Raw genomic sequence first — 56,837 nt, 5'->3', positions numbered from 1 at the left:
GAGTTGGGTGCCGGTTGCCTCGGCGAGGCCGGCGCGCTCGAGGCGGTTGAGGACGCGGCGCGCAGTACGTGGCTGGATGCCGAGGTAGTCGGCCACCGAGCGGGTCGTCAGACCGTCGTCGGGCGTGGCGTGGACGAGTTCCTGGAGCCGCTCGAGGGTCGCCTTCGACAGGCCGGCACGCTGTGCGAGCAGTTGCAGCTTCGACCGCTGCTGAGCGCGGGGTGCCGCCCCGCCGACGAGCACGAGATCGATGTCGTTGCGCAGTGACACGACCGCCGCCGTACGGCCGGCAGTCTTCGCCCGGCCCAGGGCGCGGCGCGCCAACGCCTCGGTCTCGGTGCCGGATCCGCCGATGCCGAACCCGATCCGGACTGGTCCGAATTGTTCCTTCAACCGGGTCAGCATGCCCAACTCGGTGAACGCGGCCGTCGCCTGCTCGAGCGGTCCGCGGGTCGCGATGACGAGCCATCGCTTGTCGTCGTACCGGATGACGCTGCCGCCGAGCGAGCCGGCCTCGCGGCGGAGGGCGCTCTCGGCGTCGGGGGAGATCTCGACCAGGCCGAGGGCGATCTGCGCATCGTCACTGCGCAAAGCGTCATGGACGAGCAGCAGACTGTTCACCGCGCTGCGCACCGAGTGGACCGACGGTGCGAGCCGGAGCGTGGTCTGCTCGGTCCGGAGCTTCTCGTACGCCGATCGCAGACAGGTGATCGCGACGGTCGCGCGGGCCTCGTGGTGGAACTCGAGGATCTCCTCGAGGCTGAGCCCGGGCCGGTACGGCAGCACACGTACGCCGCTCGTCGGCAGCCCGACTTCGTCGAACGTCTCGCGGACCTCGGCCTCGTCGAGTACGTCGATGCTGAGCGAGGTGACGTCGCGGCCCTCGCGGAGCAGCTGCACGAGGGCGCGCATGAGCGTGGCGCCGGTGTACTCGACATGCGCGGCCGGCCGGTCGAGCAGGCCCTGCGCGGCGGCCATCTGGTACGGGACGACGCCGGTGAACAACCACGCGTCGACACTGCCCGGCGCGTTGGCCATCACCTTCGGCGTATCGGTCTCCCGCCGGTACCGCAGCGGGATGATCTCGACCCCACGCAGCCCTTTCAGGATCCGGCTGGTGGAGGTGACCAGGTCCGACGGTCCCACCACCCCGATCGACGTCACCATGGCGGGGCCCCCTCCTTCATCCGGTCAGTCTCACCACAACACCCCACCGCTGCAAGAACCCGCGCCGTCGTCGGCTACGTTCCCATCATGGCCCGGGTTGACGATTGGATCGACGAAGGTACGGCGAAGTGCCGCGAAGCACTGGTCGACCTGGACGCACCATCCGCGCTACCAGGCTGGAAACGCCGCCACGTGGCAGCCCACCTGTCCCTCAACGCCGAGGCCCTCTGCAACCTCGTCCACTGGGCCCGCACCGGCGAAGAACGCCCGATGTACCCATCCCCAGAATCCCGCAACGCCAACATCGAAGCCGGCGCCCTCCGCCCGGCCGATGAGCTGCGGACGTGGTTCGACTCGTCGGCCGCGACGCTCGACGAGGCCATGGCCACGCTGAGCTCCGAGCAGTGGAACGCCACCATCCGCACCGCTCAAGGTCGTCCGGTCCCGGCCACCCAGATTCCCTGGATGCGCAGCCGCGAGGTCATGATCCACGCCGTCGATCTCAACACCGGCGTGACCTTCGCCGACCTTCCGGCCGACTTCCTCGAGGCTCTCTGCGAAGACATCCGCGCCAAGCGCGGCGACGTACCGGAAGTCATCGCGCCCCTCCCGGACCTCGCGGCGTATCTAGCCGGCCGTTCCTACTCGGAGGTGCTCACGTCCGACGGTCGCCCAGCGGAGCCACTACCACCCTGGCTATGAGTCTCCTGCCGCGCACGATGCTCCCGCCAGACTGACGGGTCGTAGTCGGGCCGGCTCTTCACATAGGCCATCCAGGCCTCCCGGTCGATCTCGCCGGTGATCCGCGCCCGGTACATCCGCAGGTACTCCGGATCGTCCGGCGACATCGGGTCTCCGGGGCGATTCCCGACCCGCCCGTCGACCAGCTCCCGCAGGACATCCGCATGCCCCGCGTGCCGAGTGGTGTCGAGCAGCACGGTCAACACCATCTCCCGCAGCGTGACGGTCGAACCGGAGTGATGTGTGCCTGACGTGTCGAGGTCGAGCTCCTCGATCGTCCGTGCGCCCGCCGCACACGCACGCCGGTAGACGGCGACGATCTCATCCGTGGACTCGTCCGGCGTGGCCCACAGATCCAGCCCGAAGAACAACTCCTCGTCGTCCTCGATCGGCAATGCCTCCCGCTCCCGCCCGAACGCCGAGACCAGGTAGCCGTAGGTGATGCCGGTCAGGTGCTTGACGATGCCGATCAGATTTGTGCCGGTGTCCGTCATCGGCCGCCGGAGCTCCGCGTCGCTCAGCCCTTCCACCTTCCAGAGCAAGGACTGTTGGACGTCGCCGAGGTGCTTGAGGAGCTGTGCTTTCTCGTCCATCCGGGGACTATTTCACGACGCGGTAGTGGAGGTGGGTTACGTCTCGGGCTGGGAGTTGGCGGGTTTGTTCTAGTTCGATGGGGGTGGTGGGGAGGTTGGCGAAGAGGGGGCGGCCTTGGCCTAGGAGGACGGGGACTACGTGGAGTTCCAGTTCGTCGAGGAGGCCGGCTTGGAGGAGGGACTGGCCGGCGCCGGCGCCGTGGACCAGGACGTTGCGGTCGCCGGCGGCGGCTTTCGCTTGGGCGGCGCACTCGGCTACGTCGGTGACGAAGCGGGCGCTGCCAGGTGGTACGTCGTTCGCGTCGATCTTGTGGGTGAGGACGAAGATGGGTACGCCGTCGTGGTGGTCGCCGTTCCAGCGGCCCGCGTGTTCGAAGGTGCGGCGGCCGGCGATGACGGCGCCGGTGGCCTGGGCCTCGCGGTACACCTGGCCGCTCGGGCCGTCGGAGTTGCGGTCGTCGAGCCAGTTGAACAGCCGGAACCCGCCGCGGCCCATCGGCTGTTCCACGCTGTCGTCCGGCCCGACGACGTACCCGTCGAGCGACATCGTCATGTAGAGCACGATCATCTGCTGCCTCCAAAGACGTGATGTGGATCGTATGCCTGCTTGATGGCGAGCAGACGCTCCTGGTTGCCGCCGTGGTACGCCGCCGGATCGGTCAGGTCGGGATCGGGGAAGTTGGGGTAGAGCCGGCCGGAGGCGTGCGGGTGGGCGATGGACCAGGAGTGACGTACGGCGATCCGGTCGGTGCTCGCGTGTTCGAGGAGGAAGCGTTCGCTGCGGTGGGCGAAGGCCGTCGCGTCGGAGGCGACGCGGTTGTAGGCGCCGCCCATCGGGGTGAAGTTGAGGTCGCACCAGGCGGTCAGCAGTCGGGCGATGGTGTCGCGGGGGAGCGGCGAACTGAAGAACTCGGACTTGCTGTAGACGATCCGGTCGTCCGGAACGTCCTCGTCGGAGAAGCTGCGCTTGAGGTCAGGCCAGCTCAGACCGTCGCGCAGTTCGACGTGACCGCTCAGGGGACCGGGGTCGAAGGACGCGAGGGTCGCGCCGAAGACACGCACCTCGTCGGCAGTCACGGCGAGGCTGGCCGTGATGGTGTCCGGCGCGTCGGGCGCCCAGGTTTGCCATAGAGCGATCACCTCGGCCGCGTGGGTGCGCGGCCAGGTGATGGTGAAGCGCGTGGCGGTCGGGGATGGTACGGCCGCGAACACGAGCGAGGTGACCACGCCGAACTGGCCGCCACCCGCGCCGCGCAGCGCCCAGAACAGTTCTGGCTCCGCCGCCCGAGAGCACTCCACGACCCGGCCATCCGCGAGCACAACCGTCGCCGCGACGAGCCGATCGCAGGTCAGCCCGTACCGCCGCCCGAGCAGCCCGAGACCGCCGCCCAACGTCAACCCGGCAATGCCGACCGTCGGCCCACACCCTGCCGGAATCGTCACCCCATGCTCATGCAATCCGCGATACACGCCCCCCAGCCGAGCCCCCGCGCTGATAGTCGCGAGGGTAGCCCTCGCGCCGGTCGGGGCAGGAGCTGCGGTTACAGAGATCGTGGACAGGCCTGACAGATCGAGCAGCAGCCCGGTGGTCGACGAGCGGCCCGCGAAGCAATGGCCGCCGCCTCGCGGGGCCACAGCAAGTCCATGCGAGCGTGCGTAGGCGAGCGCCTCAACCACGTCCTCTGTCGAGCTGCACCGAGCGATCGCCGACGGGCGGACGTGGCGGTACTGCGGCAAAGCAGGCCACCGCAGTTCGTCGTACCGCACGTCGTCAGGCCCGATCAGCTCCATGGGTTGACGCTAGAGCCGGCACCCGCGCCCGCGCTTGAACGAAACGGTCGTACCACCCGGCAAGAAACGGCGCGTACGACGCCGAGTGGTCATGCCCGCAGTCGCAGCGGTCCGCCTTGTCGCCGAGGAGCTCGCGCGGAGTCACCCCGGTCAACCGCACACACTCCCGGGTCAGATGCGCATGGTCGGCGTACCCGGTCTCGGCCGCCAGATCCGCCAACCCGCCACCGAACCCGGCCTGCGCCAACGCGAGATACCCCTGGAACCGGAGCGTCCGCTGCAACGCCTTCGGACTCACCCCGACCGCAGTCAGGCAGCGCCGCCGCAACTGACTCTCCGACAGCGCCAGATCGTCGGCCAGCGTCGCGATCCCGGTGCGGTCCCACGGCATCAGCCGCCGTACCATCTCCGCCACCACCGGATCCGGCCGCAACTGCTGATGAGCCAGATACCGCTGTACTCCGAGCAACGCGTCCTGCGGCGACGCCTCCGCCACGATCGACCCGATGGCGACCGCCGCCGGCCCCCACAGCTCAACCGCACAATCGACAAGCTCATCAGCCGGTACGCCGAGCAGCGCCGTCCCCGCGCCCGGCATGAACCGCACCCCGACGATCGTCGTCCGCGGCGGAATCACCTGCAGTTGCGCCCGCGTCAGCGGTCCGATCAACCGCGGTACGCCGCCGACCGGGCAGTGCAGCTCGACGCCACCGGTCGGCAGATCGCGCTGCGGATAGGGCTCCGATCCCGTGCGCTGGATCCAGACCGTACGAACCAGCCCCGACAACAGGGGGAGCGGGTGCCTCTCCTCGTACGTCTGGTCCACGGCTAGACCTCGATGTGGGATCCGATGATGACGGTGCGGTCCCGCGGTAGGCCGAAGAACTCCGCGGCGTCGGCGGTGATGTGGGACGTGGCGAGGAACAGCTGCTTGCGCCAGCCCGCCATCGTGGGCGCCTTGCCGCGGCGCAGCTCGATCTTCGACAGGAAGTACGACGCGTTGTCGAGGTCGATCGGGCCCTCGGTCGCGGACGGGTCCAGCAGGGCCAGCGCGGCGGGGACGTCCGGCGATTCCATGTAGCCGAACTTGATCGTGACGTGCGTGATCCCGTCGTCGCCGTACCCGAGGTCGTTGACGGTGACCCGCTGGTCCTCGGGTACGCGCGGGACCGGCTCGGTCTCGATCGCCACGATCACGACATGCTCGTGGCGCACCTCGTTGTGCTGGACGTTCGCCCGCAGTGCGAGCGGTGCGCTGGTACCGCCGCGATTCAGGAAGATCGCCGTCCCCGGCACGGTGCGGACTGTCATCTTCCCGGCGGCGAGCTGGTCGATGAACTCCTGCAGGGAGCCCTCGGCCCGCTCACGCTCGGCCGTGACCACCTGGCGACCACGCTGCCAGGTGGTCATGATCGTGAACGCGGTGAGCGCGATCAGCAGCGGCAGCCAGGCACCGTGCACCAGCTTGGTCAGGTTCGCCGCGATGAACAGCAGGTCGACCGACAGCAGCGGGATCGCACCGAGGGCGATCAGCCACTTCGGCACGTTCCACCGGTAGTGCGCAACGTAGAAGAACAGCAGCGTGGTGATGCTGATCGTGCCGGTCACCGTCATGCCGTACGCGTACGCCAGCGCGGCCGAACTGCGGAACGCGAAGATCAGCGTGAGCACCGAGACGAACAGCAGCCAGTTGACGAACGGCACGTAGATCTGGCCCATCGTCGTCGCCGAGGTGTGTGCCACCCGCAGGCGCGGCAGGTACCCGAGCTGGGCAGCCTGTGACGCGACCGAATAGGCGCCGGTGATGACCGCCTGCGATGCGATCACAGTGGCGGCGGTGGCGAGCAGCACCAGGGGCAGCCGGCCCCAGCCGGGGATGAGCAGGAAGAACGGGCTGCTGATGTTCGAGTGGTCCTTCAGGATCAGCGCGCCCTGTCCCAGGTAGCTGAGCGTGCAGGCGGGCAGGACGAGGAACAACCAGCCGCGGCTGATCGCGCGCCGGCCGAAGTGGCCCATGTCGGCGTACAGCGCCTCGGCGCCGGTGACGGCGAGCACGATCGCCGCGAGCGCGAAGAACGCGATGTGGAAATGGCCGGCCAGGAAACCGAGCGCGTACGTCGGCGACAAAGCCTCGAGGATCTTCGGATGCTCGGCGATGCCGACGATGCCGCACGCGCCGATCACGGTGAACCACCCGATCATGACCGGTCCGAAGACCCGGCCGACCGTTTCCGTGCCGCGGCGCTGGACCATGAACAGCACGATGATGATCACCGCGGTGATCGGTACGACGTAGTCCGTCAGCGAAGGCTCGACCACTTTGAGGCCCTCGACCGCCGACAGTACGGAGATCGCCGGTGTGATCATCCCGTCGCCGAAGAACAGCGAAGCGCCGAACAATCCGACCGAGGCCAACACGGCCGCCGCCCGGCGGTTCGGGTGGGTGGACCGCCAGCGGCGCAGCAGCGTGATCAGCGCCATCACGCCGCCCTCGCCGTCGTTGTCGGCGTGCATCGCCAGCAGGATGTAGGTGACGGTGACGATGATCATCACCGACCAGAAGATCAGCGACACCACCCCGAAGACGTTGTTGTCGCTGACCGGCACCGGATGCGGGTCCTCGGGGTTGAACACCGTCTGGAGGGTGTAGATCGGGCTGGTGCCGATGTCGCCGAAGACGACACCGAGTGCCCCCACGACTACGGCGAGCTTCGCCGTGTTGTGGGCGTTCGGCACCTGCGGCGCTCCACTGTCGACATCTGGTTCGCTCGCGGCTGTCCCCGCCGTACCCGGGGTGTCTGCCGACCCCGGCTGCTGATCCGTCACGGGACCGGACGATACCCGCCCCGAGTGTTTTCCGAAGTGCGTGTCGAGCCCGCGGCCGCGACTCCGACGTATCCGGTGACTACGGAGGAGGTACACACCATGACGCCGGAGCGGGTACTGCGGACCTACGTCACGCTGGTCGCGGTGTCGACGGGAGCATCGTCGATGATCTGGGGCATCAACACGTTGTTCCTGCTGGACGCGGGGTTGAGCATCGGCAAGGCCTTCGCGGCCAACGCCTTCTTCACCGCCGGCATGGTGCTGTTCGAGGTTCCGACCGGTGTGGTCGCGGACACGGTCGGACGGCGTACGTCGTACCTCCTGGGCACGGCCACTCTGTTCGGGTCGACGCTGCTCTACCTGCTCCTGTGGCGGGCGCATGCGCCGTTCGTGTTGTGGGCGGTGGTGTCGGTGCTGCTCGGGCTCGGGTTCACGTTCTTCAGCGGCGCGACCGAGGCGTGGCTGGTCGACGGCTTGCATGCGACCGGGTACCGCGGATCTCTCGACGCGGCGTTCGCGAAGGGACAGGTGGCGAGCGGGATCGCGATGATGGGCGGCTCGATCGGCGGCGGGTTCCTGGCCCAGGTGACGAATCTCGGCATGCCGTACGTCGTCCGCGCGGTGTTGCTCGCGGTCACCTTCGGGGCGGCGTGGCGGGCGATGCGCGACCTCGGGTTCACGCCGAAGCCCCGGGTCTCGGTGCGCGGAGAGATGGGCGGGATCGTCCGGGCGTCGCTGCGGCACGGGCTGCTGAATCCGCCGGTGCGCTGGGTGATGCTGGCCGGTCCGTTCACCGCCGGTGTCAGCGTGTACGGCTTCTACGCCGCGCAGCCCTATCTCCTGCAGTTGTACGGGCACGCCGATTCGTACTGGATCGCGGGTCTGTCGGCCGGGATCGTGGCCGGTGCGCAGATCGCCGGCGGCGCGTCGGCGTCGTACGTCGCGCGCATCTTCCGGGACCGGATCGCGATCCTGATCGGGGCGATCGCCACCTCCGCGGCCGTGATCGCGCTGATCGGATTGGTGACGTCGTTCTGGGCCGCGCTCGGTCTGTTGATGGTGTGGGGCACGATGTTCGCCGCGATGACGCCGGTGCGGCAGGCCTACCTGAACAGTCACATCCCGTCGGAACAGCGGGCGACGGTGCTGTCGTTCGACAACCTGCTCGGTTCGGCCGGTGGCGTCGTGGTCCAGCCGGGGCTCGGCCGGTCCGCGGATCTGTGGGGCTACGGGCAGGCGTACCTGCTGGCGGCGGGGATCCAGGTGCTCGCGGTGCCGTTCCTCGGGCTGGCTCGCCGTAAAGCCGTCGAGATGACGCCGGACCAGCCTCTAGCCTTGCAGGCGTGACGGTTCGACTGATCATCCTGAACGGCGGATCCAGCTCCGGGAAGACCGCGATCGTGCGGGCGCTGCAGCAGGTGCTGGACGAGCCGTGGCTCGGGTTCAGCGTGGACGACTTCGTCGACGCGCTGCCGGCCAAGCTCGAGGGTTCGCCGGACGGGATCGTGATCGGTCCGGACGGCGAGGTGTCGGTCGGGTCCGCGTTCCGCGAGCTCGAGGTGGCCTGGACCGCCGGGATCGTCGCGATGTGCCGAGCCGGCGGACGGGTCGTCATGGACGACGTCTTCCTCGGAGGCCCGTCCTCGCAGCAGCGCTGGCAGAACGCGATCGGCGACCTGGAGACGCTGTGGGTTGGTGTTCGTTGCGATCCTGCGATCGCGGCGCAACGCGAACTCGCCCGCGGCGACCGCCCACCCGGCATGGCCGAAGGACAGGCACTGATCGTCCATCAGGGCATCACGTACGACGTCGAGGTGGACACGTCTCTCACCGGGTCGATCGATTGCGCGCGGACGATCGCGTCCTACGTGAAGGCCTGATCGACGACAGCGAGCGCGCTGATGATGCGTTGGCGGTGTTGGGCGGCGACAACGGCGGGGTCGTCGCCGGCAAAGATCCGGCGTACCGACTCGAGATGGACGACGCGGTAGGCGGCGACCGTGAGCGCGGCCGTCAGCTGCGGATCGGGTACGCCGGTCTGCGCCATCGCTGCTGCGACCGCCTGCTCGATCTGCTGCAGTAGTTCGCGGGCACGGTTCTGCAAGGCCCGGGACTCGGCGACGACCTCCCAGAACCGGCGGAACGTGCCGCGGATCGTGGACAGCGGGTTCCCCTCGTCGGCCAGCGCGACCAGAAGATCGGACAGCGCCCGGACAGCGGACGTGCCGGCCGGGCGGTCGTTGATTGCGGCAACGACCAGGGCCTCTGCCTCGGGGTAGCGGTCGAAGAGCAGGTCTTCCTTGCGGGCGAAGTGCGCGAACACCGTCGGCCGCGCGACGTCCGCCGCCTCGGCGACCTCGGACACCGACACCGCATCGAAGCCGCGCTCGAGGAAGAGCGCGGTCGCGACCTCCGAGATCCGGGTCCGGAGCTCGGCCTTCTTCCGCTCCCGGCGGCCCTGATGGTTCACGGTTTAACCATACCGGATAAAAAGTTGTACCGAGTATGAGTTCACTTGCTAGGCTCGAGATCATGCGATCAATCGGGGTGAACTACGACACCGGCCTGCAGTACGACGGCCGCAGTACGCGCAACCGTTTCGAGGCCGACGCGGTACGCCGTGAGATGGCCGTGATCGCGGACGAGCTGCATGCTCCCGCGGTCCGGGTGGTCGGCACCGAGCTCGACCGGCTGGTGGTGGCAGGCGAGGCGGCCTTGGCGGCCGGTCTGGACCTGTGGTTCTCGCCGATGCCGATGAACCTCGAGCCGTCCGAGTTCATCGCCTTCCTCACCGACAGCGCCGCACAGGCCGAGGTACTGCGGCAGTCGGCGCGCGGCGACGTCGTACTCGTGCTCGGGTGTGAGCTGTCCGTGTTCTGCAAGGGTTTCGTGCCGGGCGAGACGACGGGGGAGCGGCTCGCGTTGATGGGCGATTCGGCGACCTGGACCGACCCGGCCAAGCTGACGGAACTGCAGGCCGGCCTGGCGCGGTGGGGTGCGGTGCAGGAGGAGCTGGCGAGTGCCGCTCGGAGCGCCTTCGGCGGCCGGATCACGTACGCCGCCGGTCTGTGGGAGGACGTGAACTGGGAGCTGTTCGACATCGTCAGCGTCGATGCGTACCGGGACGCGGCCAACGCTGCGACCTTCGCCGACGAGCTGGCGTCGCGATCGAAATGGGGCAAGCCGGTCGTCGCCACCGAGTTCGGTTGCTGCGCGTACCGCGGCGCGGCCGAGCGGGGCGGGACGGGCTGGATGATCGTGGACCGCAGCGTCGTCCCGCCGGTCATCAACGGATCGTACGAGCGGGACGAGGAGGAACAAGTGGAGTATCTGTTCGAGCTGGTCGAGGAGTTCGACCGGATCGAGCTGGCGGCGGCGTTCTGGTTCAGTTTCGCGGGCTTCGAGCTGCCACACCGCGAGAGCGATCCAGAGCACGATCTCGACCTCTCGTCGTACGGGCTGGTCGCGGTCGGCGACGACGGGCAGTGGCGGCCGAAGAAGGTGTTCGGCAAGCTCGCGGAGCTCAACGCCGACCGGAGCTGATGGACCGGCGGGTACATTTGACCGCGTGCTGACAGCGAAGGGCGCGGCGACGCGGGACAGGATCGTGACGGCCGCTGCTGCCGAGATCCGCGAGCGTGGGATCAGCGCGGTGAAGCTGGACGACATCGGCCGGCGCAGCCGGACCGGGAAGAGCCAGCTGTTCCACTACTTCCCCGAGGGCAAGGAGCAGTTGCTGCTCGCGGTCGCCGAGCGCGAGGCCGAGCAGGTGCTCGAGGACCAGGAGCCGCACCTCGGGCAGCTCACCAGTTGGGACGCCTGGGCCGAGTGGCGTGACGTCCTCGTGGAGAAGTACCGACGCCAGGGAGTGCACTGCCCGCTCGGCGTCCTCATCACCGAGATCGGGCGGCACTCCCCGGCGGCGCAGGCCGTGACCGGGAAGCTGCTCGAGCAGTGGCAGCACCGGTTGGAGCGCGGAATCGAAGAGATGAAGGACGCGGGCGAGATCCGTGCCGACGTGGATCCCGCCCGCGCTGCGGCGGCACTGATCGCCGCGATCCAGGGCGGCGTGGCGATCCTGATGTCGTCAGGCTCGTCGAAGCATCTGGAGTACGCGCTGGACGTCTGTCTGGACTACCTCCAGTTGACCACCGGCGGCCGGTAGCCCGCCGGCTTGTCCGCGACCTTCGCTCCGGCGTTGACCAACCAGCCCTGGTACTCAGGCGTGAACATCCGGTAGATCGATTCCGGGGCTACGGTGCTGGCATCGTTGAGCGCGGCACGAAGCTCGGTCGGCAGTTCGAACCCGAGAGCCTCGATGCTCGACCGGAGCTGCTCCGGGCGGCTCGCACCGACGATCGCAGACGCGACGCCGGGCTGGGTGGCTGCCCAGTTGACCGCGACCTGGGCCATCGTCACGCCTAGCTTGTCCGCCACATCCTTGACCGTGTTCAACAGGTCCCAGTGCCGGTCGCCCCACGTCCGCGCCGGTGAGCCGTCACCGGTGAGTCGGCCTTCGCCTGCCAGGCCCTGAGCGTCGTCGCGCTGGTACTTGCCGGTGAGGAAGCCACTTGCCAACGGGCTCCACGCGGTGATGCCGAGCCCAAGTTGCTGTGCCATCGGGATGTGCTCGGTCTCAATCGTCCGCTCGGCCAGCGAGTACGGCAGTTGCAGGCTGACCATCGGGGTCAGCGAGTGCGCGTCGGCCAGCGTCTGCGCGCGAGCGGCGTACCAGGCCGGTACGTCGGACAGCCCGGCGTACCGGATCTTGCCGGCGCGGGCGAGGTCGTCGAAGGTCCGCAGTACCTCGTCGATCGGGGTGATGCGGTCCCAGGTGTGCAGGAGGAACAGGTCGACGTAGTCGGTGCCGAGCCGGCGCAGGGACTCGTCGAGCGCGCGGATGAGGTGCTTGCGGCTGTTGCCGCCGGCGTTGGGGTCGCCGGAGTCGACGCTGTTGGTCGCCTTGGTGGTGAGCACCATCCGCTCGCGGATGCCCGCCTCGGCGATCAGCCGGCCGAGGATCCGTTCGCTCTCACCGGCGGTGTAGAAGTCGGCGGTGTCGATGAAGTTGCCGCCGGCATCGATATAGGCGCGGAAGATGGCCCGTGCCTCGTCCTCGGTCTTGCCGTACGGCGCGTGGAAGCCCGCCTGTCCGAAGTTCATCGTGCCCAGTGCCAGCCGGCTGACCCGCAGCCCCGACCGCCCGAGCAGGTAATAGTCGTCAAGTGCCATGCCCACAGCGTTGCTCGGCAAAAATGGACCGGCAAGTACAAACCGTGCGAGGTTGCGTGGTGCGTGAAAGGATTTGATCGTGGCCCTTTCTGAACAGCAACGAATCGTGCTTGAGCGCCTCGCGGAGGCCGCCGTGCCTGCGGATGAGTATCCGGCGGCGGTTGGAGCGGTGGCGTTCGTGGAGCGGGTCCTGGCCGAGGATCGGCCGGACTGGCAACCGCGGGTCGACCGGGCGCTGGAGGCGGCTGGGCCTGTGCCGGACCTCGATGCGGTGCTGGCGAATGCGGATGGCGCCTGGCTGGTTCGGTTGGTAGCGCAGGGGTACTACGCGGAGCCGGCGGCGTGGGGAATGGTCGGGTGGCAGACCGGTGACTTCTCGCCGGTGCAGACCGAGTTGACGATGACGCCGCGGTCGACGTTGGCGGATCGGTACGACGCGATCGTGATCGGCTCGGGTGCCGGCGGGGGAGCGGCGGCGCAAGTGCTGGCGGAATCGGGGCGGTCGGTGCTCGTCGTCGAGTTGGGGCGCTATCCGACGACGGAATCGCTCGCGCATGACCATCTGCGCAATCCGCGCTCGGTCGCAGGGCTGCCTGCACTGACGGATCCGGATCCGGCTGGGCGGCCACGGATCTCGGTCGTGGACGGTGTGCGGAGTCAGGTGCTGCCGCCCGACGGTGGGTGGGGGAACAACGCGTTCACGGTCGGCGGTGGGACGCGCGTGTACGGCGCGCAGGCGTGGCGATTCGTGCCGCGGGACTTCCGGATGGCGACGACGTACGGCGTACCGGAGGGGAGCGCGCTCGCCGACTGGCCGATCTCGTACGACGACCTCGAGCCGTACTACTCGCTGGCCGAGCAGCGGTTCGGGGTGAGCGGTGGTGGGACGGATCCGTGGCACGAGCCGCGGTCGATCCCGCTGCCGATGCCGCCGATGCCGCGGACCAGGCCGGCCGAGCTGTTGTCCGCGGCCGCGGAGCGGTTGGGCTGGGGGATCCTCGACGTACCGCTGCTGATCAACTCGGTCGACTACCAAGGCCGCTCAGGGTGTGTGCGCTGCGGGCAGTGCGTCGGCTTCGCCTGCCCTGTGGACGCCAAGGGTGGTACGCACAACACCGCGCTCCCAGCTGCGCTCGCGACCGGCAACTGCACGCTGGTCACCGAGACGACGGCCGAGCGGCTGGTTACCGACTCAGCCGGCCGAGTTACCGGCGTCGCGCTGGTCGCAGACGGCGGATGGCGGCGGACGATCTCCTGCGACGAGGTGGTGGTCTCCGCCGGCGCATCGGAGACGCCACGGCTGTTGCTGAACAGCGCGCACGACGGCGAGCCGCACGGGATCGGCAACAACCAGGACCAGGTCGGGCGGCATCTGCAGGCCCATGTGTACGCCGGTGCGATCGGGCTGTTCGAGGACGAGGTTGTCGATCTCGTCGGGCCGGGTGCGTCGATCGCGACCTGCGACTTCCGGCACGGGAACGACGGGATCATCGGTGGCGGGATGCTCGCGAACGAGTTCGTGCCGACACCCGCGGCGACGTACGACTATCTGACCGGCGCCGGGCTGATCCCGCCCGCGGGGGCGGCGAGCAAGCAGGCGATGCGTCGTGAGGTACGGCGGATGCTGCGCGTGGTCGGGCCGATCCAGGAGGTGTCGTCGGCCGAGTCGCGGGTGCGGGTCGATCCGTCGGTGGTCGACCGGTTCGGCAATCCGGTCGTGGTGACGAGCGGATCGATCCATCCGGAGGACGTGCGCGCGCACGGCTTCATGAGCGCCAAGGCCAAGGCATGGCTCGAGGAGGCGGGTGCGATCCGGACCGCGGTCGGCGCCGTCGGCACGCTCGGCCGTGCGAGCAGCGGACAGCACCAGGCCGGCTCGTGCCGCATGGGCAACGACCCGGCCCGTTCGGTCACCGATCCGCACGGCCGTGTCTGGGGTCACGACAACGTCTGGATCGCGGACGCCTCACTCCACGTCACCAACGGCGGCGTGAACCCGGTCCTCACCGTCCTGGCCAACTCCTTGCGGATTGCCGACCAGATCGTGCGCTGACGTCAGGCGAGCGTGCGGGAGATACCTACGCCGCTGCGCGAGTCGCGGCCGTACTTCTCGATCTCGGCGGCGAGGTTGAGCCGCGCGACGCCGGTCTTGTTGCGGTCCTCGTCGGTGAGCAGGTCGGCGGGGATGATCCAGACGATCTCGAACTCGAGCCCGTCGGGGTCCTTGCCGTACAGCGACTTCGTCGTGCCGTGGTCCGAGGCGCCGACGAGCGCGTCGTGCTCGCTCAGCCGGCCGGCCAGCTCCTCGAGGTCGCCGAGCGTGTCGACCTCCCAGGCCAGGTGGTAGAGCCCGACCGTCGTCCGGCCCGCGCCGGACGAACCCGCCTGCGACCCGATCTGGAACAGCCCGAGGTCGTGGTCGTTGCTCGAGCCCGGCGCCCGGAGAAACGCGGCGCCCGGGATCGCGTCACCGGTCTCGGTGTAGCCGAAGCCCAGGACGTCTCGGTAGAACGCGACGCTCGCTGCGACGTCGCGCACGTACAGGACCGCGTGGTTCAACCGGAAGATCGCCATACCCACGATGATAGTTGAGAACTCAACTTTAGACTAGCGCCGGTGCCGGCGCTTCTGCCGGCTTCTGTCCGGGCCCTGCTTCTTCGCCGCGCCCTTGGAGCGAGCAGCCTTGGACTGGGCGGCCTTGGACTGGGCGGCCTTTGCCGGTTTGGGTTCGGGAGCAGGCCCGCGGGTGCTGTTCGTCGTACGCCCGCGGACAATGCCGATGAAATGCTCGACCAGCTCGCTGGGCTCGTCTGCCTCCGGCCAGCTCAGCGCGACCTGCGACTCCGGTAGGCCGGTCACCGGCCGGTACGTCAGGTCCTTGCGATGATGCAACCGCGCCAACGACTGCGGCACGACGAGCAACCCGGTGCCCATAGCAACCAATTCGACGGCGTCCCCGGTGCGGGCCGGCCGCTCCTCGATCAGCCGGCCCGGCGGTCGTTCCCAGTCGAGTACGTCGTCCTGCGGGTGCAGCATGAGCTCGTCGGCGAGGTCGTCGACGGTGATCTCGTCGGCGGCCGTGATCAGATGATCCTTCGGCACCACGACGACCGTCTGCTCGACGTACAGCGGAATCGCGTGCAGACCGGTGCGGTCGATCGGCAGGCGCAGCAGCACCGCGTCGGCCTCGCCACGCCGTGCCAGCTCCGGCGCTTCGGCGGCGGTGACCTGGATCAGCTCGAGTGGGACGCGGGGGAGGCGCTCGGCCCAGATCCGGACCCACTTGGCTGGGGTCACGCCAGGAACGTAGCCCAGCCGGAATCCGGTCACGGCTCACAGGTTACCGGGCGTTACCCTGCTGTCATGACAGCGCGCAAGACACCCCAGAAGACTTCGCAGACGATGAAGCCCTCGACGGCGGCGAAGAAGCTGGACGTGTACCTCCCGGCCACGCCGGCGGAGTTCCAGGAGGGTGTCGTGTCGCGCGACGAGCTGAACGCGCTGCAGACCGACCCGCCCGAGTGGCTGCGCGAGCTCCGGCGGAACGGACCGCATCCACGCTCTGTGGTGGCGGCGAGACTCGGCGTCTCGATCAGCGGCCTGGCCCGCGCCGGCATCACCGAGGCGCTCACAACGGACGACATCGAAGCCATCCGCGCCGAGAACCCCGACTGGCTAGAACACGAACGCGCCACCCAAGCCGAAGTCCGCCGCCAGGCCACCGAACAGAAGCAGCAGAAGTCCTAGAGATCAAAGAAAAGCAAAAGGAAAGAACAGAAGTTTAGAGCAGTGGCTGGCTTCGGTGGTCAGCCGTAGGTTCTCCAGTTGGGCTCAATCGCGACAAGAACATCGAGTTGCTCGGCCAAGTCTTCCAGGTAGCTCAGGTCAGCTGTCGGGTGTGGGGTTGGGCTGGCGGTGGGTTCCGGTTGGGTCGACGTGGAAGGTGAAGCCGTGGGGTGTGGTCCATTCCAGCGTCTTTGCGTTGACGCGGCGGACGTTCCAGCCGGGGGCGTGGGTCTTGACCCGGTGGGCGAAGCGGCTGAGGGGTGCGAGGTTGCGGGTGCTGGTTTGGCCGGCCGGGCCGTTGGGGTCGTAGGGCTGGATGTGGTCGAGGTCGATGGTGTGGTGGGTTTCGCGGGTGCCGTAGGGGAAGAGTTCGACGGGGTAGGTGAGGCGTACGCGTTCGCGGATGCGGGTGGGGATTTCGTAGGCGTCGGCGCTGATGGCGTCGTTGAGGTCGATGACGGGTTTGACGGTGTAGGGCGCATGGCCGATGAGTTCGGTGAGTTGGTCGGCGAGTAGCGGTCCGATGCCCTCGGCGCGGAGGACGCCGTTGCGGGTGGTGAGTGTGAGGTCGGTGAGGTGTACGACGACCTCGGTCTGCCCAGGGCGCACCTGTCCGCTGGCGCTCGCGGGGTTGGCGTAGGCATCGTGTTTGATCTGCGCCAGGCGTGCGTCGAGCGCGCGTAGGTCGGCGCCGTCCATCGGCACGCCTTCGTCGGGTTCGGTCCGCGGACCGGGAACGTAGCCCATCGGCCGAGTGTCGAACGGGTCGCTCGGCGGATCGGGATCGTAGGGCCCGGCCTCATCGGTCAGTGGATCCGGCGGTTCAAGTGGATCAGTCAGGTGAACGTCACCTGCGCGCGCGTGGTCGTACGGCGGGCTGGCCGGGAGCGCCAGAGTGCCAGCGCGAGCCGGGGCCGGCAAAGCGCACGGCGTGTCGTTCGAGCGGTCGCGTGGACCGGCAAACGGCGGGCTTGTTGGGTGGGCCGTGGTGTCACCGTGGGTGGGGTCTGGTGACCTGCGCGGTGTGTTGTTCGAGCGGCCGCGGGGGCCGGACGTGCTGCGGTCTGTCGCTACATCGTGTGGGCTGAACGTGCTGGGGCCCGGCGCTATGTCGTGTGGGCCGGAGGCGCTGGGGCCGGTCGCCGTGTCGTGTGGGCTGAGCGCGCTGTGGCCGGTCGCCGCCGATCGGGTGCGAGAGACCGGTTGCGAGGCTGCATCCACGCGACGCGAGCCAGCCGCTGCGTCAGGGGTCGTCGAGTTCGCCGGTTGCCGGGCAGGGCGTGGAGCCGGGCTCGAGGTGTCGGCGGGTGCCATGGCGGCGTTTGTGGACGTGTCTGTGGACGTGTCTGTTGACGTGTCTGTTGACGTGTTTGTGGACGTGTCTGGGGAGGTGGTCGGGCTGCTGGTGGGGGTGGGGTGGTTGCGGGCTTGGGTGAGGAGTTGTTGGGTGAAGCGGGGGTCGGCGATGATGCCGAGGGCGTCGGCGCGGCGGTGTTGGATGTGGCGGGTGTCGCCGATGGTTTTGAGGGCTTCGGCGATGGCGGTGATGGTGGCGTCGTGGCGGATGACCGCGCCGGCCGGAGCCTTGGCGTAGATGGTTTTGTTGCCGTGGTGGTCGCTGCGGCCGATGAAGACGCCGCGTTCTTGGGCTGCTTCGGCGGTCTCGGTGCGGGCGAGGCCGGGGTCGGCGTGGGCTTTGGCGGCGCGGATGATCCTGTCGAGGCGGTAGGGGGTGATGGAGTCGATCAGGGGTGCGACGCGCTGGTCGACCGACCGGGCGGCTTCCTCGGACAGCTTCAGGCAGGCCGAGGCGAGTTGGCGGGCTTTCCAGGGGGTGGCGTCGCCGGCTTGGACGCGGGCCCAGGTGAACGGGAAGCGGTGGCGCAATGCCAGCGCTTCGCCGAGGAGCTGGCGTGCCACCATCGGGGAGATCCCGAGGATGACGCCGAATTCGGCGATGGCGAATTCGGCGATCTGCGGGCAGCCGTCACCGCCCAGCACCACGGCGCGTTCCCGGCCGTCGGCGGAGCGGCGGCCGGGTCGGACGCGACAGGTGGAGGGGTGGAACCGGTCGGCGTAGATCTGGGCGTGCTGGAGCAGTCGCGCGTCGGCCTGGTTGGCGATCGCGCGGTGCTCGGCGGCCGACTCGAGCAGGTCGGCCGTGGAGAGCTCGCTCAGATCGGTCTCGAACATGTGTTCGATTCTACCTGTCTAAACACTGACTTGCCAAATCGGTTCAACCGATGAAGTCCCTTATTTACAAGGCGAACGGCTGCATGTCCCCACCATCGCGGGCAGGCCCCGTGGCAGGGGGTCGGCAGCCTCTGTGAGGACCATGCTGGCCGCGGTGGCATTCCTGTGCTCGACGTGGGCGCAGGCCTTGCAAGCCCAACTCCTTGGCCACGGTGGGTCGGTGTCTGCCCTGGCGCACTGTGCAGCCCAGCGAACTTACGGGCGACCATCGAAGCTGACCACTGACCGCCGTACAGGACGAGCTGGCGTCGGAGGAGATGACGCCGGCCTCTAACTCTTATCTTTCCCTTGAAGGCCTACCCAGCACTTCTGAACAGCCCTTTCTGCTGCTTTTCTCTTATGTTTCAGGTGATCTTGACTCGGAGGCGGCGGAAGCCTTTGCCTTTGCTTTCCATTTTGACGACTTCGAGTTGGCCGATCATGGCGGTCGACGCGACGTGGGTGCCGCCGTCGGCCTGGGTGTCGAGGCCGGCGATGTCGACGATGCGGACGATCTCGATGTCGGGCGGGAGCAGGTTCGTCGCGGTCCGGATGATGTCCGGGATCGCGAACGCCTCCTCGCGCGGCAGGTTGGTGACCGTGATCCGCCGGTCGGTGCGGATCTCCGCGTTCACCGCCTCCGCCACCCGCTCCTTGAAGTCCGGCGGTACTTCGGCCAGGTCGAAGTCCATCCGCGCCGACAGCGGCTCCATGTTCCCGCCGGTCACGAGCGCGCCGAAGTCGCGGAACACCACTCCGGTCAGCACATGCAGCCCGGAGTGGGTCCGCATCAGCTGAGTACGCCGTTCGTCGTCGAGGGCACCTCGCACCGCGGTACCGACCGGAGGCACCGGGTCGCCGTCGTGCGGCACCAGATACAGGTCGTCGCCGCGCACCGTCCCGACGATCCGCGTCCGTACGCCGCCCCACAGCAGCACACCCTCGTCCGGCGGCTGCCCGCCACCACCGGGGTAGAACGCGGACCGGTCGAGCACGATCCCACGCTCCGGATCCACCCCGACGACCGTCGCATCCCATTCCCGCACCGACGCATCGTCCAGATCCAGCCGATGCGTGTGCCCGTGCTGATTCCCGTCACCGCTCATTTCAGTGAGCTTTCACGAGTTCTGTGAACGCATCCAGGGCCCGGCGGATGTTTTCGACCGAGTTCGCGTAGGAGAAGCGAAGGTGGTTCTCGCCGTACACGCCGAACGACGTGCCCGGGAGACACGCGACGCCGGCCTCGTCGAGCAAGCGATCGGCCAGGTCCGATGCCGACAGGCCGAGCTCGCTGATGTTCGGGAACGCGTAGAACGCGCCGCCGGGCTCTACACAGGACACACCCGGTACGGCGTTCAGGCCGGACACGATCACCTCGCGCCGTTCGCGGAACGCGTCCAGCATCCGGTCGACGTCGTCCCACGGTCCTTCGAGTGCGGCGATCGCGGCGTACTGGCTGAAGGCCGACGTACAGGAGACGGAGTTGATCATCAGTCGCGTCACCGGCTCGACCAGCGGCTCCGGGAACACGCCGAAGCCCAGCCGCCAACCGGTCATCGCGAACGTCTTCGACCAGCCGTCGAGCAGGATCGTCCGCTCGCGCATCCCGTCGACGTCGAGGACGCTGTGATGCTCGCCGTCGTACCGCAGCGCCCAGTAGACCTCATCGCTGAGTACGACGAGATCGTGCTCGATCGCGATCTCGGCGATCGCCTGCAGCTGCTCCGGCGTCGAAGCGCTGCCGCACGGATTGTGCGGAGAGTTGAGGATGAGCAGCTTGGTCCGGTCGGTGACCAGCGAGCGCAGTTCGTCGGGGTCGATGACGAACCCGTTCTCCTCCCGCAGCGGCACCGGCACCGGCTTCGCGCCGGCGAACGACGCGATCGACGCGTACATCGGGAAGCCCGGGTCCGGATAGAGGACCTCGTCGCCCTCCTCGCACAAGGCAAGGATCGTGAAGAACATGATCGGCTTCGCGCCCGGCGTGATCAGCACCCGGTCGGGCGAGGTCCGCAGCCGGCCGGTGCGCTCGAGGAACTCGGCCACGGTGGCCCGCAGCTCCGGGATCCCGGGCGCGGGCACGTAGTGCGTGAAGCCCTTGTCCAGAGCCTGCTGCGCGGCGGCGATCACATGCGCCGGGGTGTCGAAGTCGGGTTCGCCGATCTCGAGGTGCACGATCTCGCGGCCCTGCGCCTCCAGCGCCTTCGCCTTGGCCAGCACCTCGAAGGCCGATTCGGTCCCCAGTCGTCCCATCCGCTGAGCAAGTTTCACAAGCCAAATCCTAATCTGCAACGATGAAGAACATGGCACGGGTAGCGGTGACAGGAAGCAGCGGCAAGCTGGGTCGCGCCGTGGTCGACCACCTCGCGGACAACGGCTGGGACGTGGTCGCGCTCGACCAGGCTCCGCCGGCGCGCGCGGACGTTACGTCGACGCGGCTCGATCTGACCGATTTCGGCCAGACGTACGAGGCGATCGCGGGGATCGACGACCGGCACGACGGCGTCGACGCGGTCGTGCACCTGGCGGCGATCCCGGCGCCGGGTCTGCGACCGAACGCGGCGACGTTCCACAACAACATGACCGCGACGTACAACGTGTTCTCCGCGGCGCTGCGGGCCGGCGTCCGGAACATCGTGTGGGCGTCGAGCGAGACCGTGCTCGGTCTGCCGTTCGACGAGTTCCCGCCGTACGTGCCGGTGGACGAGGACTACCCGCCGCGGCCGAACAGCACGTACTCGCTGGTGAAGACGCTCGAGGAGGAGCTCGCCCGCCAGCTGTGCCGGTGGCACCCGGACCTCAAGCTGATCGGGCTGCGCTTCTCCAACGTGATGTACCCCGAGGACTACGCCCGCTTCCCCTCGTTCGACTCCGACGCCCGGGCCCGCAAGTGGAACCTCTGGGGCTACATCGATGCCCGTGACGGGGCGCAGGCTGTCCGCAAGGCACTCGAGTACGACGTGACCGGGACCGATGTCTTCATCGTCGCGAACGCCGACACCGTGATGTCCCGGCCGAACGAGGAGCTCCTCGCCGAAGTGTTCCCCGGCGTGGAGGTCAAGCGGCCGTTCGGGCCGAACGAGACGCTGCTGTCGATCGACAAGGCGCGGCGTCTGCTCGGCTACGAACCTCAGTTCTCCTGGCGAGGACCGAACGGGAAGAGCGAGTCCGGGTCGTAGGTGGCCCGGATCTCGCCCAGTCGCGCGAACGTGTCGGCGGGCCAGGACGCTTCGTAGGAACCCGGCAACGCGAAGCCGCCGGCGAAATTCACCGTGGTCTCGGCACTGATCCACGGCTCGAGCTTCGCGATCAGCCCGTCGACCGTTGCCGGAAGCACCTTTTCGAACAGGCTCGGATCCGGTACGCCGATCAGCGTCAGGGTGTATGCCCCGCCGCGGCCGCCGACCGCACTGCCCTCGGGTACGTCGCGTTCGGTGGCGCCGCCGAGATGCCGGATCTCGACCGCGATCAACGGGAGCTGCTGGTCCGGACCGGCCGCCTCGAGGAAGGCCGCGACGAAGTCGGCGTCCAGTTCGTCGAGCATCATGCCGCGGTCCCACGACGGCGTCGGGTCCTTCGGGTCGTTGTGGATCAGCGGGATGTCGCCGGCCGGCATCTCGCCGACCGCGTCGATCAGCGTCGTACCGGCGTCGCGGATCGGCTGGAACAATTGCTTGCCCTCGGCCACATCTCCGACGTACGCGAACCGCACGCTGAGCACGGTCTTGCCACGCAGCGGTTCCGGGATGAACTCGAGCGGTGGGAGGCGCAGGATCACGACCGACGAGTTCGCGCTCTCCGGCAACGTCTTGGTCCACTCGGTCCAGGTGCTCAGCACGGGAGCGATGTGCTCCGCGTTGAAGAACACCGATCCGCCGTACAGGGTGCTGAGCTCGGCGAGCTCGAAGTCCATCGACGTGACGATGCCGAAACCGCCCTTGCCGCCGCGCAACGCCCAGAACAGGTCCGGATTCTCAGTGGCGCTGGCCGTCACCGGACCAGCAGCGGTGACCACTCGGAAACCGCGAGCCCAGTCGGACGAGAAGCCGTAGGTCCGCGCGAGCGGCCCGAGTCCACCGCCGAGCGTGTATCCGACGCAGCCGACGACCTCGGAAGCGCCCGCGATCGGCGCGAGTCCGTGCGGCGCGGCAACGCTGATGACATCGGCCCACACCGAGCCGGCGTTGATATGCGCGATCTTTGTGTCCGGGTCGACGGTCACGCCCTTGAGCCGGGAGGTCGTGACGACGATCCCGTCCTGGATCGGGTTCGGTACGCCGTGCCCAGTTGCCAGCACGCGAACCGGCGTACCGGTCTCTGCCGCTGCTCGAACCACGGCCGCGGCGTCGTCCTCGGACGTCAGGCCGACCACCACCTCAGGACTGTGGGTAACCGCCAGGTTGAACCCCGACAGCTGTTCCGCGAAGCCCTCGTCCCCCCGCGCCAGCACAGGTCCCGCGACCGCTCCCCGCAGCCGGCCGATCAATTCATCCGACACGATGCTTCCCCTCCGTCGACTGCCGGAAGTCTTTCATCGGCCCGGGTCAGGCTGGAAAACAGGCTCGAACACGCCTGAAAGGGGGGCCGACTCGACGGTAACGGGCATGGGCTGAAAACCTGTGCCAGCAGAGGGCGATCCCTTCTGTACAAGCAGGGTGAGACACGGAGGCGGTCGATGTTCAAGCGTATCGCAGTAGTGAACCGGGGCGAGGCCGCGATGCGGCTGATCAACGCGGTCCGGGAAGTCAACGCCGAGGGCGGTGACCCCATCGAGACCGTGGCCTTGTTCACCGACGGCGAGCGGACCGCGACCTTCGTCCGTGCGGCCGACATCACCTACCCGCTCGGCCCGGCATCGGCCCGGCCGTACCTGGATCTCGCCGTCCTCGAGCGAGCGCTCCGCGAGACTGGCGCCGACGCGGCCTGGGTCGGCTGGGGCTTCGTTGCCGAGGACCCCGCATTCGCGGAGCTGTGCGACCGGATCGGTGTGACCTTCATCGGTCCGTCGGCTGATGCCATGCGCAAGCTCGGCGACAAGATCGGGTCGAAGCTGATCGCCGAGGAGGTCGGCGTACCGGTTGCGCCGTGGAGCCGCGGAGCGGTCGAGTCGCTGGAAGCGGCGCTCGAGGCGGCCGAGCGGATCGGCTACCCATTGATGCTCAAGGCAACGGCCGGCGGCGGTGGCCGAGGCATCCGAGTGGTCCGCTCGGCAGACGAGCTGTCGGACGCGTACGCACGGACCAGCGACGAGGCTGCTCGCGCTTTCGGTAGCGGCGTCGTGTTCCTCGAGCGGCTCGTTACGGGTGCGCGGCACGTTGAGGTGCAGGTCATCGCGGACGGCCAGGGTACGGCGTGGGCGCTCGGCGTACGCGACTGCTCGGTGCAGCGCCGCAATCAGAAGGTGATCGAGGAATCGGCATCTCCGCTGCTGTCGGCGTCGCAGGTCGAGGACCTGAAGGCTTCTGCCGAGCGGCTGGCGCTCGCGGTCGGGTACAAGGGCGCCGCGACGGTCGAGTTCCTGTACCACCCGGGCGAGAAGTCGTTCGCGTTCCTCGAGGTGAACACGCGTCTCCAGGTCGAGCACCCGATCACCGAGCTGACCACCGGGTTCGACCTGGTGAAGGCGCAGTTGCACGTCGCCTCCGGCGGCCGGCTCGAGGGTGTCAAGCCGATCGAGAGCGGTCACGCCGTCGAGGCTCGGTTGAACGCCGAGGACCCGGACCGCGACTTCGCGCCGTCGCCCGGGCGCATCGCCGTACTGGATCTGCCGGCCGGTCCCGGCATCCGCGTCGACACCGGTGTGAGCGCGGGCGACAGCATCCCTGCCGACTTCGACTCGATGATCGCGAAGATCATCGGGTACGGGCGGACCCGCGAGGAGGCGCTCGCGCGGCTGCGGCGGGCGATGGCCGCGACGACCGTGCTGATCGAGGGCGGCGCGACCAACAAGAGCTTCATCCTCGAGTTGCTCGACCAGCCCGAGGTGATCGACGGCAGCGCGGACACCGGCTGGATCGACCGGGTCCGCGGCGAGGGCCGCCTGATCTCGCACCGGCACTCCGGGATCGCGCTGGTCGCGGCGGCGATCGAGGGGTACGAGGACGCCGAGCGCGTCGAGCGGATCCGGCTGCTGGAGACCGCGCACGGCGGCCGCCCGCAGGTGCAGCACGAGGTCGGGCGCGCGATCGACCTCAAGCTGCGCGGCGCGAGCTACCGGGTGACGGTGGCGCGGATCGGTCCGGAGCGGTTCCGGGTCGGTGTGGGCAACGGCAACGGCAACCTGAAGGTCGTGGACGCCGAGCTGGAGCGGCTGGACGAGTACACGAGCAGGCTGGTCGTCGGCGGGCAGCGGTTCCGCCTGGTGACCGCGACGCACGGCCCGGTGCACCTGGTCGAGGTCGACGGCGTTACCCACCGCGTCAGCCGCGACGAGGGCGGCGTACTGCGCTCGCCCGCGCCCGCACTGGTGGTCGCGACGCCGGTGCAGACGGGGGCTGAGATCGAGGCCGGTGCGCCGGTGCTCGTGCTCGAGAGCATGAAGATGGAGACGGTGCTGTACGCGCCGTTCAAGGCGACCGTGAAGGAGCTGCTGGTCTCGACCGGCAGCCAGGTGGAGACCGGTGCGCCGCTACTCCGGCTGGAGCCGGTGGCAGACGACGGCCTCGAACAGGCGGCACCGGTTCAGAACGGCGTAGAGCTGGATCTGCCGAACGGCACGGGGGAGAAGTCTGCTGCCGAGCGGGTGGAGCGCGGGCTCGATGACCTGCGGAGCATGCTGCTCGGGTTCGATATCGACCCGCAGGACGAGGGCGGCATGCTGGCCGACTACCTCGCTGCGCGGTCCGAGCTCGCACATCAGCTGGCCGGACCTCCGGTCGGACCGGAGATCGAGCTGCTGAGCGTGTTCGCCGACTTCGCCGAGCTGAGCCGGAACAGGCCGGCCGGCACGGACACAAGCATCGAGAACCGCGTGCACAGCCCGCGCGAGTACTTCTATACGTACCTGCAGAGCCTGGACCCGGACCGCGGTGGATTGCCGGCCGAGTTCCAGGCCCGGCTGACGCGAGTGCTCAGCAACTACGGCGTGACCGGGCTAGAGCGCAGTCCCGAGCTGGAGGAAGCGGTCTTCCGGATCTTCCTGGCCCAGCAGCGCTCGAATCCCGACGTGGTGCTGGTGACGTCCGTGCTGCAGCGGTGGATCGCCGAGCCGCTGCCGGAGTCGCCGCTCGACGAGTCCGTGCACGAGCTGCTGGACCGGCTGGTGCCGGCGACGCAGCTGCGGTTCCCGGTCGTCGGTGACCTGGCCCGGAGCGTTCGCTTCCGCTGGTTCGACCAGCCGCAGGTCGACGCGGAGCGGGCCTCGATCATCGCCGGGGTGAGCGACGAGGTCGCCGACCTGGCCGCACACCCGGATGCGCCGGACCGGCAGCAGCGGATCGACGCGCTGGCCGCGATCCCGGAGCCGATCGTGCGCTTCCTCGCGCAGCGGCTCGAAGGCGGCTGGGGTGAGCGCGAGCCGATGCTCGAGGTGCTCGTCCGCCGGCACTACCGCGAGTACGAGCTGCACGACCTGCGCGAGTTCGCCGTCGACGGGCGACCGGTCGCGACCGCCGACTATTCGATCGACGACCGTCCGAGCCACCTGGTCACGACGGTCGGGACGGTGGCCGAGCTCGCCGACCGCGACAGCGCCCTGTCCCGCATGCTGACCGCACAGGTCGACGCTCGCACGGCCGGCCATGAAGCCGTCGTCGAGCTGTACCTGTACGGCCCGGACCTGCCCGAGTCGCAGCAGGAGGCCTCCGACCTGTACCGCCGCATGGTCGGCGACCTCCCTGTCTCCCAGCGGGTACGCCGGATCTCGGTCGCGGTCGCGCCGGGACATGGCCGCCCGGTCTCGTACTTCACGTACCGCCCGGCCGGCGGGTCGATGGCCGAGGACGACAACGTCCGCGGCGTACACCCGATGGTCGGCCGTCGCCTGAACCTCTGGCGGCTGCGCGACTTCCGCATCACCCGCCTGGATGCGCCCGAGGACGTGCTCCTTTACTACTGCGTCGCCCGGGACAACCCGGCCGACCGGCGGCTCGTCGCGCTGGCTCAGGTCCGCCAGTTCGCCGTCGTCCGGGACGAGGACGGTCAGGTCACCTCGCTGCCGCACGCGGAGCGGGCGATCGCGAACTGCCTCGAGGCGATCCGTCGCGCCCGCTCAGCGCGTGGTGCGGCCGGCGCCAAGCTGGACATGAACCACGTCTGGGTGCAGATCTGGCCGGTGGTCGAGGCCCAGGTCGACGAGGTGACCGCGCTGCAGCGCAACATCGCCCCGCTGACCGCGGGCGCCGGGATCGAGGAGGTCCTGGTCCAGGGCCAGGTCCAGGCCCCGGACGGTACGACGAACCCGGTCGCGGCCCGGTTCTACTACCAGCACGGCGCGGGCGTCGTCACGTCGATCGAGCAGCCGCCGACCGGTCGGCTGATGCCGCTCGACGACTACGCCCAGAAGGTTCAGCGGTCCCGGCGACGCAACACGATCTACCCGTACGAGGTCAGCGGGATGGTCGCCGGTCAGGGCGGCTCGTTCGTCGAGCACGACCTCGACGACGCCGGCAACCTGGTCCCGGTCGACCGGCCGAAGGGTCTGAACAAGGCCGGCATCATCGTCGGCATCGTCACCACGCCGAGCGAGCGGTATCCCGAGGGCGTCACCCGGGTCGCGATGAGCGGCGACCCGACGATGGCCCTCGGTGCGGTCGCCGAGGGGGAGTGCTCGCGGATCATCGCGGCGCTCGACCTGGCCGAGCGGATGCAGGTCCCGGTCGAGTGGTACTCGCTGTCGGCCGGCGCCCGGATCTCGATGGACTCCGGCACCGAGAACATGGACTGGGTCGCGAAGGCGCTGAAGCGGATCGTCGAGTTCACCCAGGACGGCGGCGAGATCAACGTCGTGGTCGCGGGGATCAACGTCGGTGCGCAGCCGTACTGGAACGCCGAGGCGACGATGCTCATGCACACCAAGGGCATCCTGGTGATGACGCCGGACAGCGCGATGGTGCTGACCGGTAAGCAAACGCTGGACTTCTCCGGCAGCGTGTCGGCCGAGGACAACTTCGGCATCGGCGGCTACGACCGGGTGATGGGCCCGAACGGTCAGGCGCAGTACTGGGCGCCCGACCTGAAGGCGGCCCGGGACGTGCTGATGACGCATTACGACCACACGTACGTCGTGCCGGGGGAGAGCGGTCCGCGCCGGGCAGCGACGTCGGACCCGCTGGATCGCGACGTCACGCCGTACCCGCACGAGGTGGCCGGGAGCGACTTCAAGACGATCGGTGAGATCTTCTCGACCGCGACGAACCCGGACCGGAAGAAGGCGTTCGACATCCGCACGCTGATGCGGGCCGTCACTGACCAGGACCACCCGGTGCTGGAGCGCTGGGCCGGGATGGCCGACGCCGACACCGCGGTCGTGCAGGACGCCCGGCTCGGCGGGTTCCCGGTCTGCCTGGTCGGGATCGAGTCGAAGTCGGTGCCGCGCCGGGGCTTCCCGCCCACCGACGGACCGGACACGTACACCGCGGGCACGCTGTTCCCGCGGTCGTCGAAGAAGGTGGCGCGGGCGATCAACTCGGCCAGCGGCAACCGTCCGCTGGTCGTGCTGGCGAACCTGTCCGGCTTCGACGGCTCACCGGACTCGATGCGCAACCTGCAGCTCGAGTACGGCGCCGAGATCGGCCGCGCGATCGTGAACTTCCGGGGACCGATCGTTTTCTGCGTCGTCTCGCGCTATCACGGCGGCGCGTTCGTCGTGTTCTCCAAGTCGCTGAACCCGTCGATGACCGTGCTCGCGGTCGAGGGCTCGTTCGCCTCGGTGCTCGGCGGCGCGCCGGCAGCCGCTGTTGTCTTCGCGGGCGAGGTCGATGCGCGGACCGCTGCGGATCCGCGGGTCGCGACGCTGGCCGAGCGGGTCGGCGAGGCGACCGGAGCGGAGCGGGCTGCCTTGGCGACAGAGCTTGCCGACGTGCGAACCGTCGTACGGGCAGAGAAACTGGGCGAGGTCGCGACCGAGTTCGATCGTGTGCACAGTATCGAGCGGGCGCGCGACGTCGGGTCGGTCGATGCGGTCATCAGTGCAAGGGAATTGCGCCCAAAGTTGATCGAGGCAATCAATTCCGGGGTACCCGGAAGCTGATCGCTCGCCTACCCTGGAGTTATGCGTGCCGGCAGGGGCGGTCGCAATTGGGCTCGGTCGTTGATCACGTTCATCGGCGTGAGCGTGCTGTCAGGTGCGCTGGCGGCGGGGTTCGTGGTGCCGTTCGCCGGATTCGCCGGACGCGGATCGGCTGACGTCGCGTCCTCGCTGCAGAACCTGCCGAAGGAGCTCGAGATCGATCCGGTGGCCGTCCGCAGCCGCATCCTGGCCGCGGACGGCACGCTGATTGCCACGCTGTACGAGCAGAACCGCGTCCCGGTCCCGCTCAGTGCGGTCAGCCCGATCATGCGCAAGGCGATCGTCGCGATCGAGGACTCGCGGTTCTACGACCACGGTGCACTCGACCTGAAAGGCACGCTGCGCGCGATGCTGCGCAACCAGACCGAGGGCGAGGTGCAGCAGGGCGGGTCGAGCATCACCCAGCAGTACGTGAAGATGAGCCTGGTCGAGAAGGCGCGGACCGCGGCCGAGCGAGCCGCGGCGACAGCGGTCACGTACGAGCGCAAACTGACCGAGCTGCGATACGCGATCGCGGTCGAGGACCAGCTGTCCAAGGACGAGATCCTCGAGCGGTACCTGAACCTGGCGAACTTCGGCGACGGCTCGTACGGCGTCCAGGCGGCCGCACAACACTATTTCCGGACCACGGCCGACAAGCTCACGCTCCCGCAGGCGGCGCTGCTGGCCGGCCTGGTGAAGAACCCGACCGGGTACGACCCGACGAACGACCTGACTCGCTCGAAGGCGCGCCGCGATGTGGTGATCAAGCGGATGCTCGAGCTCGGCGTGATCACGGTCAGTCAGGCCAACCGCGCGCTGCGGACGCCGGTGATCGACCTGGCCAGGGTCGAGCCGGTGCCGAACGGCTGCGCCAATTCGCGGTACCCGTTCTACTGCGACTACGTGGTCTCGCAGCTGCTGACCAACCCGGAGCTCGGGGCGACCGTGAAGGACCGCGACCACTACCTCAAGACCGGCGGCCTGCAGATCCGGACCTCGATCGACCCGCGGATCCAGGCGGCCGCGCAGGCGTCGATCGACAAACACAGCAAGCGCACCGACACCGCGGTCGCGGCGATCACGGTGGTCGAGCCGGGCACCGGGCTGGTCAAGGCGATGGTGCAGAGCAAGCCGTACGGCAACGGGCGCAACCACACGAACTACAACTACAACGTCGAGAAGGCGTACGGCGGGTTCGGCGGGTTCCAGAACGGCTCGACGATGAAGGCGTTCACGATCGCGGCGGCCCTGTCGAAGGGCTTCCCGATGGACTACCGGATCAACTCGCCGGAGCAGATCGACCTGCGGAACACGAAGTTCCGGACCTGTACGGGGACCACCCGCGATCCGACGTACCAGCCGAAGAACTCGACGCACAGCGGTGATCTGACCATGGTCGAGGCGGCCCGGTTCTCGACCAACACGTACTTCCTGCAGTTGTCGCAGCGGACCGGGCTGTGCGCGATCGCGAAGATCGCGGCCAAGCTCGGGATGTACAACGGCCAGACCGGCCAGCCGCTCGACCAGGTGGCGTCGATGACGCTCGGCGTCGGGTACGTGACGCCGTTGATGCTGTCGAACGCGTACGCGACGTTCGCGGCCCGCGGGATGTACTGCAAGCCGCTGGCCGTCACGTCGGTCCGGGACAAGTCCCACAAGCTGATCCCCGGGCCTGGCTTCGACTGCCGGCGGGCGCTGCCGCGCGCGGTCGCGGACGGGGTCAACCGGGTGCTCAGCCAGGTGATGATGCCGGGCGGCACCGGCGGCCATCTGCGTTTCGGCACTCGCGACATGGCGGGCAAGACCGGCACCATCCAGCAGAACCTGGCGGTCTGGTTCGCCGGCTACACGCCGAACCTCGCCGCCGCCGCGGTCGTCGCGGACGCCACTCTGCCGTACACCAACCTGATGTTCCGCCACACCCTGAACGGTGTGGACATCGCCGACCCGACCGGCTCCGGCACCGCCGGCCCGCTCTGGGAGAGCGCCATGCAGGGCGCTCTCCGCGGCCTGCCGGTCAAGCGTTTCGTGAACCCGCCGAGGAAGATGATCGGCAACCCGAACCCCACGCCTCCCGACTCGGGGAAGCAGAAGCCGACGCCCAAGCCCAACACCGCTCCCCGCTGAGTTCACGGTGCCGAGCGCCCTGCTGATCGTCGTCGGTCTGGTCGGGCTGCTTGGCGGCGCTGAGCTGGTCGTGCGCGGCGGGTCGGGGCTGGCCGTGCGGCTCGGCCTCACGCCGATCGTGGTCGGGGTGACAGTGGTGTCGCTGGGCACGAGCATGCCGGAGCTGGCGATCGGCGTCGACGCGGCCCGGCAGGGGAACGCCGGGCTGGCGGTCGGCAACATCGTCGGGACCAACCTGGTCAACCTGCTGCTGATCCTCGGTCTGAGCGCACTGATCAGCCCGGTCTCCTTCGACACCAGGACGCTGCGGTTCGAGCTCCCGCTGATGACCGGGGCTTCGCTGCTGCTCGTGGTGATCGCGCTCGACGGATCGCTCGGTACGTTCGACGGCATCGTGCTGGTGCTGTTCGGGGCCGGCTACACGTACGGCGTACTGCGGTCCGGACGCGGCGAGTCCGCGCCGGTGAAGGCGAAGTACGACGCGTCGTACGGCAAACCCGCCCGGACCTGGGTGGACGTGCTGTTCCTGATCGCCGGGCTCGCGGTGATCGTGGTCGGCGCGACGCTGCTGGTCGACGGGGCGGTCGACGTCGCGATCTCGCTCGGGGTGAGCGACGCGGTCATCGGGCTGACGATCATCGCGATCGGCACGTCCGCGCCCGAACTGGTGACCACGATCCTGTCGACCGTCCGCGGCGACCGCGACATCGCGCTCGGCAACCTGCTCGGCTCGAGCGTCTACAACATCGCGATCATCCTCGGGATCACGGTGCTGGTCGCCCCGGGCGCCGTCGACGTACCGTCCGAGGTCCTGGAGAGCGACCTCATCCTGATGGCCGCCGCAGCCGTCGCCTGCGTCCCCGTCTTCCTCTCAGGCCGCCGCATCACCCGCCTCGAAGGAGCCCTCTTCGTGGCCGCCTACGCCGCCTACCTGACCTGGCTCCTCCTCACCCGCGCCTAGAGCGGTCTGAGGTCGGTGCCCGGGACCCAGGCGATGTCGCCGTTCTTGTCCCGGACCCGCCCCAGCCACTCGCCGTTGTCCCGTATCCAGACGTCGAGCTCACCGGTCGACCACGTCGCCCGCTGAACCTTCTGAGCCGGCTCGACGTGCCGCACGGCGTCCGCCGGGCGTGGCCCGTGAGCGTCGTACTGCACGTCGAGATCAGAGGCCAACTCCCGCGCCTTCCCCTCGTCGTCGAGACCTGTCGCACGCCACCCGTTGACCGCCCCGTCCCAGACGCCGAACCCATTGGATCCGTCGTCGGACGGGCGAACCGTGAACCGACCAAGCATGTTTTCAGATTACCGCTTGATCGAACATATGTTCTAGTCTTGATCCCGACGGAGGTGTGTGAGATGGATCAGGTTCGGTAGCGGAAGATGATGCGGCCCCGGTTCAGGTCGTAGGGACTGAGTTCTACCAGGACGCGGTCCTCCGGGAGGATCTTGATGTAGTTCTTGCGGATCTTGCCGCTGATGTGCGCCAGGACCTTGTGGCCGTTGGTGAGTTCGACCCGGAAGTTGGCGTTGCGGAGGCACTCGACGACGGTGCCCTCGACCTCGATGCCGCCTGCTGCTCTAGGCATGATCAAGCCCTTCCCGGCCGGCTGATGAGTTCCAGACTGCCGCCCGTGCGTTGGGCGCCGAGCCCTTCGAACAGCGCCAGCGCGGCCGTGTTGGTCTCGTCGACCTCCGCTGTGGCTGCTTCGAAGCCGGCGTGATGCAGCCCGCTGAGAGTGTGCGTCAGCAAGGCGCGGGCGATGCCGTGCCGCCGCTCGGCGGTCAGTACTGCGACCAGCCCGATCCGCGGCCGCCGGGTCCTCGTCGCCACGCGGACCAGTCCGACGTACCGTCCGTCCCGCACCGCGACCGTGTACTTCGACGGGTCGAGTGGTCTCGTGCCGCCCTGCCAGGGCAGCACCTCCGCGGGCATCGTCTGCCAGCCGACAGTCGCCTCGACCTCCGCGCGGATCGCGCGGTCGAGCTCGCGCAGCGGAGCCTCGGCTGCGGTCGTGATGACCACTCCGGACGGCGCGTCCACCGGCGTGAGTTCAGTGGGTACGACGAATTCCGACTCGCGACGCTCGCGGGTGAATCCGGCGCGTTCCCAGTTGGCGGTGAGGTCGCGGTCGGTCTCGTCGACCACGGTGTACCGCGGTGCCGGCTGATCGGCCAGCATTGCGGCGGCGAGCCGATCGAAGACCGCGTCACGCCAGGTGTCGATACTCAGGAACGTCCTGCCGTCGAGCCGCCGCGAAGCATGCCCGCGGCCGACGACCAGGTCGTTCTCGATCGCGTGCCATTGATTCTCGGCGACACGCGAGAGCGTCAAAGTGTTCATAGGTGTTTCCCTTCGGGAGCCTGTCGTGGCGCTCCCGGCTGACACCTGTGTCAGTCGCCCGCCCGTGACCACGACAGGGGGAGCACCCATTGCTCTGCAGCGTTCATGGGGGCATCACCTCCTGGCGTGGTGTCACGGACCACGGCAAGGTACCAACCCGCTCATTGCGTCGGCCACTCATTTTGCGTGCTGTCGAACATATGTTCTAGTCTTGATCTCGACGGGAGGTGAGTGCGATGGGCTACAACAATCCGCCGATAAAGTGGTCGGAGCTGGAGCGCAAGCTGTCGGACCGCTCCCGCCCGGGCAGCCACGGCGGCCGGCCGGTGACGGGCGACGGCGGTGACAGCCCGGCATGGTCGCAGCATCGCGGGCCGTATGTCGCCGACACCGTCCACCGCCCAGAGCACGCCGTGCCGTATGCCGAGCTCCACGCCCACTCGAATTTCTCCTTCCTGGACGGCGCCTCCCAGCCGGAGGACCTGGTCGAGGCCGCGGTCCGCCAGGGGCTGCATGCGCTGGCGCTGACCGACCACGACGGGTTCTACGGCGCGGCGCGGTTCGCCGAGGCCGCAGCGGCGTACTCGATGCCGACTGTCTTCGGTGCCGAGCTGTCGCTGGGGCTGACCGGCCCACAGAACGGCGTGGCCGACCCCGAGGGCAGTCACCTGCTGGTGCTGGCGGAGGGGCAGGACGGCTATCACACGCTGGCCGGCGCGATCACCGAGGCGCAACTGGCCGGAGGAGAGAAAGGGAAGCCGGTCTATGTGCTGGAAGAGCTGGCTTCTGTTGGCCGCAACCATTGGCTGATCCTCACCGGCTGCCGCAAAGGCCTGGTCCGGCAGGCGCTGGAGCTCGGCGGGCACGCCGACGGTCCGGCCGCCGCGGGCCGTGAGCTGGATCGGCTGACCGCTCTGTTCGGCAAGGACCGCGTGGTGGTCGAGCTGATCGACCACCACCTGCCCGCGGACACCCTGCGGAACCGGATCCTCGCCGATCTGGCCGCCGACCGGGGCCTTCCGGTAGTTGCCACAAACAACGTTCACTACGCGACCCCGGCGAAGCACAAGCTGGCGGCGGCGCTGGCCGCCGTGCGGGCCAGACGCGACCTGGATTCGATGGACGGTTGGCTGCCACCGAGCGGGATGGCGTTCCTGCGTTCGGGGGCGGAGATGGCGGCCCGCTTCCGGCGGTACGACGGGGCCGTGGCGCGTTCGGTGACGCTGGCCGACCAGCTCGCGTTCGACCTCGCGCGGGCGAAGCCGAAGCTGCCGCTGCGCGACGTACCTGATGGTCATACCCCGATGTCGTGGCTGCGGGAGCTGACGTTCGCCGGCGCCGCGAAGCGGTACGGGACTCGTGAGCAGCGGCCGGATGCCTACGAGCGGCTGGAGCGGGAGCTCGACGTCATCGAGGAGAAGGGCTTCCCGGGGTACTTCCTGATCGTCGAGGACATCGTCCGGTTCGCGCACGACAACGGGATCCTCTGCCAGGGCCGCGGCTCGGCGGCGAACTCGGCGGTCTGCTACGCGCTCGGCATCACCGCGGTGGACAGCATCCTCTACAACCTGCCGTTCGAGCGGTTCCTGGCCACCACCCGGGCCGAGGAGCCGGACATCGACGTCGACTTCGACTCCGGCCGGCGGGAGGAGGTGATCCAGCACGTCTACGAGAAGTACGGTCGGCACAACGCCGCCCAGGTGGCGAACGTGATCTCCTACCGCCCGAAGTCCGCCGTCCGCGACATGGCGAAGGCGCTGGGGTACTCCGTCGGTCAGCAGGACGCCTGGTCGAAACAGGTGGACGGCTGGAGTCCGGAGATCACCTCGACCGAGCACGACATCCCGCCGCAGGTGGTGTCGATGGCGACCGAGCTGCTGAAGTTCCCGCGGCACCTCGGGATCCACTCCGGCGGGATGGTGCTGACCGAGCGTCCGGTCGGCGAGGTGGTGCCGATCGAGCACGCCCGGATGGAGAAACGGACCGTCCTGCAGTGGGACAAGGACGACTGCGCGTGGATGGGGCTGGTGAAGTTCGACCTGCTCGGGCTCGGCATGCTCGCCGCGCTGCAGTACTGCCTCGACATGGTCCGCGAGCAGATCGGCGAGTCGTGGGAGCTGCACACGATCCCGCGGGAGGAGGCCGGCGTCTATGACCAGCTCTGCCGGGCGGATTCGGTCGGAGTGTTCCAGGTGGAGTCCCGCGCACAGATGGCGACGCTGCCGCGGCTGAAACCGCGACGGTTCTACGACCTGGTCACCGAGATCGCGCTGATCCGCCCCGGCCCGATCCAGGGCGGCGCTGTGCATCCGTATATCCGCCGCCGTACCGGGGAGGAGCCGATCACCTACCTGCATCCGAAGCTGCGACCGGTGCTGGAGCGGACCATGGGCGTGCCGCTGTTCCAGGAGCAGCTGATGCAGATGGCGATGGCGGTCGGCGAGATCGACGGTGACGAGGCCGACCTGCTCCGCCGGGCGATGGGGTCCAAACGCGGCATCGAGAAGATCTCTTCCCTGAAGGACAAGCTGTATGCCGGGATGGCGGGCAACGGGATCACCGGCGACCTGGCCGACGAGATCTACGAGAAGATCGAAGCGTTCGCGAACTTCGGGTTCGCCGAATCGCACTCGATCAGCTTCGCGCTGCTCGTCTACTCCAGCACGTGGCTTCGGCTGCACTACCCGGCAGCATTCCTGGCCGCACTGCTACGCGCCCAGCCGATGGGGTTCTACTCACCACAGTCCCTGGTGGCCGACGCCCGCCGCCACGGTGTCGAAGTACGGCGTCCGCACCTGCATCTCTCGGGCGTCGACGCGGGGCTCGAGTTTCTGGTCGACGGGCAGGAGCGCACCGGTCCGACCGGGTCGCCGGACTGTCTGGCGGACCCGCAGCCGTTGGTGGGTCCGTTCGATCCGAAGGCGCCGTTCGACAACACCGTGCATCGCCGGGACGGTGTGTTCGCGGTCCGACTGGGGCTGTCCGAAGTACGCACGGTGGGGGAGAAGGGCGCGAAGCTGATCGTCGAGGAGCGGGAGCGGGGCGGCCCGTTCACCGAGATGGCCGACCTGGTCCGGCGGACCGGGATCACAGCGGCTCAGGTCGAGGCGCTCGCGACAGCTGGGGCGTTCGACTGCTTCGGACTCGACCGGCGGCAGGCGTTGTGGGAAGCGGGCCGTGCAGCCGAGGAGCGCCCCGGTCAGCTGGCCGGCATTACCGCGGCCGGTCCGCCGCCGACGCTGCCCGGGATGAGCGACATCGAGGCCGACATGGCCGACCTGTGGTCCACCTCGATCACCACCACCAGCCATCCGATGGAGCGCGTCCGCGAAAGACTCCGCGCCGAAGGGATCCTGTCCGCCGCCCAACTCCGCGAAGCCCCCGACGGCGCCCGCGTCCGGGTGGCCGGCGTCGTCACCCACCGCCAACGCCCAGCCACCGCCTCCGGCGTCACCTTCATGAACCTCGAGGACGAGACCGGCATGGCCAACATCGTCATCACCGTAGGCTGCTGGCACCACCACGCCGCCGTAGCCCGCAACGCCGCCGCCCTCATCATCCGAGGCCGCATAGAACGCGCCGGCGAAGTAACCAACCTCTCCGCCGAACACCTAGAACGCCTCCCCCTAGCCGCCCGAACCAAATCCCGAGACTTCCGCTAACCCCACCCACCCACGTCGCGACTGCGCGGCTCCGGTTGGGTCGGTAGCGTCGGGGGATGGATGAGGGTGAGCGGTTGGTTCATGCGTCTTCGTTCGGGGTGGCGGCGGGGGCTTATGCGGCGCATCGGCCGGACTATGCGCGAGCCGCGGTGGGGTGGGTGTTGGAGGGGGCGCCTGGGGGACGGGTGCTTGATCTTGGGGCCGGGACAGGGAAGTTGACGGCGACGTTGGTGGAGTTGGGGGTCGACGTTGTTGCGGTTGAGCCTGATGCGGGGATGTTGGGGGAGTTGCGACGGGGGCTGCCGGGGGTGCGGGCGTTGGCGGGTAGTGCTGAGGGGATACCGCTGCCGGACGGGTCGGTCGATGTGGTGGTGGCCGGGAATGCCATGCACTGGTTCGACATGGCTGTTGCTGGGCCGGAGATTGCCAGGGTGCTTGCGCCTGGTGGCGTTCTCGCCGGGTTGTGGAATGTCGTGGACGACCGAGTCGACTGGGTTGACGGGCTGGCTCAGGTGAGTGGGAGTGCGGCGATCGGTCCGCGTGATACGCCTGCCAGTTGGCGGATGCAGGCGGCCGGCATACACCTTCCGGAAGCGTGGTTCGGCGAGCCGGAGCAGGCGGAGTTCCCGCACGGGCAACGTCGTACGGCGGACTCTCTCGTCGCGACGCTCGCCACCCGCGCGGGCATGTTGGTGATGTCAGCTCAGGAACGCAACGCCACACTGGCCCACATCCGCGCGTACCTGGCGACCAGACCAGAGACCGCCGACGGGGAGTTCACCCTGCCGATGCTGACCGCAGTACTGCGTGTCACGCGGCTCCGCGGGGTTGGCGGTTGAGGATGCGGCGCAGGCGGTTCAGGGCCTGATCGGTGAACAGGCCGGTCAGCGCGCCGGTCAGGACCAGGACGGCTACGCCGGCGCTGGAGGTGGATTCGTCGCCGATGCTGATCAGGCCGGTGTTGACGGCGATCACGGAGACGGCGGCGAGCAGCGCGGACCACAGCGGACGCATGATGTACCACGCGACCTGGTGATTCGCGCCGGTCGTGCGGGCGAACGTCATGCTCTGCTGGATGACGCTGCCGACCGCACCCGCCGCGGCGCCCACGATGAGCAGGCTCATGTTCAGGGTGATCGCGAAGTCGACCGGCCAATGAGCCGACCGGCTCGCGACCTGGTGTGGCCCGACGGCCTCCTGGGCTGCGACCAGGTGTTCCGCCAGCCCGTACGCCGCGATGAGACACGGCAGCGCGACGACAGCCTGGGCGATGTTGATCGTGACGATCAGCCGACGGTGAGAACGCCGTACGGTCCTGGTCCGCCTCCGATGTGGTTCGACTGTGTTGCTCATGGCAGTTCCTCCCCTTAATCAGACGGAGTCACCGGCGACCCGCTGCGATACATGAGACGTACAGTGCGAAGCGTGGCTGTTGATGTGGTGACCGAGGTCGTGATCGAGCGGCCGGTGGATGTGGTCGCGACGTACGTCGGGGATCCGTCCAACGCGCCGGAGTGGTACGCGAACATCGAGTCCGTGGACTGGCAGACCGAGCCGCCGGTCGAGGTCGGATCGCGGATGGACTTCGTCGCGCACTTCCTGGGCCGGCGGCTCGCCTACACGTACGAGGTCGCCGAGTTGGTTCCTGGTCGCCGCCTCGTGATGCGCACAGCCCAAGGGCCGTTCCCGATGGAGACCAGCTACGAGTGGTCGGAGACAGACGGCGGCGCGACGCGGATGACCTTGCGGAATCGCGGCGAGCCGAAGGGATTCGCCGGGGTCGCAGCGCCGTTGATGGCAGCGTCCATGCGGCGGGCGAACACGAAGGATCTCGCCCGCCTCAAGCAGCTACTCGAAACGCGCTGAGATCTCTCAGCCTGCCCGCGACTCGGACAGGTGCGGGGCCAGCAAGGTGAGTAGTTGGGTGTGGGCCTCGGGGGAGGCGGAAGCGAGCAGGCCGGGGTGGTGGAGAAGATCTCGTGGGTGAGAGGCTGGGCCACCGCGGCAGGTCAGCGCTGGTACAGCTCGCTGAGATGGCCCTCCGGGTCGACCGACTTCAGGATCGCTCCGGTGATGTCGGCCAGTTGCGCGATCTGCTCACGCGTGAGTACGTCGATGACGTGCCGGCGAACCGTTGCCACATGGCCGGGCGCGGTCGCGCGGATCTTCTTCCAGCCGGCGGCGGTCAACCGTGCATTCGTCGCCCGCGCGTCCTCCGGACAGGGGAACCGCTCGACGATTCCGCGATCCTCCAGCCGCTTCACGACGTGTGACAGGCGGGGGAGGGTCGCGTTCGTTCGCTGGGCCAGCGCGGTCATCCGAAGAGTGCGCTCCGGCGCCTCGGACAGCATGGCCATCACGAAGTACTCGTAGTGGGTCAGCTCCGCGTCGCGCCGCAGTTGGGAGTCGAGGACGCCGGGCAGAAGCTCGAGTACGGCGGCCAGCCGCAACCACGCGGTCATCTCCGTGTCGTCCAGCCATCGAGTGCTCATCTGAACATTCTGGCAGCAAAAGGTTGTAGCTACAACTTTTCTGGGCTACCGTGATGGTTGAACGCACAACCAAAAGGAGCTTGAGCATGACGCACGTCAGCATCATCGGAAGCGGCAACATGGGGCAGGCGATCTCGTCGGTCGTCGCCAAGGGCGGCAACTCCGTCGAGCTGTTCAACTCCAAGGACACGGACAAGCCGGTCACCGGCGACGTCGTGATCCTCGCGGTGCCGTACCCGGCGATCGCCCAGGTCCTCGCCGATCGCGCCGACCAGTTGAGCGGCAAGGTCGTCGTCGACATCACCAACCCGCTGAACTTCGAGACGTTCGACTCGCTGGTCGTGCCGGCGGACGGTTCGGCGGCGGCCGAGCTGGCCGGGAAGCTGCCGGACTCCAAGGTTCTGAAGGCCTTCAACACGACGTTCGCTGCGGCGGTCGCGTCGGGCCAGGTGGGTCAGGTTCCGACCACGGTGCTGATCGCGGGCGACGACGCCGACGCCAAGGCCCAGTTCGCCGGGATCGTCAGCGCCGGCGGGCTGAAGGCGGTCGACGCCGGATCGCTGAAGCGTGCCCGCGAGCTCGAGGCGCTCGGGTTCCTGCAGCTCACGCTCGCGGTCGGCGAGAAGATCTCCTGGACCGGCGGCTTCGCCCTGGTCTGAGGACCCGACCTCTGAGCACCTACAGCAGCAACTACAGCAGCATTAACGCAGGAATGCGAGCCGTACGCCGAGGCCGATGAAGATCCCGCCTGTCGCCGTGTCGATCCGGCGGCGGGCGGTACGCCGGGAACGCAGCCAGCCGCCGATCCGCCCGGACAGCAGGCCGACCGTGCCGTCGACGAGGAACTCCAGCACGATCAGGATCGCGCCGAGTACCGCGAACTGCAGCCACACCCGACCGTGCTCCGGCACCACGAACTGCGGCAGGAACGCGATCGTGAACGTCACCATCTTCGGGTTCAGCAGGTTCGTGGTCAGGCCGGTGAGGTATGCCTTCCGCCCCGACATCGCCGCGCCGGCCGGCGCATCGCCGATGGCGTCGTTGCGGTGCCGGATCATCTGCACCCCGAGATAGATCAGGTACGCCGCGCCGGCGATCCGTACCGCGGTGAACGCGATCGGCACCGCCGCGAACAACGCAGCCAGCCCGGCCGCGGCCACGGCGACATGAACAGCCTCACTCGTGGCAACCCCCGCTGTCGCGAGCAATCCGGCCCGCGGACCGCTGCGCATCCCACACCCGAGGATGAACAACATGTCCGGCCCGGGTGTGATCATCGCGATGGTCGTCGTCAGCAGAAATGCGAGCAGAAGGTGCTGGTCGATGGGCATACCTCGATCGTCGCACAGCCATCGGACAATTCTGGCCGGATCTGGGCAAACGCTTTCCTCATTGATTCAACGATGAAACACTGGGCGACCATGGATGCGCCTCGAGTGATCAATGACAACGGTGCTTGGTGCTGGTTCCAGGACGAGCGGGCCTTGGTCGATCCGGAGAGCGGCCTGCTGGTCGCGGGTTCGATTGCCGCCCCGGAGGGTCCCGGCGGCGACGAACGGGCCGGCAATGTCGAGCTGACCGTCGTGGAGCTGCAGTCAGGCGCGAGCGAGGTCGTCGTACTGCATGAGCAGTTCGAAGCCGACGATCACGACGTCCCGGCGTTGTGGCGGCGGCGGGACGGTCGTTGGCTGGCGGTGTACACGAAGCACAAAACCGACGACCTGACTCGGTGGCGAATCAGCGAGCCCGGCGATCCGCGCAAGTGGGGGCCGGAGCGGACGTTCGACTGGAGCGAGTTCACGGGCGGCCGCGGCGTCACGTACTCGAACCTGCATGAGCTCGACGGCCGCCTCTACTGCTTCGCCCGCGCGGTGAACGACGACCCGTGCGCGCTCGTGTCCGACGACGAGGGCGACACGTGGGAGTACGCCGGCAAGCTGTTCACGCGCCCGAAGGTCGGATACGTCAACGGCTACACGCGTTACGTCTCGACGCCCACGCGCGTCGACCTCATCACGACCGACCATCATCCGCGCGACTACAACAACTCGATCTACCACGGCTATCTGGAGGGTGGTGCTCTGCACCGGACGGACGGCACGGTGGTGGACGCGAGAGCGCTCGACGCCGACGCGCCGTCGCAGGTGGAGCTGACCAAGGTCCTCGCCGCGGACTCGGTCTGGGACGGCGAGCCGATGACGCACTGCTGGACCGTCGACATCCGCCGCGGCGATGACGGCTCGCTCGCGGCGGTGATGCTCGCCCGTCACGACGTACCCGAGAAGCCTGAGGATGCGTTCGCTCGGCAGCACCCGGTGCCGGATCATCGCTTCTTCTACGCACGGCTCGCGCCCGGCGGCACGTGGCAGGTGCAGCAGCTGGCGAAGGCCGGCCACGGTCTGCTCGTGCACGAGAACGACTACACCGGCCTGGTCGCAATCGACCCGTACGACCTCGACTCGCTCTACGTGTCGACGCCGATCGACCCGCGCGACGGCGCCGCACTGAAGCACCACGAGATCTTCCACGCTCGCATGAGCCACGCCGGGACGACCGGGACAGCCGGGACGACATGGACGCCAGTGACCGAGAACTCCACCGTCGATAACCTCCGGCCGATCGTCGCGCCCGGCGATCCGGCGCGCATCCCGCTGCTCTGGTTCCGCGGCGAGATGACGGCCTCGCAGCACTATGCGTGTGAGGTCGTTCTGCTGGATCGCCCGCGACAGACATAATAACAAGCGGTACCATCTCAGCCATGACTGTTCCGGTACGACGGTTGTGGGTGGCGGTGCTGTTCGGATACGTCGCGTTCGGCGCGACGTTGCAGGCGTTGCCGTCGTACGTGCCGGAGAAGTTCGGCGGCGGCGCGCTGACCAGTGGGACCGCGGTCGGGATCGCGTTCCTGGCGACGGCGTGGGGACGGCCGTTCGCGGGCCGGCTCGCCGATGCGGGCTGGTCGCGGCCGGTCGTCCTGACCGGGGGAGTGCTGGCCGCGATTGGGGGCCTCGGGCAACTGCTTGCGCCGGATCTGGTTCTCCTGCTGGTCGCGCGGCTGGTGATGGGTGCGGGCGAGGCCGCGCTGTTCTCCGCGGCTCTGCCCTGGGTGCTGTCGGGTGCGCGGGTGGCGCAGCGCGGGCGGTTGGCCGGCTGGTTCGGCCTGTCGATGTGGGGTGGGTTGGCCGCGGGACCCGTGATCGCGACACTGGCCGGCGCCAAGGTCTGGTGGGTCGTCGTGGGACTGTCGCTGGCGTCGGCCGCGCTGGTGCTGACGACCCGCTCCGACCCGGGTCGGCTCGAGCCGCTGACCAGGATCCGTCGCCCGAGCGATCTCCTCCCGCCCGGCGTACCGGTGCCTGGAGCAACCATTGGCCTGGCGGCCTACTGCTACGGAACGGTCGCCGCCTTGCTCGTACTGCGATTGCGTGCCGGCAACCTCGGCGTCGACGACATCGCGCTCGCGGTGTTCGCGGCGGGATTCCTGGTCACGAGATTTGCCGGCAGCCCGCTGGTCGATCGGTTCGGCGGCCGAAGCGTCGCGGCGACGACCGTGAGCCTCGAGATCGTTGCCCTCGTCGGACTCGCCATGGCCACGGATGACGCGACCGCGATCACCTCCACGGCACTGGCCGGAATCGGCCTGGCGTTGATATACCCGGCCTGTATCTCGATGACGCTCGATCGCGTACGTGGACTGCGGCCGGGTGTCTCGATGGGTGTGATGACGTCGTTCTGGGATCTCGGTGTCATGGCTGCGGGGCCGCTCGGTGGTCTGATTGCCGAACAGGCCGGGTATCAACAGGCATTCCTCGTCGCGGCCGGAGCCGGGATGGCGTGTGTCCTGCTTGCCCTCAAAGTGCCGAGTCGAGGAGTGTCTCCACGATGACCCGCGCCTCCGCGCCGAGCCCGGGATCCTGGTCGACCGCGCTGATCAGCGTCGCACCTTCCAGTACGACGACCAACTGCCGCGCGGCCCGCTCCGGGTCATGAGCCCCGGCATTCGTCAGCAATCGCTCGAAAAGCTCGCGATAGAAGGCGAGATGGTCTCGCGCGAGTCGCCGCGGCGCGCCGTCCTGACCACGGTCCTCGGTCGCGGCATTCATCATCGCGCAGCCGCGGAACCCGGCTTCGGCGTACCAGCTGGCAACGAGGTCGAAGACGGCGAGGATCTGGTCGCGGCCGGGCGGTGCCTGCTCGACCGCCGCGTTGTGCCAGGCACGGACCCGTCGGGTGCGGTCGGCAAGCACCGCTTCGACCAGGCCGTCCTTGGAGCCGAAGTTCTTGTAGATCGTCAGCTTGGACGCACCGGCGGCCTCGACGATCTCGTTGATCCCGGTCGCATGGATCCCGCGCCGGCCGAACACGTCCGCCGCCGCCTTCAGGATCCGGGCCTTCGTCGCCTCGGGGTCCAACCGCTCTCCAGCCTTGACCGGCATCGTCCGACCACCTCCGCACCCCAGCCTACCGAGCTGGACCAAGATGAGAACGATCGGTACTATCAAGACCATGTGGACAGCAGCGGGATTCGAGCACGTGGCCGAGGCCTTCGACCGGAACTTCACGGAGCGCGGTGAGCTCGGCGCGGCATTCGCGGCGTACCACCGGGGCGAGTTGGTCGTCGACCTGTGGGGCGGGGTTGCCGATCCGGAAACGGGCCGGGCGTGGGATCGCAACACGATCCACCTGATGTTCTCCGGGACCAAAGGCCTCACGAGCGCGTGCGTCCTGTTGCTGGTGCAACGTCGCCAGCTGTCGTTGGACGATCCGCTGAGTCGCTACTGGCCCGAGTTCGGTGCCAAGGGCAAGGATCGGATCACGATCGCCGAGGTGCTGTCCCATCAGGCCCACCTGCCGTGGGTCGAGGCCGGGTACGCCGACCTGCTCGACCACGACGTGATGGCAGCACACCTCGCCGCCCAGGCGCCGGCATCCGATCCGCGCGCAGGATTCATGTACCACGCGGTGACGTGGGGCTGGCTTCTCGACGAGCTGGTACGACGGGTCGACGGCCGCACGGTGGGGCAGTTCTTCGCGGAGGAGTTCGCCGTACCGCTGGAGCTCGAGGTGTGGATCGGCTTGCCCGAGGAACTGCACTGGCGAGCGGCGACGATGGTGGCTCCGGAAGGAGTCCTCGTCGACGGCCCGTGGTCGGAGTCGAACCGGCCCAATCCGCTGTGGGTTCCAGGTTCGGAGAAGATCTGGAACAGCGAGGAGTATCGCAAAGCCGGGCTGGCGGCGGTCGGTGGCTACGCGACAGCCCGTGGGATGGCGAAGTTCTACGCCTCTCTCTTGGGAGACGGCGTCCTGTCGCCGGAGATCGTCGAACTCGGTCGCCGGGAGATCCGGCGTGGCATCGAGCCGACGTGGGGACGCCCGATGGTCTATGGCGCCGGCTTCGAGTTGCAGACCGGCGACGGCCCGGCCGACGCATTCGGTCACCCGGGAGCCGGCGGCTCGCGGCACGGCGCATGGCCGGGCCGCGAGACCACCTTCTCCTACCTGATGAACGAGGTCCGCGTCGGACCGGACGAACGCTCGCTCACCCTGCTAGAGGCCCTCAGCCGAGGTAGTCGCGCCACGGGCCGGTGATGGCCAGGGTGATACCCGGCGTCTGGATGTTGACGAACAGCACCTTGCCGTCCGCGGAGAACGTCGGCCCGGTGAACTCCGAGTCGTTCAGCATGTTGCGGGCGATCGCGTACGTCGGTCCGCCCGGCGTCGCGCTCAGCACGTGGCTGCTGGCCTGACCGTCCTCGGCCAGGATCAGCGAGCCCCACGGCGTCACGGTGACGTTGTCCGGGCTGTCGAAGTTCAGGTCGTCGTACTTCGCCTCGGGGCCCTTGTTCGCGGCGGCGTTCTCGGGGAAGTACGTGACCAGCTGGATGGTCTTCGCCTCGTAGTTGTAGAACCACACCATGCCGTCGTGCGGTACGGCGTCGGCCGGCAGGTCAGCGGTGCCGGACTCGGCGTACGAGTTCACGACGTACACGCCCTGCTTGGTGCCGTAGACACCCTCGAACTTCTTGCCGCGAGTGATCTGGCCGTCGGTGAACTGCTTGCGGACCGAGGTCGTCGCGCCGTCGCGGTCCGGCACCGGCACCCAGGTGGTGCGGAACGGACGGAGCAGCTGGGCCGAGGTCAGGTACGCGACATCCGGGATCGGCTTGCCGTCGTCGCCGAGGATCGCCAGCGCCTCGAGCGTGCCGAAGTCCTTGTTCTGCAGGTCCTGCCAGCTGCGCGAGCTGAGCCGGTAGCCGCGCGGCGCCGACCAGCGGTAGAAGGTGCCGTTGGGGCCGGAGGCGTCCTCGGACAGGTAGATGTGCGTGCGGTCCTCGTCGATCGCCAGCGCCTCGTGCGCGTAGCGGCCGAGGGCCTTCAGCGGCACCGGGTGGGCGGTCTTGCCGTCGGCCCAGACCTCGAAGACGTAGCCGTGGTCCTTCAGCCGGGTGGTGCCGTTGGCCTTGTTCTCGGTCTCCTCGCACGTCATCCAGGTGCCCCACGGCGTCGGGCCGCCGGCGCAGTTGGTGATCGTGCCGGAGATGCCGACCCACTCGCCGAGGTTCTTGCCGTCGCGGTCGACGGAGATGACCGTGCAGCCGCCGGCGGCACCGACGCCGCTGTCGTACACGGTGCCCGCGATCTGCGGTACGCCGAGCGGGTTGTCGGCACCGATCTCGTGGTTCTGGATCAGGGTGTAGGTGCCGTGCCGGCTGCCGTCGAAGACCGCGGTGCCGTCGTGCAGGGTCGGCGTCGGCTGACCGCTGGTCAGCTTGGTCTCGCCGGCCTGGGTGACGACCCGGTACTTGAACCCGGCCGGCAGCGCGAGCAGGCCCTTCGGATCGTCGAGCAACGGCGGGAAGGGACGGTGCTGCGGGAACGGCGGGTGGCCGCTGCGCGAAGCCGGCGCGGCTTCGGCCAGCGTCGGTACGGCGCCGACAGCGGTGAATCCGACTCCGGCCGCTCCAACGGCGGCTCCGCGGAGGACGGAACGACGATCGACAGACATGCAATGCTCCTTGGCCGTGCGATAGACAGAAAGGGCGGTTCCCGAGTGCCCCTGATCCAACAGGTCGCCGGCTGACAGGTGGGAAACGGAATCTGAACAACATTCGTGCGATACATCTGCAACGAATACAGCTGTTTCGCCGTCTACTGTGGGAGGTGATGGTGATGCGGACAGTGAGCGTCGTACTCGCGACAGCCTGCCTTTTGGTTGCTTGCGGCAATAACACCGGAACTGACACCGGAACGGGAGGGACTCCTTCGATGACACCCAGCCCCACGAGCAGTAGCAGTACTCCGCAGGGCGGACCCGTCGAGCAGGCCAAGGCCGACCTCGCCAAGCGGCTGAGTGTCGATGCGGCACGGGTGACGCTGGTGAGTTCGGAGGAGGTCACCTGGTCGGACGGCAGTCTCGGCTGCCCGGAGCCGGGGATGATGTACACCCAGGCGCTGGTGCCGGGCGCGCGGATCGTCCTCGAGGTCGACGGTACGCAGTACAACTACCACTCCGGCGCCAACCGTGCGCCGTTCCTCTGTGAGCATCCGCGCTAGCCGGGCCGTTGGAAACTTTCCTGGTGACCGGGTGTATCAACCGGCACCAAGGGTGACTCCGCACAAATGGGGGGATGTCCTCAAGTTGTTGCAGGGGGGAGGACAACGCGAGGGCGCGCAGAGGGGGAGGCTGAGGTGGTGCGGGAGGACCGGCGGTCAGGCCGGTGAGTCCCGCACCGCCTCAGTGCGTCACGTCAGCTGACCGACGTGATCGCGTCGCCGGCCCGCAGTACCGGACCGACACCCGGCTCCGGCTGGGTCAGCGCGAACGCGAGCAAGGCGTCGGCCGCCTGCTTGGCGTTCTCGCCGGTGAGCGACATTCGCCCGGCGATAAGACCCGCCACGAGTGGTGTCGCGAACGACGTACCGCTCCAGCGCGCCATCCCGGCGAACGACCGCAACTGGCCGGCGTTCGGCGGTTCGGTGCACTCGTAGTCGCCGGTGAGGAACGCGTTCACCAGATTCTCGCCCGGCGCGTAGACGTCGACCCAGCCGCCGAAGTTGCTGAACAACGCCCGGTCCCGGCCGTTCTCCGCGAGCGCACCGACGCCGACGGTCTCCGGGAACGCGGCCGGCCAGAAGTAGTCCCGGCTCGACTCGTTGCCGGCCGCGGCGACCAGCGTGAGGCCGTTGACGCGGTTCAGCCGGGTCTTGATGAACACGTCCAGACCGAGCGCCGGCAGGTCGAACCGGGTCCGGGTTCCCGCCGACAGGCTGATGATGTCCGGCGCGAGATCGAGTACTTCGTCCAACGCAGCGGCGAGGTCGAACTCCCACATCGCGCCGGCCGAGGTGAAGTAGCTCTTGACCACGATCTCGACGTTGCGGGCGATTGCTCGCATGACGCCGGCGATGAAGGTGCCGTGCCCGGCGTACGGCCGGATCCGCCCCGAACCGTCGAACGCGTTCTCCGGGTCACCGGTCACACCGTTCAGCCAGTACGCCGCCGGCGCGTCCGACCAGCCGACGTCGAGTACGACGACCTTCACGCCGCGACCGTCCGCGGCACCGGCGGACAGGAACGGTGTCGGCAGCACCGGGTCCGGCGGGATCCCGGGCGGCACCTCCTCCGGCTCGGTGGCCGGACACGGGCTGACGCTGGGCGTCACATAGAACAAGTGCTCGGGCGTGACCACACCGCGTCCGAGCCGCAGGTCGGCGTACTTCAGGAATCGCTGGGTGACAGAGCGGTCCTCCGGCGCGTCGCCCGGAACCTTCTCCGGCAGCAGCAACCGGGTCACGCCGCCGATGCCACCCTCGGCCGGGCGTCCGCCCTGGAACAGTTCGATCACGCGGGTGAGGTCCTCGTCCCGGACCAGGACGACTCCCGTGCGGTACAGATAGTCGACGCCTTCGGGCCGCTTCTCCCAATCCTCGGGATAGACCTCGACCTCGCGTTGGAACGCGGCCAGAATCAGTTCGATCTGAGCGATGTATTTCCGGTCGCCCGATTGATCCGCCATTTCCTTCCTTCCCCCCTCGATGAATACAGCGCTTGATCAGCGCGGCGCCGTTATCATTCCAGAGTGTCGACGCCCGGGGGGAGTGCCGAGGCGGTGGAGAATCTGCTGCCGCTCGCCTTGTCACGTCCGCACGACGCGATCGCTTCCGCGCGCACGGTGCTGGCGAGTGATCCGCTCGCGATCGAGGCGTCGTTCGCGCATCAGGCCTGGGGCATCAGCCTGCGGCAGCTCGGCGACATCCCGGCGGCGGTGCGCGAACTACGTACTGCGCTGCGGCTTGCCGAGCAGTCCGGACGTTCGGAGCGCGAAGCGGATGTCCTTGCCACATTGGGCGCAACGCTCGGTCGGGCGGGCCGGAGTCGCGAGGGTTTGGCGCGACTCGATCGTGCGGTCGAGCTGAGTCGCGGTGCGCTGACCGGGCGGGTGCTGCTGCGGCGTGCCGACGTACTGCTGGTGCTCGGGCGGCATCGCGAAGCGCTCGACGATCTACGGTTGGCGATCGAGCGGCTGCGGCGTTCGGGCGATCAGGTCTGGGAGGCGCGGTCGCGGAACTATCGCGGATTCATCCAGCTCGCGTTGGGTGGCACGAAGCGGGCGGATGCGGATTTCGCCGTCGCCGAGAAGTTGTACGCGGCAACCGGGCAGGAGTTCGAGTACGCCGAAGCGCGGCAGAATCGCGGATTGGTCGCGTACTCGCGCGGCGATCTGCCGTCGGCGCTGCGCTACCTCGACGAAGCGGGACGACGGTTCGCCGCGGTCGGTGTGGTCTGGCCGGATCTCGCGATCGACCGCTGCGGCGTACTGCTCGCCGCCGGGCTCAGCGCCGAGGCGCTGGCCGAGATGGATCAGGCGATCGCCCGGATGGAAGCAGAAGGCGGTACGGCGACCAAGCGGGGCGAGCTGTGGTTCGCGGCAGCGACGGCGGCGCTCGCGGCGGGCGATCCGCAGGCCGCGCAGGACCGAGCGGATCGAGCGCGGCGGTTGTTCTCGGCGCAGCGCCGGGAGTGGTGGTCGGTGCGGTCGTCGATGGTGCAGCTGGAGGCTCGCTATCAGGCCGGTGAGCGCGGTGCGCCGTTGTTGCGCCGGGTGATTGCGACGGCTCGGCGGCTGGACGCGTTGGGTGCGTCGGAAGCGTCGGCGGCGCATCTGCTGGCGGGTCGGCTCGCGTTGGCCGACGGTCGGTCGCGGACCGCGGATCGTGAACTGGAGTTGGCCGGACAGCACAGCAAGGACACGCCGCCGATGGCTCGGAGCGCTGCGTGGCTCGGGAAGGCATTGCGGGCTGAGGCTCGGGGCGATGTGCGCGGGATGTTGTCGGCGTGTGGTCGCGGGCTCGACGCGTTGGACGAGCATCGGCTGACGATGGGCGCGACCGAGTTGCGTGCGTTGGCGACCGGTCAGGGCGCTGAGTTGGCGGAGTTGGCGCTGCGGGACGCGTTGCGGCGGGACGATCCGCGGCGGTTGCTGGTCTGGGGCGAGCGGTGGCGGGCGACGGCGTTGGGAGTACCGCCGGTCAGGCCGTCGGATGACGAGCAGTTGGGCGCTGACCTTGCTGCTTTGCGAGACGTCGTACGGCGGTCCGATGCCTCGCCGGATCCTTCGTTGGAGAAGGAACGCCGGCGGCTTGAGAAGGCCGTCCGGGATCGGGCGTTGCGGGCGCAGGGTGGGGCATTGGGTGGTGTGACGTCGCGGTTCGACGTCGATGCTTTGGTTGATGGGCTGGGCGAGACCGTGCTCGTCGAGTTGGTCGAGGTCGACGGTGTACTGCACGCGGTGCTGGTGCGGGACGGACGCATCACCCGGCACGAGGTGGGGCCGCTGGCCGCGGCCGCCGTTGAGGTCGAGCGCTCTCGCTTCCGCTTACGCTGGCTCGCCCATGCCCGCGGCGCGCGGGGGCGCGAGTATCGGGGGCCTTCTCTCGAGGTGCTGGGGCAGCGGTTGGGCGATGCGATTCTCGGGAGTGTGCAGGAGCTGTTGGGGGATCGGGCGGTGGTGATGGTGCCGCCGGGTCGGTTGCAGGCCCTGCCTTGGGGGCTGGTGCCGGCGTTGGCCGAGCGGCCGGTGAACGTGGTGCCGTCGGCGGCTACCTGGCTACGGGCGCGGCGGTTGCGGCCACCGGCTGATCGGCGGGTCGTGCTGGTGCTCGGGCCGGGCTTGTCAGCAGGCCGGGCCGAGGTCATGCGATTGGCCGAGAAGTATCCGGACGCGACTGTCCTGGCCGACGGTGACGCGACCGCGGAGAAGGTACTGCGCGAGCTCGACGGCGCATGGATCGCGCACATCGCGGCACACGGGACGTTCCGCGCGGACAGTCCGCTGTTCTCGTCGTTGCGTCTCGACGACGGGCCGCTGACCGTGTACGACTTCGAGCGGCTGCGACGAGCGCCGTACCGGATGGTGTTGTCGAGTTGCGACTCCGGGCTGGCGAAGCCGGTCGGTGCGGACGAGCTGTTGGGGTTGAGCAGCAGTCTGATTCCGTTGGGCGCGGCCGGGATCCTGGCGAGCGTCGTACCGGTGAACGATCCGGCGACCGCGCCGTTGATGCTCGCGTTGCACGACAACCTGCGGGCCGGTCAGTCGCTGGCGACCGCATTCGCCGGCGCACGGACCGAGGCCCGTGGCGATCCGGTCACGATTGCCGCGGCGCGTTCCTTTGTCGCGCTCGGCGCCTAGCGACGGGATGTATCAGTAGTGGTTCGGACCGACTCTGTACTAGTGAAGCGGTCCGGTGGGAGAGGGGGCGGCATGCGGGACGACCCGACAGTCGTCGACCTGGTCACCCGGGCCAGGGACGGCGAGAAGAATGCCTGGGACGAGCTGGTGGAGCGATACGCGCCACTGGTCTTCTCGGTGTGCCGACGGTATCGGCTGGCGCCGCCTGATATCGACGATGTCGGGCAGAGCGTCTGGTTGCGGTTGGTCGAGCACCTGCCCGGCCTGCGCGAGCCGGCCGCGTTGCCGGGCTGGATCGCGACGACCACGCAGCGGGAATGCTTTCGGCTGATCCGATCGACCAGCCGGGTCGAGCCGGTCGACCTGGCGGAGTCGCCCGACGTACCCGAGCAGGCGATCGCCGAAGAGGAAGTGCTGCGGCACGAACGCCGGACGATCCTGCGCACCGCGTTCGCCGAGTTGTCGCGACGGTGCCAGCTCTTGCTGGGGTTGCTGATCCAGGATCCGCCGCCGCCGTACGACGAGATCAGCCGGCGGTTGCAGGTGCCGATCGGCAGCATCGGGCCGAACCGCGCCCGCTGCCTGACCAAACTGCGGCAGACGCCCGCGCTGGCGTTGCTGGCGGCGGACGGACCTGATGGTTTCGATCAAGGGACGAGGGGGTGAGAACCGTGATGAATCCGGACTGGAACGACGACGAGAAGTTGATCGATGCCTTGCGGGACGCGCTGGCGTCTTCCGACGAGGTGCCGGCCGCGTTCGTCGACGCGGGTAAGGCGGCGTTCGCGTGGCGGACCATCGACGCCGAACTGGCAGCTCTCACCTACGACTCGGCCTGGGAGTCACTGGACGCGCTGGCGATCCGGTCCGAGAGCGCGATCCTGCGGTCGCTCACGTTCGCCTCGGACGGCTGGACCGTCGAGCTCGAACTGACACCCGAGGCCGTCCTCGGTCAGTTGGATCCACCCGAAGCCGGAGCGGTCAGTGCCCGCGGCGAGAGCGGCAAGCTGGCCTCCACGGATATCGACGATCTCGGCTTCTTCGTCATCCACCCGCCGCCGAACGTTCCATACCGTTTGGTATGCACGACCACGTCCGGCACCACGATCCTGACCGGGTGGATCACGCCATGAACACCTGCGAGTCGTCCGCGAACGCCTTGAATTCAAGGGCGTTCCCGGCCGGGTCGAGGAAGAACATCGTCCACTGCTCGCCGGTCTGACCCTGGAACCGCACATACGGCTCGATGACGAACTCGGTGCCGGCCGCCTTCAACCGCTCCGCGAACGTCTGGAACTGCTCGACGGTCAGGATCAGCCCGAAGTGCGGCACGGGTACGTCGTGACCGTCGACCGGGTTGTGGATCCGCTGCTGCCGTTCCGGGGCGACGTGGGTGACGAACTGGTGGCCGCGCAGGTTCCAGTCGATCCACGTCTCGGAGCTGCGGCCCTGCTCGAGGCCGAGGACCTCGCCGTAGAAGTGCCGCGCCGCGTCGAGGTCGTCGACCGGCATCGCGAGATGGAAGCGCGGGATGGGGGAGTCGAGAACGGTCATGCAGTCATTCAAGCAGCCGTTCAAGCAGTCGTCTCGTGCCGTTGCTCGATCTCGACGTGGGGACGAGATTGCCAGAGCGCCCACTCCGCGCTGACGTCGCCCGCAGTACGCAGCAGCAGCGGGAGGTGGTCGTGCAGCAGCGTGTCGACCGTGGTCTCGGCGGCGTGGACGGTCACGTTCATCGCGGCCCGGACCGTGCCGGTGCCGTCGCGGACCGGCGCCGCCACCGAGCGGACGCCGGGCGCGAGCTCCTCGTCGGCCAGCGCCCAGCCGCGAGCACGGATCTCGGTGAGCTCGTCGCGCAACTGGTCAGCCGTCCGGCCGATGTACGGCGGGAGTCCCGCGCGACTCGGCAAGGCGAGGACGTCGGCCAGCTCGTCGGGGGAGAGCGCGGAGAGCAGCACCTTGCCCTGAGAGGTCTGCGCGGCCGGGAACCTGGTGCCGATGTCGACGCGCAGCGCGATCAGCTTGGGCACCGACACGCGGGCGACGTACACGATGTCCGAGCCGTCGAGTTGTGCCATCGACGACGACTCACCGGTCCTGGCGACGAGCGTCTCGAGATGAGGTTTCGCGATGTCCCAGAGTCCGAGCGAGCCGACGTAGGCCATCCCGAGGGTGAGGACCTTCGGGGTGAGCTGGAAGGCGCCGTCGCTGGTGCGGACGAAACCGAGCTCCTCGAGGGTGAGCAGGAGGCGGCGCGCGGTCGGCCGGGCCAGGCCGGCCGCGGTCGCCACCTCGCTGAGGGACATGGTCCGGCGATCGGCGTCGAAGCAGGCGAGCACATCCAGCCCGCGAGCCAGCGACTCGACGAAATCCGGACCTGCGCCACGCCCTGCCATCTGTTGCTCCTCCTCGATCGACTACCGCTCACCGAAGATGGTGCCACGTGCTTCCCGGGTCGAGTCGGACTTGTAGTCGGTGTACTGGTACGGGTTGTCGAGCACCTCGCCCTTCGGCAGCTCCGGGTTCATCCCGCTCCGCCACGCCTCCTCGCCGAGCGTCGACCGGAGGTAGTCGACGGTCGACTCGACTTCCCGGCGTACGGCGGCCAGGTCGCAGCCGACCAGCTGATGATCGTGCTTCACGACGCGGCCGTCGACGATCACGGTGTGTACGTCGCCGCGCTGGGACTGGAACGCCACCTGGCCGTACGGGTTGATCAGCGGGAAGGACACCGGCGAGCTGTCGTTCTTGATCAGGATGACGTCGGCCTTCTTACCGGGTTCGAGGCTGCCGAGGTCGTCGCGGCCGAGTGCCTTCGCGCCGCCGCGCGTCGCCCAGTCGACGACATGCTCGGCGCGCAGATGGCTGTGGGTCACGGTGGCGCCCTTCATGTGCGCCTCGAGATGTTCGCGGGCCCGGTCGGCGCCGAGAGTGGTCCGCATCGAGCTGAACAGGTCGCCGCTCCACCAGACGCTCGTGTCCATCGACAGCGACACCGGGATGTTGTGCCGGCGGACCTGCCAGGTGGGCGGGTAGCCCTGACCGGCGCTCTGCTCGGACTCGGTGGAGACCGAGATCGAGCCGCCGGTCGCGGCGATCCGCTGGTACGAGTCGGTGGTGAGCGTGGCCGCGTGGACGTAGATGTTCTGCGGCGTCATGAATTCGTTCTCGTGCATCAGCTTGATGCCGTTGTCGTTGGTGGCACCCCACACACCCGCGTGCGTGGTCACGCCCAGCCCGAGCTCCCGCGCCACCTCGAAGGCGGCCTTCTCCGGGAAGGCCGGGTCGCCGGTCACGTCGAAGGCCAGTTGCAGCCCGAGCGTCGAGTCGTCGCGCATCCGCTCCAGGAACGAACGCACCGCCGGGTCCGCGGTCCACTCCCAGGGTCCGGCCTGAATGTTGCCGTAGGCAAGAACGAACCGCCCGGGTACGGCGCGCAGCGCGTCTGCGGCCGCCTCCGCGTGATCGACGCTCTGCAGCCCGTGTGACCAGTCGACGGTCGTGGTGACACCGGCCTCGAGCGACTCCCAGGCCGAGGTCAGGTTGCCGGCGTGGATGTCCTCCGGCCGGAACGTCTTGCCGTGCTCGAGGTAGTACCAGACGAAGTACTGCGTCAGCGTCCAGTCGGCGCCGTACGCGCGCATCGCGGTCTGCCACATGTGCCGATGGGTGTCGATCATGCCCGGCATCACGATGCCGCCGCTCGCATCGATCACCTGCGTGTTCTCGGGGACTTCGAGCGCCGGTCCGACGGCGGCTACCTGATCGTCGACGATCAGGACATCGCCGTTGTCGACGATCGTGTGACGGTCGTCCATGGTCAGCACGGTCCCGCCGCGCAGCAGGATCGGCCGGCCCGCCAGCGGCGTCTCGGCAGTGGTCATGGTTCCCCTCCAGCAAAGTGGCCGGACATGCGTCCGTATGGCGGTCATCGGGGCGATGAGACTCACTATCTGAGCGCCGGAGCGGGGGTGTCAAGGGTTCGGGCCGGTGGTTGACAGCCGAGCGCCGAGCGGCTGAGACTGAAGCGATCTAGCCGCGCGGACACATGTCCGGAACTCTGCTGGGAGGTCGTGTGACGGGTCCGCTCTCGGGACTGCTGGTGGCCGACTTCTCCCGGATCCTGGCCGGCCCGTACGCGACCATGCTGCTGGCCGACCTCGGGGCCGACGTGGTCAAGGTCGAGGCGCCCGGCGGCGACGACACCCGGTCCTGGCAACCACCGGTCCGCGACGGCATCTCGACGTACTACCTCGCGGTGAACCGGAACAAGCGGTCGATCGCGCTCGACCTGAAGGACCCGCAGGATCTTGCGGCGGCGCAGGAGTTGGCGCGGCGCGCGGACATCCTGGTGGAGAACTTCCGGCCGGGTGGGTTGGCCCGGTTCGGGCTGGACTACGAGACCGTTGCCGAGGGCAATCCCAAGCTGATCTACGCCTCGATCAGCGGATTCGGGTCGGGTCCGAAGGGCGCCGCGTTGCCCGGGTACGACCTGATCGTGCAGGCGATCTCCGGATTGATGAGCCTGACCGGCGACCCGAAAGGCGAGCCGTTCCGGGCCGGGATCTCGGTCTTCGACGTGATGGCCGGACTGCATGCCACGATCGGCGTACTGTCCGCGCTCAACGCCCGGCACGAGACCGGTCGCGGCCAGCACGTCGAGGTCAACCTGATGTCGTCCGCGCTGTCCGGGCTGGTCAACCAGTCCAGCGCGTACGTCGCGGGCGGCGTCGTACCGCTGCGGATGGGAAACAGTCATCCGAGCCTGTTCCCGTACGAGCCGCTGCCGTGTGCGGACGGGGAACTGATCATCACGGCCGGGAACAACGGGCAGTTCCGCAAGCTGGTCGAGGTTCTCGGCGTACCGGAGCTGGCCGACGATCCGCGGTTCGACCGGAACGAGAAGCGAACCGCGAACCGCGAGGAGCTGCGGCCGTTGCTGGTCGAACGATTGTCGACCAGGACCAAGCTGGAGTGGTTCCGGGACATCATCGCGGCCGGAGTGCCGTGCGGGCCGATCAACACCGTCGACGGCGGCGTCGCGTTCGCGGAGGACCTCGGGCTGGATCCGGTGGTCACGGTCGGCGGGATTCCCGGCGTGCGCAATCCGATCACGTTCACCGGCGGCACAGGCGGCACGGGGGGCTCGGGCGAGGCCGCGTCGTACCGGCTGCCGCCGCCGTCGCTGGACGAACACGGCGCCGAGCTGAGGAAGTGGCTGGAGGGCCAGGAATGAGCGACGAACACATGGCATCGCCGGCGTTCCCGACCTCGCTAGGTACGTCGAGCGCTGACGAGATCCGCCTGCTCGGGCAGGATCTGACCGCGGATCTGATGGGCAAGGTGGGGTTCGGCGAGCTGGCGTTCTGGCTGGTCGCACTGCGCCGGCCGACACCGTCGGAGACGCGCGTGTTCGAGGCCGTCCTGGTCGCCCTGGCCGACCACGGGTTCACGCCGACCGCGATCGCCGCGCGGGTGACCTACTTGTCGGCACCGGATTCCCTGCAGGGGGCGCTCGCCGCCGGCCTGCTCGGTGGCGGATCCCGCTTCCTCGGCGTGACCGAGGACTCCGGGATGTTCCTCCACCGGGCGCTGGCCGGCGGCGAGCCGCCGACAGACGATTCCGGCTGGGACGAGCTCGCACTCGAACTCGTCAAGCAGTCGCGGGCGAACGGGACCTTCATCCCCGGCCTGGGACATCCGGTCCACAAGGTCCAGGACCCGCGGACGCCGGTGCTCATCAACCTCGCCCGCGAAGAAGGCCTCGAAGGTCCGCACCTCAAACTCTTCCAGGCGATCGGCCGCGTGCACGAGCAGGTGCTCGGCCGCAAGCTGCCGTTGAACGGCGCCGGTGTCTGTGGCGCCGCGCTGGCCGACCTCGGGTTGCCGGTCGAGCTGCTGCGCGGCTTCGCGTTGCTGGCAAGGGCCGCCGGGCTGCTCGGCCAGC

Annotated in this window: 50 protein-coding genes (2 of these 50 only partly in view); 24 read left to right on the top strand and 26 right to left on the bottom strand. The window is 68.6% G+C overall.

Annotated elements, in window-relative coordinates; translation table 11 throughout:
- Positions 1-1,167: the 5' portion of a hypothetical protein gene (locus AB0J62_RS15500; protein WP_363869998.1), read on the bottom strand. It extends 48 nt beyond the left edge of the window; 1,167 of the gene's 1,215 nt are visible here — the first part of the coding sequence; the start codon lies at positions 1,165-1,167; its stop codon lies off the left edge, out of view.
- Positions 1,168-1,254: 87 nt separating this feature from the next.
- On the opposite strand from AB0J62_RS15500, the gene AB0J62_RS15495 reads away from it, so the two are divergent.
- The gene (locus tag AB0J62_RS15495; RefSeq protein ID WP_363869995.1) at positions 1,255-1,869 is read left to right on the top strand and encodes a maleylpyruvate isomerase family mycothiol-dependent enzyme; all 615 of its coding nucleotides are present in this window, start codon (positions 1,255-1,257) and stop codon (positions 1,867-1,869) included.
- Here AB0J62_RS15495 and AB0J62_RS15490 read toward each other — a convergent pair.
- The 5 genes from AB0J62_RS15490 to AB0J62_RS15470 are packed head-to-tail and all read right to left on the bottom strand — an operon-like array spanning position 1,809 to position 7,118.
- Positions 1,809-2,501, bottom strand: a complete 693-nt coding sequence (locus AB0J62_RS15490; RefSeq protein WP_363869992.1) for a DinB family protein — start codon at positions 2,499-2,501, stop codon at positions 1,809-1,811. The two genes, AB0J62_RS15495 and AB0J62_RS15490, sit on opposite strands and share 61 nt — an antisense overlap.
- A gap of 7 nt (positions 2,502-2,508) precedes the next feature.
- Positions 2,509-3,069: a dihydrofolate reductase family protein gene (locus tag AB0J62_RS15485; RefSeq protein ID WP_363869989.1), complete on the bottom strand. Its 561-nt coding sequence runs from the start codon at positions 3,067-3,069 to the stop codon at positions 2,509-2,511.
- On the bottom strand, positions 3,066-4,292 hold the full coding sequence (locus AB0J62_RS15480; RefSeq protein ID WP_363869986.1) for an FAD-binding oxidoreductase: 1,227 nt from the start codon (positions 4,290-4,292) through the stop codon (positions 3,066-3,068). Before AB0J62_RS15480 ends, AB0J62_RS15485 begins: the two co-directional genes overlap by 4 nt.
- Entirely contained in the window at positions 4,273-5,118 is an 846-nt protein-coding gene (locus tag AB0J62_RS15475; RefSeq protein WP_363869983.1) for a helix-turn-helix domain-containing protein, read from the bottom strand. The genes AB0J62_RS15480 and AB0J62_RS15475 overlap by 20 nt, the downstream gene beginning before the upstream one ends.
- A gap of 2 nt (positions 5,119-5,120) precedes the next feature.
- Positions 5,121-7,118 carry a potassium transporter Kup gene (locus AB0J62_RS15470; RefSeq protein WP_363869980.1) on the bottom strand — a complete coding sequence of 666 codons (1,998 nt, stop codon included), beginning with the start codon at positions 7,116-7,118 and terminating at the stop codon, positions 5,121-5,123.
- A 99-nt stretch (positions 7,119-7,217) separates the two neighbouring features.
- Here AB0J62_RS15470 and AB0J62_RS15465 point away from each other — a divergent pair, with 99 nt between their 5' ends.
- A complete protein-coding gene (locus AB0J62_RS15465; protein WP_363869977.1) occupies positions 7,218-8,465 on the top strand; it encodes an MFS transporter in 1,248 nt (415 codons plus the stop codon).
- Positions 8,462-8,998 (top strand): chloramphenicol phosphotransferase CPT, encoded by a 537-nt coding sequence (cpt, locus tag AB0J62_RS15460; protein WP_363869974.1) that lies wholly within the window; start codon positions 8,462-8,464, stop codon positions 8,996-8,998. The genes AB0J62_RS15465 and cpt overlap by 4 nt, the downstream gene beginning before the upstream one ends.
- Here the strand turns inward: cpt and AB0J62_RS15455 are convergent.
- The gene (locus AB0J62_RS15455) at positions 8,983-9,588 is read right to left on the bottom strand and encodes a helix-turn-helix domain-containing protein (protein WP_363869971.1); all 606 of its coding nucleotides are present in this window, start codon (positions 9,586-9,588) and stop codon (positions 8,983-8,985) included. The two genes, cpt and AB0J62_RS15455, sit on opposite strands and share 16 nt — an antisense overlap.
- Before the next feature lie 62 nt (positions 9,589-9,650).
- On the opposite strand from AB0J62_RS15455, the gene AB0J62_RS15450 reads away from it, so the two are divergent.
- Together AB0J62_RS15450 and AB0J62_RS15445 are read left to right on the top strand one after the other, a co-directional pair.
- Positions 9,651-10,661: a hypothetical protein gene (locus AB0J62_RS15450; RefSeq protein ID WP_363869968.1), complete on the top strand. Its 1,011-nt coding sequence runs from the start codon at positions 9,651-9,653 to the stop codon at positions 10,659-10,661.
- Positions 10,662-10,686: 25 nt separating this feature from the next.
- A complete protein-coding gene (locus AB0J62_RS15445) occupies positions 10,687-11,283 on the top strand; it encodes a TetR/AcrR family transcriptional regulator (protein ID WP_363869965.1) in 597 nt (198 codons plus the stop codon).
- On the opposite strand, the gene AB0J62_RS15440 is transcribed toward AB0J62_RS15445, so the two are convergent.
- Positions 11,253-12,350, bottom strand: coding sequence for an aldo/keto reductase (locus AB0J62_RS15440; protein WP_363869961.1), 1,098 nt, complete (start codon positions 12,348-12,350; stop codon positions 11,253-11,255). The two genes, AB0J62_RS15445 and AB0J62_RS15440, sit on opposite strands and share 31 nt — an antisense overlap.
- Positions 12,351-12,429: 79 nt before the next feature.
- Here AB0J62_RS15440 and AB0J62_RS15435 point away from each other — a divergent pair, with 79 nt between their 5' ends.
- On the top strand, positions 12,430-14,403 hold the full coding sequence (locus AB0J62_RS15435; protein WP_363869958.1) for a GMC family oxidoreductase: 1,974 nt from the start codon (positions 12,430-12,432) through the stop codon (positions 14,401-14,403).
- Positions 14,404-14,405: 2 nt separating this feature from the next.
- On the opposite strand, the gene AB0J62_RS15430 is transcribed toward AB0J62_RS15435, so the two are convergent.
- A complete protein-coding gene (locus tag AB0J62_RS15430; protein ID WP_363869955.1) occupies positions 14,406-14,924 on the bottom strand; it encodes a VOC family protein in 519 nt (172 codons plus the stop codon).
- 33 nt (positions 14,925-14,957) lie between these two features.
- Entirely contained in the window at positions 14,958-15,680 is a 723-nt protein-coding gene (locus AB0J62_RS15425; RefSeq protein ID WP_363869952.1) for a LysR family substrate-binding domain-containing protein, read from the bottom strand.
- A gap of 33 nt (positions 15,681-15,713) precedes the next feature.
- On the opposite strand from AB0J62_RS15425, the gene AB0J62_RS15420 reads away from it, so the two are divergent.
- Positions 15,714-16,097, top strand: a complete 384-nt coding sequence (locus AB0J62_RS15420) for a DUF5997 family protein (protein WP_363869949.1) — start codon at positions 15,714-15,716, stop codon at positions 16,095-16,097.
- A 138-nt stretch (positions 16,098-16,235) separates the two neighbouring features.
- Here the strand turns inward: AB0J62_RS15420 and AB0J62_RS15415 are convergent, their stop codons facing one another.
- From AB0J62_RS15415 to AB0J62_RS15405, 3 genes are all read right to left on the bottom strand, one after another.
- The gene (locus tag AB0J62_RS15415) at positions 16,236-18,329 is read right to left on the bottom strand and encodes a hypothetical protein (protein ID WP_363869946.1); all 2,094 of its coding nucleotides are present in this window, start codon (positions 18,327-18,329) and stop codon (positions 16,236-16,238) included.
- 404 nt (positions 18,330-18,733) lie between these two features.
- Positions 18,734-19,474 (bottom strand): alanyl-tRNA editing protein, encoded by a 741-nt coding sequence (locus AB0J62_RS15410; protein ID WP_363869943.1) that lies wholly within the window; start codon positions 19,472-19,474, stop codon positions 18,734-18,736.
- Position 19,475: 1 nt separating this feature from the next.
- Entirely contained in the window at positions 19,476-20,639 is a 1,164-nt protein-coding gene (locus AB0J62_RS15405) for a pyridoxal phosphate-dependent aminotransferase (protein ID WP_363869938.1), read from the bottom strand.
- A 23-nt stretch (positions 20,640-20,662) separates the two neighbouring features.
- On the opposite strand from AB0J62_RS15405, the gene AB0J62_RS15400 reads away from it, so the two are divergent.
- Positions 20,663-21,547 carry an NAD(P)-dependent oxidoreductase gene (locus AB0J62_RS15400; protein WP_363869935.1) on the top strand — a complete coding sequence of 295 codons (885 nt, stop codon included), beginning with the start codon at positions 20,663-20,665 and terminating at the stop codon, positions 21,545-21,547.
- Here the strand turns inward: AB0J62_RS15400 and AB0J62_RS15395 are convergent.
- Positions 21,499-22,866 (bottom strand): FAD-binding oxidoreductase, encoded by a 1,368-nt coding sequence (locus AB0J62_RS15395; protein WP_363869932.1) that lies wholly within the window; start codon positions 22,864-22,866, stop codon positions 21,499-21,501. The two genes, AB0J62_RS15400 and AB0J62_RS15395, sit on opposite strands and share 49 nt — an antisense overlap.
- A gap of 177 nt (positions 22,867-23,043) precedes the next feature.
- On the opposite strand from AB0J62_RS15395, the gene AB0J62_RS15390 reads away from it, so the two are divergent.
- From AB0J62_RS15390 to AB0J62_RS15380, 3 genes are read left to right on the top strand one after another with little or no spacing between them, the layout of a single operon-like run.
- Positions 23,044-28,557: a carboxyl transferase domain-containing protein gene (locus AB0J62_RS15390; protein WP_363869929.1), complete on the top strand. Its 5,514-nt coding sequence runs from the start codon at positions 23,044-23,046 to the stop codon at positions 28,555-28,557.
- Positions 28,558-28,578: 21 nt separating this feature from the next.
- On the top strand, positions 28,579-30,705 hold the full coding sequence (locus AB0J62_RS15385; RefSeq protein WP_363869926.1) for a transglycosylase domain-containing protein: 2,127 nt from the start codon (positions 28,579-28,581) through the stop codon (positions 30,703-30,705).
- A 7-nt stretch (positions 30,706-30,712) separates the two neighbouring features.
- Positions 30,713-31,666: a calcium/sodium antiporter gene (locus AB0J62_RS15380; RefSeq protein WP_363869923.1), complete on the top strand. Its 954-nt coding sequence runs from the start codon at positions 30,713-30,715 to the stop codon at positions 31,664-31,666.
- Here the strand turns inward: AB0J62_RS15380 and AB0J62_RS15375 are convergent.
- The 3 genes from AB0J62_RS15375 to AB0J62_RS15365 all read right to left on the bottom strand — a co-directional run bounded on the left by AB0J62_RS15375 (position 31,663) and on the right by AB0J62_RS15365 (position 33,046).
- Positions 31,663-31,998: a hypothetical protein gene (locus AB0J62_RS15375; RefSeq protein ID WP_134102197.1), complete on the bottom strand. Its 336-nt coding sequence runs from the start codon at positions 31,996-31,998 to the stop codon at positions 31,663-31,665. The two genes, AB0J62_RS15380 and AB0J62_RS15375, sit on opposite strands and share 4 nt — an antisense overlap.
- Before the next feature lie 68 nt (positions 31,999-32,066).
- The gene (infA, locus tag AB0J62_RS15370) at positions 32,067-32,291 is read right to left on the bottom strand and encodes a translation initiation factor IF-1 (RefSeq protein WP_363869919.1); all 225 of its coding nucleotides are present in this window, start codon (positions 32,289-32,291) and stop codon (positions 32,067-32,069) included.
- Between the two features lie 2 nt (positions 32,292-32,293).
- Complete coding sequence (locus tag AB0J62_RS15365; protein ID WP_363869916.1) at positions 32,294-33,046, bottom strand: GNAT family N-acetyltransferase; 753 nt, start codon at positions 33,044-33,046, stop codon at positions 32,294-32,296.
- 236 nt (positions 33,047-33,282) lie between these two features.
- On the opposite strand from AB0J62_RS15365, the gene AB0J62_RS15360 reads away from it, so the two are divergent.
- On the top strand, positions 33,283-36,708 hold the full coding sequence (locus AB0J62_RS15360; RefSeq protein WP_363869913.1) for an error-prone DNA polymerase: 3,426 nt from the start codon (positions 33,283-33,285) through the stop codon (positions 36,706-36,708).
- A 56-nt stretch (positions 36,709-36,764) separates the two neighbouring features.
- Positions 36,765-37,547 (top strand): class I SAM-dependent methyltransferase, encoded by a 783-nt coding sequence (locus AB0J62_RS15355; protein WP_363869910.1) that lies wholly within the window; start codon positions 36,765-36,767, stop codon positions 37,545-37,547.
- On the opposite strand, the gene AB0J62_RS15350 is transcribed toward AB0J62_RS15355, so the two are convergent.
- Positions 37,519-38,061, bottom strand: coding sequence for a hypothetical protein (locus tag AB0J62_RS15350; RefSeq protein WP_363869907.1), 543 nt, complete (start codon positions 38,059-38,061; stop codon positions 37,519-37,521). The genes AB0J62_RS15355 and AB0J62_RS15350 overlap by 29 nt on opposite strands.
- A gap of 72 nt (positions 38,062-38,133) precedes the next feature.
- Between AB0J62_RS15350 and AB0J62_RS15345 the strand changes: the two genes are divergently transcribed.
- Entirely contained in the window at positions 38,134-38,574 is a 441-nt protein-coding gene (locus AB0J62_RS15345) for an SRPBCC family protein (protein ID WP_363869904.1), read from the top strand.
- Between the two features lie 143 nt (positions 38,575-38,717).
- Here the strand turns inward: AB0J62_RS15345 and AB0J62_RS15340 are convergent, their stop codons facing one another.
- The gene (locus AB0J62_RS15340; protein ID WP_363869901.1) at positions 38,718-39,200 is read right to left on the bottom strand and encodes a MarR family transcriptional regulator; all 483 of its coding nucleotides are present in this window, start codon (positions 39,198-39,200) and stop codon (positions 38,718-38,720) included.
- 86 nt (positions 39,201-39,286) lie between these two features.
- On the opposite strand from AB0J62_RS15340, the gene AB0J62_RS15335 reads away from it, so the two are divergent.
- Complete coding sequence (locus AB0J62_RS15335) at positions 39,287-39,859, top strand: NADPH-dependent F420 reductase (RefSeq protein ID WP_363869898.1); 573 nt, start codon at positions 39,287-39,289, stop codon at positions 39,857-39,859.
- Positions 39,860-39,901: 42 nt separating this feature from the next.
- Here the strand turns inward: AB0J62_RS15335 and AB0J62_RS15330 are convergent, their stop codons facing one another.
- Positions 39,902-40,531 (bottom strand): LysE family translocator, encoded by a 630-nt coding sequence (locus tag AB0J62_RS15330; protein WP_363869895.1) that lies wholly within the window; start codon positions 40,529-40,531, stop codon positions 39,902-39,904.
- Positions 40,532-40,621: 90 nt separating this feature from the next.
- Here AB0J62_RS15330 and AB0J62_RS15325 point away from each other — a divergent pair, with 90 nt between their 5' ends.
- Entirely contained in the window at positions 40,622-41,935 is a 1,314-nt protein-coding gene (locus AB0J62_RS15325; RefSeq protein ID WP_363869891.1) for a BNR-4 repeat-containing protein, read from the top strand.
- Between the two features lie 23 nt (positions 41,936-41,958).
- Positions 41,959-43,086 (top strand): MFS transporter, encoded by a 1,128-nt coding sequence (locus tag AB0J62_RS15320; protein WP_363869888.1) that lies wholly within the window; start codon positions 41,959-41,961, stop codon positions 43,084-43,086.
- Here AB0J62_RS15320 and AB0J62_RS15315 read toward each other — a convergent pair.
- Positions 43,052-43,636 (bottom strand): TetR/AcrR family transcriptional regulator, encoded by a 585-nt coding sequence (locus tag AB0J62_RS15315; RefSeq protein WP_363869885.1) that lies wholly within the window; start codon positions 43,634-43,636, stop codon positions 43,052-43,054. The genes AB0J62_RS15320 and AB0J62_RS15315 overlap by 35 nt on opposite strands.
- Positions 43,637-43,706: 70 nt before the next feature.
- Between AB0J62_RS15315 and AB0J62_RS15310 the strand changes: the two genes are divergently transcribed.
- Positions 43,707-44,789, top strand: a complete 1,083-nt coding sequence (locus AB0J62_RS15310; RefSeq protein WP_363869882.1) for a serine hydrolase domain-containing protein — start codon at positions 43,707-43,709, stop codon at positions 44,787-44,789.
- Here AB0J62_RS15310 and AB0J62_RS15305 read toward each other — a convergent pair.
- Positions 44,758-46,206, bottom strand: a complete 1,449-nt coding sequence (locus AB0J62_RS15305) for an alkaline phosphatase PhoX (protein WP_363869879.1) — start codon at positions 46,204-46,206, stop codon at positions 44,758-44,760. The two genes, AB0J62_RS15310 and AB0J62_RS15305, sit on opposite strands and share 32 nt — an antisense overlap.
- A gap of 260 nt (positions 46,207-46,466) precedes the next feature.
- On the opposite strand from AB0J62_RS15305, the gene AB0J62_RS15300 reads away from it, so the two are divergent.
- On the top strand, positions 46,467-46,754 hold the full coding sequence (locus AB0J62_RS15300; RefSeq protein WP_363869876.1) for a hypothetical protein: 288 nt from the start codon (positions 46,467-46,469) through the stop codon (positions 46,752-46,754).
- 194 nt (positions 46,755-46,948) lie between these two features.
- Here the strand turns inward: AB0J62_RS15300 and AB0J62_RS15295 are convergent, their stop codons facing one another.
- The gene (locus tag AB0J62_RS15295) at positions 46,949-48,217 is read right to left on the bottom strand and encodes a S8 family serine peptidase (RefSeq protein WP_363869872.1); all 1,269 of its coding nucleotides are present in this window, start codon (positions 48,215-48,217) and stop codon (positions 46,949-46,951) included.
- A gap of 63 nt (positions 48,218-48,280) precedes the next feature.
- Between AB0J62_RS15295 and AB0J62_RS15290 the strand changes: the two genes are divergently transcribed.
- From AB0J62_RS15290 to AB0J62_RS15280, 3 genes are all read left to right on the top strand, one after another.
- Positions 48,281-50,890: a CHAT domain-containing tetratricopeptide repeat protein gene (locus tag AB0J62_RS15290; protein ID WP_363869869.1), complete on the top strand. Its 2,610-nt coding sequence runs from the start codon at positions 48,281-48,283 to the stop codon at positions 50,888-50,890.
- Between the two features lie 72 nt (positions 50,891-50,962).
- The gene (locus tag AB0J62_RS15285; RefSeq protein ID WP_363869866.1) at positions 50,963-51,556 is read left to right on the top strand and encodes a sigma-70 family RNA polymerase sigma factor; all 594 of its coding nucleotides are present in this window, start codon (positions 50,963-50,965) and stop codon (positions 51,554-51,556) included.
- Positions 51,553-52,023: a hypothetical protein gene (locus AB0J62_RS15280; RefSeq protein WP_363869863.1), complete on the top strand. Its 471-nt coding sequence runs from the start codon at positions 51,553-51,555 to the stop codon at positions 52,021-52,023. The genes AB0J62_RS15285 and AB0J62_RS15280 overlap by 4 nt, the downstream gene beginning before the upstream one ends.
- Here AB0J62_RS15280 and AB0J62_RS15275 read toward each other — a convergent pair.
- Genes AB0J62_RS15275 through AB0J62_RS15265 form a run of 3 tightly spaced genes read right to left on the bottom strand, consistent with a single transcriptional unit; the run spans position 52,013 to position 54,774 of the window.
- Entirely contained in the window at positions 52,013-52,444 is a 432-nt protein-coding gene (locus tag AB0J62_RS15275) for a VOC family protein (protein ID WP_130447485.1), read from the bottom strand. The genes AB0J62_RS15280 and AB0J62_RS15275 overlap by 11 nt on opposite strands.
- 20 nt (positions 52,445-52,464) lie before the next feature.
- A complete protein-coding gene (locus AB0J62_RS15270) occupies positions 52,465-53,286 on the bottom strand; it encodes an IclR family transcriptional regulator C-terminal domain-containing protein (RefSeq protein ID WP_363869859.1) in 822 nt (273 codons plus the stop codon).
- 21 nt (positions 53,287-53,307) lie between these two features.
- On the bottom strand, positions 53,308-54,774 hold the full coding sequence (locus tag AB0J62_RS15265; protein ID WP_363869856.1) for an amidohydrolase family protein: 1,467 nt from the start codon (positions 54,772-54,774) through the stop codon (positions 53,308-53,310).
- A gap of 191 nt (positions 54,775-54,965) precedes the next feature.
- Between AB0J62_RS15265 and AB0J62_RS15260 the strand changes: the two genes are divergently transcribed.
- Positions 54,966-56,126: a CoA transferase gene (locus tag AB0J62_RS15260; RefSeq protein WP_363869853.1), complete on the top strand. Its 1,161-nt coding sequence runs from the start codon at positions 54,966-54,968 to the stop codon at positions 56,124-56,126.
- Positions 56,123-56,837: the 5' portion of a citryl-CoA lyase gene (locus tag AB0J62_RS15255; RefSeq protein ID WP_363869850.1), read on the top strand. The gene runs 86 nt beyond the window's last position; only the first 715 of its 801 coding nucleotides appear in the window; it begins with the start codon at positions 56,123-56,125; its stop codon lies off the right edge, out of view. The genes AB0J62_RS15260 and AB0J62_RS15255 overlap by 4 nt, the downstream gene beginning before the upstream one ends.

Source organism: Kribbella sp. NPDC049584 (assembly GCF_040675555.1).
Taxonomy (GTDB): Bacteria; Actinomycetota; Actinomycetes; order Propionibacteriales; family Kribbellaceae; genus Kribbella.
This window is presented reverse-complemented; position numbering and strand designations above follow the sequence as displayed.

Coding starts and splice junctions, on each gene's coding strand:
- AB0J62_RS15495 (WP_363869995.1), top strand. CDS start 1,255: ATGGCCCGGGTTGACGATTGGATCGACGAAGGTACGGCGAAGTGCCGC.
- AB0J62_RS15490 (WP_363869992.1), bottom strand. CDS start 2,501: ATGGACGAGAAAGCACAGCTCCTCAAGCACCTCGGCGACGTCCAACAG.
- AB0J62_RS15485 (WP_363869989.1), bottom strand. CDS start 3,069: ATGATCGTGCTCTACATGACGATGTCGCTCGACGGGTACGTCGTCGGG.
- AB0J62_RS15480 (WP_363869986.1), bottom strand. CDS start 4,292: ATGGAGCTGATCGGGCCTGACGACGTGCGGTACGACGAACTGCGGTGG.
- AB0J62_RS15465 (WP_363869977.1), top strand. CDS start 7,218: ATGACGCCGGAGCGGGTACTGCGGACCTACGTCACGCTGGTCGCGGTG.
- AB0J62_RS15450 (WP_363869968.1), top strand. CDS start 9,651: ATGCGATCAATCGGGGTGAACTACGACACCGGCCTGCAGTACGACGGC.
- AB0J62_RS15440 (WP_363869961.1), bottom strand. CDS start 12,350: ATGGCACTTGACGACTATTACCTGCTCGGGCGGTCGGGGCTGCGGGTC.
- AB0J62_RS15430 (WP_363869955.1), bottom strand. CDS start 14,924: ATGGCGATCTTCCGGTTGAACCACGCGGTCCTGTACGTGCGCGACGTC.
- AB0J62_RS15420 (WP_363869949.1), top strand. CDS start 15,714: ATGACAGCGCGCAAGACACCCCAGAAGACTTCGCAGACGATGAAGCCC.
- AB0J62_RS15415 (WP_363869946.1), bottom strand. CDS start 18,329: ATGTTCGAGACCGATCTGAGCGAGCTCTCCACGGCCGACCTGCTCGAG.
- AB0J62_RS15410 (WP_363869943.1), bottom strand. CDS start 19,474: ATGAGCGGTGACGGGAATCAGCACGGGCACACGCATCGGCTGGATCTG.
- AB0J62_RS15400 (WP_363869935.1), top strand. CDS start 20,663: ATGAAGAACATGGCACGGGTAGCGGTGACAGGAAGCAGCGGCAAGCTG.
- AB0J62_RS15390 (WP_363869929.1), top strand. CDS start 23,044: ATGTTCAAGCGTATCGCAGTAGTGAACCGGGGCGAGGCCGCGATGCGG.
- AB0J62_RS15385 (WP_363869926.1), top strand. CDS start 28,579: ATGCGTGCCGGCAGGGGCGGTCGCAATTGGGCTCGGTCGTTGATCACG.
- AB0J62_RS15375 (WP_134102197.1), bottom strand. CDS start 31,998: ATGCTTGGTCGGTTCACGGTTCGCCCGTCCGACGACGGATCCAATGGG.
- infA (WP_363869919.1), bottom strand. CDS start 32,291: ATGCCTAGAGCAGCAGGCGGCATCGAGGTCGAGGGCACCGTCGTCGAG.
- AB0J62_RS15365 (WP_363869916.1), bottom strand. CDS start 33,046: ATGAACACTTTGACGCTCTCGCGTGTCGCCGAGAATCAATGGCACGCG.
- AB0J62_RS15360 (WP_363869913.1), top strand. CDS start 33,283: ATGGGCTACAACAATCCGCCGATAAAGTGGTCGGAGCTGGAGCGCAAG.
- AB0J62_RS15355 (WP_363869910.1), top strand. CDS start 36,765: ATGGATGAGGGTGAGCGGTTGGTTCATGCGTCTTCGTTCGGGGTGGCG.
- AB0J62_RS15350 (WP_363869907.1), bottom strand. CDS start 38,061: ATGAGCAACACAGTCGAACCACATCGGAGGCGGACCAGGACCGTACGG.
- AB0J62_RS15340 (WP_363869901.1), bottom strand. CDS start 39,200: ATGAGCACTCGATGGCTGGACGACACGGAGATGACCGCGTGGTTGCGG.
- AB0J62_RS15335 (WP_363869898.1), top strand. CDS start 39,287: ATGACGCACGTCAGCATCATCGGAAGCGGCAACATGGGGCAGGCGATC.
- AB0J62_RS15330 (WP_363869895.1), bottom strand. CDS start 40,531: ATGCCCATCGACCAGCACCTTCTGCTCGCATTTCTGCTGACGACGACC.
- AB0J62_RS15325 (WP_363869891.1), top strand. CDS start 40,622: ATGGATGCGCCTCGAGTGATCAATGACAACGGTGCTTGGTGCTGGTTC.
- AB0J62_RS15320 (WP_363869888.1), top strand. CDS start 41,959: ATGACTGTTCCGGTACGACGGTTGTGGGTGGCGGTGCTGTTCGGATAC.
- AB0J62_RS15315 (WP_363869885.1), bottom strand. CDS start 43,636: ATGCCGGTCAAGGCTGGAGAGCGGTTGGACCCCGAGGCGACGAAGGCC.
- AB0J62_RS15310 (WP_363869882.1), top strand. CDS start 43,707: ATGTGGACAGCAGCGGGATTCGAGCACGTGGCCGAGGCCTTCGACCGG.
- AB0J62_RS15305 (WP_363869879.1), bottom strand. CDS start 46,206: ATGTCTGTCGATCGTCGTTCCGTCCTCCGCGGAGCCGCCGTTGGAGCG.
- AB0J62_RS15300 (WP_363869876.1), top strand. CDS start 46,467: ATGACACCCAGCCCCACGAGCAGTAGCAGTACTCCGCAGGGCGGACCC.
- AB0J62_RS15295 (WP_363869872.1), bottom strand. CDS start 48,217: ATGGCGGATCAATCGGGCGACCGGAAATACATCGCTCAGATCGAACTG.
- AB0J62_RS15285 (WP_363869866.1), top strand. CDS start 50,963: ATGCGGGACGACCCGACAGTCGTCGACCTGGTCACCCGGGCCAGGGAC.
- AB0J62_RS15275 (WP_130447485.1), bottom strand. CDS start 52,444: ATGACCGTTCTCGACTCCCCCATCCCGCGCTTCCATCTCGCGATGCCG.
- AB0J62_RS15270 (WP_363869859.1), bottom strand. CDS start 53,286: ATGGCAGGGCGTGGCGCAGGTCCGGATTTCGTCGAGTCGCTGGCTCGC.
- AB0J62_RS15265 (WP_363869856.1), bottom strand. CDS start 54,774: ATGACCACTGCCGAGACGCCGCTGGCGGGCCGGCCGATCCTGCTGCGC.